Source organism: Methylobacterium nigriterrae (genome assembly GCF_037106235.1).
GTDB lineage: Bacteria > Pseudomonadota > Alphaproteobacteria > Rhizobiales > Beijerinckiaceae > Methylobacterium > Methylobacterium nigriterrae.
The window spans coordinates 279,920-335,488 of the sequence record NZ_JBAWTG010000001.1; the positions used below are offsets into that span (position 1 = coordinate 279,920).

Below are 55,569 nucleotides of genomic sequence, written 5' to 3' on the forward strand. Positions count from 1 at the left end.
TGGTCTCGGCCCCGGCCATCGCCCGCGAGCGGGGCATCGTCATCGACGAGATCAAGCGCGAAGGGGGCGAGGGCGACTTCGAATCGGTCGTGCGGATCACCGTCGAGGCCGAGGACATGCCGCGCGACGCCGCCGGCACGGTCTTCCACGACGGCAAGCCGCGCGTCATCGAGATCCGCAGCATCGACATCGACGCGGCCTTCGCGCCGCACATGCTCTACGTGCGCAACCACGACAAGCCGGGCTTCATCGGCCGCTTCGGCAGCCTGCTCGGCGAGGCCGGCGTCAACATCGCGACGTTCAACCTCGGCCGCGAGCATGAGGGCGGCAACGCCATCGCCTTCGTGGCCGTCGACGGCCCGGTCTCGCCGGAGGTGCTCGCCCAGATCGAGGCGATCCCGCAGGTCAAGCGCGTGCGCGCGGTGAGCTTCTGACGCGCGCCAGCCCCCGGTCGGGGCTCGGGCGTCCGCACGTCGGTGCCAGTGCAAGGCTCAACGCCATGGCATCGGACTCCTCTCACCTCTCCCGTGCGGGAGAGGTCGAGTCGGCGAAAGCCGACCGGGTGAGGGGTGCGACGCATCCGGGGAGGGCGCACCCCTCACCCTGTCCCTCTCCCGGACGGGAGAGGAGACCCGCGCCCGGCCTTGCGAACCATCGAGCCCCGCACCGACGTCCTCGTGGATGCCGGCAGAGTCAGCGCGCCGCCCCACCTCTCCCGTGCGGGAGAGGTGAGCGGGGCCGAAGCCCGCGCAAGAGCCCGAGCGTCGCCGCAAAGGAAAGGAGCCCCGGATCGCTCCGGGGCTCCCGCGTCGGTCCAGGCCCTGCGGCGGCCTACTTGAAGATGTTCAGGAAGCCGCCGGGCTCGGCGTAGACGCCGGGGGTGGTGGTCGAGGCCTGCCAGCGGATCGAGCCGATGATGGCGTCGCCGCACCAGCCGGAGCGGCCGTCGAAGTAGCCGCGGAAGTCGCCCGTCAGCGCGAAGCACTGGCGCGGGTTCAGGTCCGTGGCGTGGAAGCGCAGATCGAGGAGCAGGTTCTTGTAGGTGTAGGACAGGCCGACATTGCCGTAATTGTAGCTCGGCAGGTTGAAGGCCGCGAAGTTGTTGGGTCCGCCGATGAAGCCCGTGACCGAGGTCTTGGCCGCGCCCAGGAAGTAGTGGCCGCCCTCGCCGGAGATCGAGAAGCCGCCCGCATAGGCTTCCGGCAGGAACGAGAACCAGGTCGCCGGCAGCGTGTAGGCGAGGGTGCCCGAGGTGTAGGTGCCGTTCGTGTGCTGGCCGAGATAGTTCGGCGCGTAGAACACGTTGGCGCCGATCGCGAGCTCGGGCGTCGCCTGGTAGAGCGCCTTGGCGGCATACTCGATGAAGTCGGTGTTGGCGGTGGTCAGCAGCGTGAAGCCGGGGCCGAACAGGCGCTGCTCGTTCGGGTAGAAGTAGTAGATCACGCCGAGGTCGAGGGTCAGCTTGTCGAAAGTCGGCCGGATGCCGGCGACGAGATCGAACTCGAAGTCGGGCCGGGTCGGCAGGCGGGTCTGCCAGGTGTAGAAGCCCGCATACGCGAAGTTGTTGAAGAACTGCGCCTCGAAGAAAGTCTGGTAGCTGCCCTGGCGGTTCGACTGCGAGACGCCGCGGAAGTTATAGTCCGAGGCGTACTGCGTGTAGAACGAGAAGCCGATCATCGGATCGGGCGCCTTCACCTCCGGCGGCAGCACCTTCGGCGGCGGCATGTCGGCGGCCTCGACCTGTCCGAGACAGAGGAACGTGGCGAGAGACGCCGCGGCGCCCTGCAGGAACAGCTTCGAATTCATGGAGATCAGCCCCTTTTTGTATTGAGCAAAAGGTGCCGAAATCACCCGTGCAGAGCAAAACCAAGTTTCGAGCATTTGCCCAGTTTTTGGGCAAATCCGGATGCGCGGATACGTTGCCACCGCCGTGTTGCAGTGCCGCCACATTGTGGCCTTGCTGTTCGGTCGGCGGCGCGGGACTCGGACGGTCCCGCGCCGCGAATCGAAAAGGGCCCCGGCTCATCCGAACCGGGGCCCTCGCCGGCGCTGCCCGGATGGGCCGCGCCGCTCCGCGTGACGGGGATCAGTAGTTGTAGGCGCGCTCGCCGTGATCGGCGATGTCGAGGCCCTCGCGCTCCTCCTCCTGCGTCACCCGCAGGCCGATCGTCAGGTCGACGAGCTTGTAGAGGATCGCCGAGCCGACGCCTGAGAAGAGCAGGGTGACGCCGACGGCCTTGGCCTGGGTGATCAGCTGGGCCGTCATGTCGTAGGCGCCGACCACGAGCTCGCCGGGCTTCGTCGTGTAGTCGGGAATGCCGACGCCGCCGAGGTCGGGGCTCACCAGGATACCGGTGGCGAGCGCGCCCAGGATGCCGCCGATGCAGTGCACGCCGAACACGTCGAGGCTGTCGTCGTACCCGATCGCGTTCTTCACGGTCGAGCACATCACGAAGCAGACCGCGCCGGCCACCAGGCCGAGGACGATCGAGCCCATCGGCCCGGCGAAGCCCGAGGCCGGGGTGACGGCGACGAGGCCGGCGATCGCGCCCGACAGCATGCCGAGCAGCGACGGCTTGCCCTTGAGCGCCCACTCGACGAACAGCCAGGACACGGCCGCCGCGGCGGTGGCCACGAAGGTGTTGATCATGGCAAGCGCCGTCGTGCCGTTCGCCTCGAGGTTCGAGCCGGCGTTGAAGCCGAACCAGCCGACCCAGAGCAGCGAGGCGCCGATGGCGGTCATGGTCAGCGAGTGGGGGGCGAGCAGGTCGCGGCCGTAGCCGATACGCTTGCCCATCATCAGGCAGCCGACGAAGCCCGCGATGCCCGCGTTGATGTGCACGACGGTGCCGCCCGCGAAGTCGAGCGCGCCCCACTTGAACATCATGCCGGCATCGGCGTTCACGGCGTCGAGGGCGTCCTGCGCCGCCTTCTTGGCGGCGTCGTCGGTGGCCGCCGCGAGCGCCTTGGCGGCGTTGCCGACCGCGTCCGGGCCGCCCCAGTACCAGACCATGTGGGCCATCGGGAAGTAGATCAGCGTGACCCAGAGGATCATGAACACGACGAGCGCCGAGAACTTCATCCGCTCGGCGAAGGCGCCGACGATGAGGGCCGGGGTGATCATCGCGAAGGTCATCTGGAAGCAGATGTAGGCGTATTCGGGGATCACGACGCCGTTCGAGAAGGTGGCGGCGGTCGAGTTCGGGTCGACCCCCTTCAGGAAGGCCTTCGAGAAGCCGCCGACGAAGTCGTTGAGGCCGCCGCCGTTGGTGAAGGCGAGGCTGTAGCCGTAGAACACCCAGATCAGGCACACGATGCAGGCGATGGCGAAGACCTGCGTCAGCACCGAGAGCATGTTCTTGGTGCGGACCAGGCCGCCGTAGAACAGGGCGAGGCCCGGCACCGTCATCAGCAGCACGAGGGCGCTCGCGACGAGCATCCAGGCGGTGTCGCCCTTGTTGGGCAGGGGGGTGGCGGTGGCGACGGTCGGAGCGGTCGCCGCCTCCGGCGTCGGAGTCTGCGCCAGGGACGGCTCGACGAGGAGGAGGGCGAGCGCCGCCCCTCCCAGGCCGAGCGCGAGGACGTTGCGAAGTTTCATGGACACGATGCTCCTGATCGCGATGCGATTTGCGTGGTCGGCGAAAGGTCTGGCAGGGCCGGGGCGGCTCCCGCGGCCCGGGCTCCGGGCGGCCTCAGAGGGCGTCGGCGTCGGTCTCGCCGGTGCGGATGCGGACGGCCCGCTCGAGCGGCATCACGAAGATCTTGCCGTCGCCGATCTGGCCGGTCCGGGCGGCGCCCGCGATGGCGTCGATCACGCTGCTCGCGAGGTCGGCCGCGACCGCCACCTCGATCTTGAGCTTCGGCAGGAAGCTCACGGCGTACTCGGCGCCGCGGTAGATCTCGGTATGGCCCTTCTGGCGGCCGTAGCCCTTCACCTCGGTCACAGTCAGGCCGTGCACGCCGATGCCGGTCAAGGCGTCGCGCACCTCCTCCAGCTTGAACGGCTTGATGATGGCCATCACGATTTTCATGGGCGGCGCCCCCTTGCGAATTGGGACCCGGCGGCCGGAGCCGTCTTGATCGCGACGTCTCGGCCCGGGATGCACGCGGGGGTCGGGATGACCCCGCGTTCGCCGCCCTTCATTCAAGGACTATGCCAGGGCGGGGCCGATACGGAACCTTCGGCACAAAGGCGAATCTGCTCACGAAATGCGCGCAGTCTGACGCTTCCGCAGGCTCGCAGCCGCCGCGGATTGATCGCATGATAGGCAAATCGCCCAATCCGTCATCGAAATCCGGTCAATCCGGCTGGTTTCGTGCGGTTCGGGCCGGATCGTCGCGGGCTAGCGTTCGGCCGAGCGGGGCCGGATCAGCCCCTCCTGCGCGGTCGAGGCGACGAGGTCGCCCGCACGGTTGAAGATCTGGCCGCGGGCGAAGCCGCGGGCGCCGGCGGCGTTGGGGCTGTCCTGGGCGTAGAGCAGCCAGTCGTCGGCCCGGAACGGGCGGTGGAACCAGAGGGCGTGGTCGAGGCTCGCCGACTGGATCTCGGGGTCGAACACGGTGCGCCCGTGCGCGATCAGGGTCGCGTCGAGCAGCGTCATGTCGGAGGCGTAGGCGAGCACCGCCTGGTGGATCGCCGGGTCGTCCGGCAGCCGCGAGGCCGCTCGGAACCAGACCTGGCAGCGCGGCTCGCGCGGCTCGCGGGTGAGGTAGCGCTTGATCGAGGCGGGCCTGAGCTCGATCGGCCGCTCGCGGGCGAAGTAGGCGGCGACCGCCTGCGGGATGCCGGCGCCCCCCGCGGCGATCAGCGCGCGGGTGTCGGGCAGGCTCTCGGGATCGGGCGCGGCGGGCATCGGCGCCTGGTGGGCGTGGCCCTCCTCGGCATCCTGGTAGGAGATCGAGGTGGCGAAGATCGCCCGCCCGTGCTGGATCGCCTTGACGCGCCGGGTGGTGAAGCTGCGCCCGTCGCGGATGCGCTCCACCTCGTAGACGATCGGCACCTTCGGGTCGCCGCCGAGCAGGAAGTAGGCGTGCAGCGAGTGCGGCGGGCGGCTGCTCGGCACCGTCCGGGTCGCGGCGACGAGCGCCTGCGCCACCACCTGCCCGCCGAACACGCGCGGCCAGCCCATCTGCGGGCTGACGCCCCGGAACAGGTCGACCTCGAGGCGCTCGAGGTCGAGGATGTCGAGAAGTTCGGCGACGATACCGGTCATGGGCTCAGGATTTCTCCGAAAGGGCCACCCGCATCGCGCCCCGCCCGGCCCGCGGATGCTGCGGCTGCCATAGCAGGCTTCCCGCGCGTTGCCACGCGCCCCGGCAGGCCTTTCGCGGGTCGCCACGCCCACCGGCAGCCCTTGACGGGTCGCCGCGCGCTGGCCTCGGGCGCGGCGGCGTCCTATCCTGGCGGCATGGAGACGCGAACGAACGGGCCCGCTTCGCGCCCGAGCCGCAGCCTCGTGGTGGCGGGCGCCGGGATCCCGGGCCTGGCGCTGGCGCTGGCGCTGAAGCAGGCGCACGGGCCGGCGCTCGACGTCACGGTCTGCGATCCCGGCCTGCCGCTCGGCGGGGCCCGCCAGCGCGGCCGCGCCTACGCCGTGGCGGCGGGCGGGCGGCACCTGTTCGAGCGCCTCGGCATCTGGGCGCGCATCGCCTCCGCCGTGCAGCCGATCACCGACATGGTGGTGAGCGACAGCCGCCTCGCCGACCCGATCCGCCCCGTCTTCCTCACCTTCGCGCAGGAGGAGGAGGAGGCCGGGCAGGGCAAGGGGCAGGGCGCGGCGGAGGATGGTCCCTTCGCCCACATGGTCGAGGCCGAACCCCTCCTCGACGCGCTGATCGCGGCGGCCCGGGAGGCCGGCATCACCCTCGAGGCGGCGGGCGTGGCGCGCGCCGTGCCGGAGCGGGGGACGATCCGGGCGCGGCTCACCGACGGGCGCAGGCTCGCAGCCGCCCTCGTCGTCGCGTCGGACGGGGCGAATTCGCGCCTGCGCGAGGCGGCCCGGATCGGCTGGGTCGGCTGGACCTACCCGCAATCGGGAATCGTGGCGACGATCGCGCACGCGCGCGACCATGGGGGCCGCGCCTACGAGCACTTCCTGCCGAGCGGCCCCTTCGCGATCCTGCCGCTCGCGCGGCGGGACCGGCCCGGCGGGAGCCTCGGCCACCGCTCCTCGATCGTCTGGACGGAGCGCAGCGCCGACGTGGCGACGCTCCTCGGCGGCGGCCCCGACGAGGTGCTGGCCGAGATCGAGCGCCGCTTCTCGCCGGATCTCGGCGAGATCGCGCTCGAATCCGGCCCGAGCGCCCATCCGCTCGCCTTCGGCATGGCCCGCGCCTTCCGGGCCGAGCGCCTGGCGCTCCTCGGGGATGCCGCCCATGTCATCCACCCGCTCGCCGGCCAGGGCCTCAACCTCGGCCTCACCAGCGCGGCCGTCCTGGCGGAGGCGGTGACCGAGGCCCTGCGCCTCGGCATGGACCCGGGCGGCGAGGACGTGCTGCGGCGCTACGAGCGGGCGCGCCGCTTCGACACGCTCGCGATGGCCGCGACCACCGACGGCCTCAACCGCCTGTTCTCGAACGACGTGCTGCCGGTGCGCCTCGCCCGCGACCTCGGCCTCGGCCTCGTCGACCGGATGCCCGGGCTCAAGCGCTTCTTCATCGGCGAGGCGGCGGGTTTTCGCGGGAGCCGGCCGCGGCTGATGCGGGGCGAGGCACTGTAGGGCGGGACGGCCGGGAGCGCGAAGTCGCGGCGGGCCTGCCCGCGCAGGATCGGGCGCACATCACCTCTCCCGTGCGGGAGAGGTCGAGTCCGCGTCAGCGGACCGGGTGAGGGGCGCGACGCATCCGGATACGGCTTGCCCCTCACCCCAACCCTCTCCCGCACGGGAGAGGGGGCGCGTCGCGGATCAGGGCCCGTGCCGGTCGGGCCGGGCGGGACGATTCGCGAACGAACAGGCCCGCACGGGGTGGCCGGCCCGCGCCCTCGTCACGATCCCCTCAGCAAGGCGAGCCGCGCCGGTGGCACGCGGATCACGTCCGTGACCAGCCCCAGCCGCTCGAGCCCGGTGATGAGCCCGCCGCTGACGTCGATCTCGCGCCGCGTCAGGCCGTGGAAGGCCGAGCGGGGAAAGCGGTGATGATTGTTGTGCCAGCCGTCGCCGAAGGTCAGCAGCGCCAGGGCGAGGTTGTTCTTGCTGTTGTTGCTCTGGGCGAAGTTCTCGTAGCCGTGGCTGTGGCCGATCGAGTTCACCGCCCAGGTGGCGTGGTGGAACAGGAAGGTGCGGAAGCAGCCGGCGAAGAGCAGGCAGCCCCAGGCACGGTCCGCCCCGCCGAGGACGTAGCCGTAGAGCCACGGGAACACGAGCGTCATGGCGACCCAGAACCAGTGGCTGCGGTGGAAGAACATCACCAGCGGGTCGCGCAGCAGGTCGTGCCCGTAGACGGCGTAGTCCGAGACCGCGTCGTCCCAGAGCCAGCCCATATGGGCGTGGAAGAGGCCGCGCCAGCCCGCGATCCGCGTGCAGTGCGAATCGACGTGCGGGCTGTGCAGGTCGCCGCAATCGTCGGTCGCGGCGTGGTGGCGGCGGTGGTCCGCGACCCAGCGCAGGAGCGAGCCCTGCATCGACATCGTCCCGGCCGCCCCGAGCGCGAAGGCGAGCCACGGCTTCGGCCGGAGGCTCCGGTGCGAGAAGGTGCGGTGAAGGCCGATGCTGACGCCGAAGCCGATCACCGCGTAGCCGATCAGGAAGGCGGTGAGCTCGATCCAGGTCAGGGCGTGGTGCAGGAACCAGAACGGGCAGATCACGGTGCCGAGGGTCGGCACGGCGACGAGCACGGCGTTCTCGACGGCCTTGCGCAGCGCCTGCGGCCCGCCGTGGATCACCCCGACCGCGCGCGGGGCCGCGTCCTCCGGGGCAAGCGGCGCGGCGAGGGGCGAAGCGGTCACGGGTCACTCTCCGGGAGGGCGTCCGAGGCGGGCCCGGTCGCGGAGCGCCGAGCCTCGGGCGCGGCCGAGTATCGAGGCGTACTGAGCCCGAACACAACCCCTTTCGGCCGGGCCCGGCCTCGTCGGAGGCCGGCCGTGGCATCCGGGCCGCGCAAAGGCGCCGGTTCGGGCTTGGCGGTTCACGGAGGCCGCCGGTGCAGGGCTCGGGGAGCGTCTCACCCGGACGCGGGTCCCCTCTCCCGTGCGGGAGAGGGACAGGGTGAGGGGTCAGGTCTTTCCGGAAACGGCGAACCCCTCACCCGGTCCGCGTTCCGCGGACTCGACCTCTCCCGCACGGGAGAGGTGGGGCGGATCCGGAACCGACCTTCGTGACGCACCGAGGACGATGCGCGGACGGATGAGCCCGCTCGGGGCGCCGCGGGTCCCTACAGGATGAACCGGCTGAGATCCGCGTTCGCCGCGAGGCTCTCGACCCGGTCCCGGACATAGGCCGCGTCGATCGAGACGGTCTCGCCCGAGCGGTCGGTCGCCGTGAAGGAGATCTCGTCGATGACGCGCTCCAGCACCGTCTGCAGCCGGCGCGCGCCGATATTCTCGACCGAGGCGTTCACCTCGACGGCGACGCGGGCGAGCGCGTCCACGGCGTCGTCCGAGAAGGCGAGGGTGACGCCCTCCGTCTCCATCAGCGCGACCGTCTGCTTGAGGAGGCTCGCCTCGGTCGAGGTCAGGATCTGCTTGAAGTCCTCGACGGTGAGCGGGTTCAGCTCGACCCGGATCGGCAGGCGGCCCTGCAGCTCGGGCAGGAGGTCGGCGGGCTTCGAGACGTGGAAGGCGCCGGAGGCGATGAACAGCACGTGGTCGGTCTTCACCGGCCCGTGCTTGGTCGCGACCGTCGTGCCCTCGATCAGCGGCAGCAGGTCGCGCTGCACGCCCTCGCGGGAGACGTCGGCCGAGGAGCGGCCCTCGCGGGCGCAGATCTTGTCGATCTCGTCGAGGAAGACGATGCCGTTGTCCTCGACCTCGCGGATCGCCTCCTGGATCAGGGCGTCGCCGTCGACGAGCTTGTCGGATTCCTCGGCGAGAAGCGGCGCGTAGGCGTCCCGCACGGTGATGCGGCGCGGCTTGCCCTTGCCGCCCCCGAAGGCCTTGCCCAGCATGTCGCCGAGGTTGATCGCGCCCATCGAGGCGCCGGGCACGCCCGGGATCTCGAACATCGGCAAGCCGGCGGGGGCACCGCCCGAGAGCTCGATCTCGACCTCCTTGTCGTCGAGCTCGCTGTTGCGGAGCTTCCGCCGGAAGCTGTCCCGCGTCGCCTGGCCGGCGGTCGGGCCGACGAGCGCGTCGAGGATGCGGTTCTCGGCCGCCGCCTCGGCCTTCGCCTTGACGGCCCGGCGCTTCTCCTCGCGGGTCAGGCCGATCGCCACCTCGACGAGGTCGCGCACGATCTGCTCGACGTCGCGCCCGACATAGCCGACCTCGGTGAATTTCGTGGCCTCGACCTTGAGGAAGGGCGCCCCGGCGAGCCGCGCGAGCCTCCGCGCGATCTCGGTCTTGCCGCAGCCGGTCGGGCCGATCATCAGGATGTTCTTGGGCGCCACCTCCTCGCGCAAGGGGCCCTGCAGCTGCTGGCGGCGCCAGCGGTTGCGCAGCGCGATCGCGACGGCGCGCTTGGCATCGTGCTGGCCCACGATGAAGCGGTCGAGCTCGGAGACGATCTCGCGGGGGGAAAAGGTGGTCATCGTGCTCCCGGCTGGATTCTGGCCCTGCGGACAGCCCCGGAATGGTGTCGCGGCGTGCCCGACGCAAGAGGCACGACGCAAGAGACGCACGGCAAGAGACGCACGGTAGGAGGCGCGACGCGTTCCGCCGCGCGGACGGAGGCGGCCCGGCGGGCCCGACGGCCTGGGCGCGATCGGAACAATCCCGAAACGGCCGATGGCCGCCAAGTCGACCGGAATGTCATGGTTTGTTCCGAAACGAGAGCCCCGGCGCGGGGCGCGCCGGGGCTCTCCATCTCAGGTTGTGATCAGAAAGGTGTCAAACGACCCCGTACGAGGTCCGGGCGGTCGCTCCGCGACGCGGGTCTCGGCCTCGCTCAGGCGCCGCGGGCTCTCCGGGAGCGCCTCCGCTCCGACCGGGCGGAGGCCGTGTCAGGCCGCCCGCACACCGCTGACGAAGCCGCCGACCTCGCGGCCGAGCTCCGTCGATTGGCGGGCGAGCTCGCCCGCCGCCGAGAGGACCTGCGAGGCGCCGGCGCCGGCCTGGAGGGCGGCGCGCTGCACCTCCGCCATGGTCTCGGTCACGGCCTGGGTGCCGCGGGCGGCGTCGTTGACGCTGCGGGCGATCTCCTGGGTGGCGACCTGCTGCTCCTCGACCGCGGCGGCGACGCCCAGCGCGATCTGGTGCACAGTCCCGATCGTCTCGCTGATCTCCTCGATGGCGCCCACCGTCTCGCGGGTGGCCTCCTGGATCGTGGCGATCTGCTGGGTGATCTCGTCGGTCGCCTTGGCGGTCTGGCTGGCGAGCTCCTTCACCTCGCTGGCGACGACCGCGAAGCCGCGGCCCGCCTCGCCGGCGCGGGCCGCCTCGATGGTCGCGTTGAGCGCGAGCAGGTTGGTCTGGCCCGCGATGTTCGAGATGAGGGCCACGACCTCGCCGATGCTGGAGGCGCTGCGGGCGAGCGACTGCACCCGCTCGTTGGTGCGGCGGGCGCTCTCGACGGCGCCCGCGGCGGCCTGGGAGGTCTGCGAGACCTGGGCGCCGATCTCGTTGGCGGTCGCGGCGAGCTCCTCCGTGGCGGTCGCGACCGCCTGGACGTTCATCGAGGTCTCGTTGGCGGCCGACATCACGGCGCTCGACTGCCGGTTCGTCTGCTCGGCATTGGCCGCCATGGTGCGGGCCGTCTGCTCCATCTCGGAGGCCGCCCCCGACAGGTTCTGCACGAGGGTGCCGACGCTGCCCTGGAAGCGGTCGGCGAGCGCCCCCATCTCGGCCCGCTTGCGGGTCCCGGCCTCGGCGCTGGCGTGCTCCTGGCTGCGGCGCAGCTCGGCCGCCTCCCGCATCGAGGCGGCGAAGACCTGCATGCTCTGCCAGATCGCCCCGATCTCGTCGCGGCCCGGCGTCACGGCGGGAAGGTCGTGGTGGCCCTCGGCGAGGCGCCGGATCGCGGCCGAGACGGCGCCGAGCGGCCGGGCGATCTGGCGATGGCCGACGAGGGCGCCGATCAGCACGCAGGCGAGCGCACCCCCGAGGGCGAGCGCCAGCAGGAGCGCCTGGCGCTCCGCGTAGAGGACATCGGTCGCCCGGTCGATGGCCTCGACCTCGTCGCGGCCGCGCTGCACGAGGCCGTCCACGCTGTCCTGGAAGGCCTTGCGGTTCGCCCGGTTCGCGTCGTTGAAGCCGAGCTCGGCGGCAGCCTTTGGCGAGACCTCGACGCCGCGGCGGGCGAGATCGGTGCGCAGGGCCGTGAAGGCGGCGGCGTCCTTCTTGACCTGCTCGAAGAGCGGCCGCTCGGCGGGGCCGACGAGGGGCTCCCACTCCTTGAGGAGGGCGTCTATCGCCGCGAGGCCCTTGATCAGGCCGGCCGCGTACTTCTTGGCGTCCTGGGTGTCGGCGGCGGCGTAGATGCCCCGCGATTCCACCACGACGTCGGTGACGAGGCGGTTCAGGTTGGCGCCGTTGAGCGCGCGCGTCGAGGCGAGCTTCGTCTCGGTGATCGCGCCGTTGAAGGTGTGCAGCGTGCTGATGCTGATGCCGGCCACGAGGAGCGTGACGGCGCTGCACGCGCCGATGAAGCCGAGGATCTTCGTTCTGATCTGCATCTTTGCAACCCAAGCGCGAACTGCCTGGCGCGACCCTGCAAGATGATGCTCAAAACGAGGTTAACGTGAGCGAAAAAGGTTCACGCCTGCGTCTCCAGCGCCTCGATCACGAGATTCCCGTTCGTGTAGACGCAGATCTCCGCCGCGATCCCCATCGCCCTCCGGACGATCGCCTCGGCATCGAGGCTCCCATCCTCCAGCGCTCGCGCGGCCGCCAGCGCGAAATTTCCGCCCGATCCGATGGCCATCACGCCGCCCTCGGGTTCCAGCACGTCGCCCGATCCCGACAGGAGCAGGCTGACGTCCCTGTCGGCCACCAGCATCATGGCCTCGAGGCGCCGCAGATACCGGTCGGTGCGCCAGTCCTTCGTCAGCTCCACGCAGGCGCGCGTCAGCTGCCCCGGATACTGCTCGAGCTTCGCCTCGAGCCGCTCGAACAGCGTGAAGGCGTCGGCGGTCGCCCCCGCGAAGCCGCCGATCACCGCGCCCTTGGCGAGGCGGCGCACCTTGCGGGCATTGCCCTTCACGATTGTCTGCCCGAGGCTCACCTGCCCGTCGCCGCCGATGACGACGCGGCCGCCTTTCCGAACCATGAGGATCGTGGTCGCGTGCATCGAGGGCATCCCGCCCGCTTCGTCCTTGGCCAAGACATGTCTCCGGCGTGTCCCTGAGAGCCCGTACGCCCTCAGGTAGGGATCCGAGCGCGCCTACACCACCACCGTGATCGCCTGAGCGGCCCGGGTCAGGCCGGTGTAGAGCCAGCGGGCGCGGTGCTCGCGGAAGGCGAAGGATTCATCGAAGAGCACCACACGGTCCCATTGCGAGCCCTGCGCCTTGTGGACCGTCAGCGCGTAGCCGTAGGTGAACTCGTCGGTCTCGCGGCGCAGGAAGGCGGGAATCTCGTCCTCGGATCCTTCCAAGACGGCGCGCAGCACCTTGATGTCGGTCGGCCGGCGACGGAGCGCCGGATCGTCCTCCGGCACCACGTCGAGGCGGATCGTGTCGGGGCGAGGCGGGGCGCGCAGGGCGTGCACGGTCCAGGTCGAGCCGTTGAGGAGGCCCTTGGTCCGATCATTGCGCAGGCAGACGAGCTTCTCGCCGACCGACGGCATGGGGTCTGTGCGGCCGGCAAGCTCCCGGATGCGGTTGTTGTAGAGCCGGCGTGTCCGGTTCATCCCGACCAGGACCTGATCCGAGTCCAGCACCATCGCGGGGTCGAGGGCGCGACGCGCGATGACGCGGCTCTCGCCATGCTCGCCGAGGGTGAGACGCCCGCCCTCGCGGATCGTCATCGCCATGCGGACGATCGGGTCGTCGGCGGCCTGGCGATGCACTTCGGTCAACATCACGTCGGGCTCGCCTTCGGTGAAGAAGCCGCCGCCACGCACCGGCGGCAGCTGGGCCGGATCGCCGAGCACCAGCACCGGCTTGTCGAAGGACAAGAGGTCATTGCCGAGGTCCGAATCCACCATCGAGCACTCGTCGATGATGATGAGCTCGGCCTTCGCGGCGGGCCCGGAGCGGTTGAGCGTGAAGGCGGGGCCGCCTTCCTCCGTTTCCTTCGTGCGGTAGATCAGACTGTGAATCGTCGCGGCGTCGTGGCAGCCCTTCTGGCGCATCACGGAAGCCGCCTTGCCGGTGAAGGCGCCGAACACGACCGCGCCGTCGACATCGTCCGCGATGCGCCGCGCGAGCGTGGTCTTGCCGGTGCCGGCATAGCCGAACAGGCGGAAGACCTGGGCGCCGCCCCCTCTGCGCCACGCGCTGATCGCCTTCAGCGCCGCGTCCTGCTGGGGCGCGAACTTGGCCGGCAGCGCCCCCGTCACGGCCAGCGGACGGTGGGCGGCAGGGACGACAGGATCGACGCGACGTTGCCCCCGGTCTTCAGGCCGAAGATGGTGCCGCGGTCGTAGAGAAGGTTGAACTCGACATAGCGCCCGCGGCGCACCTGCTGCTCGAGCCGGTCCGCCTCGGTCCAGGGCGTCCCGACATTGGCTCTGACGATGTCCGGGTAGGCGGCCAGCAGGGCTCCGCCGACGTCGCGCGTGAATGCGAGGTCTGCCTGCGGATCGCCGGTCCAGTGATAGTCGTAGAAGATGCCGCCGATGCCGCGGGGCTCGTCGCGGTGGCTCAGATGGAAATACTCGTCGCACCACGCCTTGTAGCGCGCGTAATCCGCCGCCGGCGCGTGCGCCTCGCAGGCCCCGCGCAGGGCCGCGTGGAAGGCCCGCGAATCCGGGTCGTCCTGCGTCCGCCGCCGGTCGAGCACAGGCGTCAGGTCGGCGCCGCCGCCGAACCACGCCTTGGTGGTGACGACGAGACGCGTGTTCATGTGCACGGTCGGCACGTTCGGGTTCCACGGATGCGCGATCAGCGAGACGCCGGTGGCGAAGAAGCGCGGATCTTCGGCCGCGCCGGGCATCTGGGCACGGAATTCCGGCGCGAACTCGCCATGCACCGTGGAGACGTGGACGCCGGCCTTCTCGAAGACACGGCCTTTGATCATCGCCATGACGCCGCCGCCGCCAGGCGCACCGGAATGGTCGGTGCGCTGCCAGGGCGTCTTCACGAAACGGCCGGCCCCGGCCGCTGCATCCGGATGGAACGGACCGGTGGCTTCGTCCTCCAAGGCCTCGAAGGCCGCCACGATCCGGTCCCGCAGGGTCGCGAACCAGGCCGCGGCCTCGCTCTTGAGAGCCGCGAGGTCGCCGTCGGCGGGGAGGGGAGCGGGGTGCGGGTTCGCCATACGGAAGGCTTTCCCACCGGCCGGCGGACACGTCAATTCAGAGCGGCCATCATGAGGCCGCGATGACTGACAGGCTGCCAGTCTGCCGCAGAGCCTCGCCCACGATCATGGCGGCCGCGACCGCGACATTGAGCGAGCGCAGGCCCGCCCGGATCGGCACCACGACACGGGCATCCGCCGCCCCGTGTACCTTCTCCGGCACGCCGGCCGATTCGCGCCCCATCAGGATGCAATCGCCGGGCCGGAAGGCGAAATCCGTGTAGGGAAGGGCGCCGGCGGTCGTCGCAAGCACCAGCCGGCTGCCGGTTTCGCGCCGCCAAGCCTCGAATGCCGTCCACGAGCGGTGACGGCCGATCGCTGCGTGGTCGAGATAGTCGAGGCCCGAGCGGCGCAGGTGCCGGTCGGAGACGTCGAAACCCGCCGGCTCTATGATCTCGACCGCAATGCCGAGGCAGGCCGCCATCCGCAGCATCGTGCCGGTGTTCTGCGGGATATCGGGTTGGTAGAGGGCGAGGCGGAGCATCGGCGCGCATGTCGACGTCGGGCCTGCGGCATCGCCTCCGGGTTGGCGTCGGGTCAAGGCCGCTTACATCTTCGTCTCAAGCCGAACACCCGGAATCCATCATGTTCCTCGACTGGCTCGAGCGCCGTATCGACCCGTTCGCGCCCTTCGACGAAGGACGCATGCCGCCCAAGTCCGTTCTGGGCTTCGCCGGATTCTACCTGCGCCCGATCCGCGCCGCATTGCTCGTACTCCTGGTGATCTCGATCGTGGCCGGCTCGATCGAGGCCTCCCTCTACCTCCTGATGCGCTGGTTCATCGACCTGATGAACACCTCCGACCGGGCAAGCGTCCTGCAGGAGCACGGCGCATCCATCGCCCTCGCGATCCTGCTCGTGCTCGTCGTGCGTCCGGTCTCGATCTGGCTGCACGAGGCGCTCTCCAATCAGCTCGTCGTGCCGCAATCGACGAACCAGATCCGCTGGCGCACGCACCTCTACACGCTCGGGCACTCGCTCTCCTACTTCCAGGCCGATTTTGCCGGTCGGCTCGCCAATCGCGTCGTGCAGGTCGGCCCGGCCGTGCGCGAGCTTGCCGTCGTCTTCATCGACACGCTGCTCTACGTGGCGATCTACGCGGTGACGGCGATCGCCTTGTTCGGCTCGATCTCGCCCTGGCTGGCTCTGCCCGTCGTCGCATGGGTTGTCGCCTACACCGCCCTGACGCGCTGGTTCGTGCCGCGCGCACGCACGCGTTCGCACGCCACCGCCGAAACCCGCTCGACCCTGATCGGCCGGATCGTCGACAGCTACACCAACATCCTCACCGTCAAACTGTTCGCCCGCGACCGCGAGGAGCGCGCGGCCGTGCGCGAGGCGGTCGACGTTCACACCCGCGCCTACCTGCACCAGTTCCGCCTCGTGACCTTCACGACGGCGCTGCTGGGGGTTCTGAACAGCCTCCTCATCCTCGCCACCAGCGGCGCATGCTTCCTGCTCTGGCAGCGGAACGCGATGACGACGGGCGAGGCGGCGGCCGGCCTCGCCCTGGTGCTGCGGCTCATGGCGATGTCCGGCTGGGTCATGCAGACCGTGCGCGGCGTATTCGAGAACGTCGGTGTGATCCAGGAGAGCATGCAGACGATCTCGCGGCCGCACGCGATCGTGGACGCGCCGGGTGCCGCCACGCTCGCGGTCGCGGGCGGCGGAATCGTTTTCGAGCAGGCGAGCTTCCATTATGGGCGCGGCGACGCAAACGTGATCGAGGCGTTCAACCTGACGATCCGGCCCGGCGAGAAGGTCGGTCTCGTCGGCGTCAGCGGCGCGGGTAAGACCACGATCACGGCCCTGCTCCTGCGTCTCCACGACCTGGAGGGAGGCCGAATCCTGATCGATGGGCAGGACATCGCGCGGGTCACGCAGGATTCCCTGCGCAGCTCGATCGCGGTCGTGACGCAGGACACCTCGCTGCTGCACCGCTCGATCCGCGACAACATCGCGTATGGTCGGCCCGAGGCGAGCGAAGCCGAGATCGAGCGGGCAGCCCGGCTCGCGCACGCCGATGGCTTCATCGGCGATCTCGTCGACCACAAGGGCCGGCGCGGCTACGATGCGCAGGTGGGCGAGCGAGGCGTCAAACTCTCCGGCGGCCAGCGGCAGCGCATCGCGATCGCCCGCGTCATCCTGAAGGACGCGCCGATCCTGATCCTCGACGAGGCGACCTCGGCGCTCGACAGCGAGGTGGAGGCGGCAATCCAGGATTCTCTCGACACACTGATGGTGGGCAAGACCGTGCTCGCCATCGCCCATCGCCTCTCCACCATCGCGGCCCTCAATCGTCTCATCGTTATCGACGAGGGCCGGATCGTGGAGGAGGGCAGCCATGCCGAGTTGGTCCGCGCGGGCGGCCTCTATGCCCGCCTCTGGATGCGGCAATCGGGCGGCTTCCTCGGCGACAAGGTCCGGAACGATGCACCGGACCGGATTTCGGACACGGTCGCCCCATAGGCAACACGCAGGCCTTCGTTGCCGTGGCCGGCGCTGCCGAGAACCCTGCTCGGGCTGTTCCTCGATCTCGCTGACCCGAAGAACGCGCGGGCTCAACCCTTCGCGATCGGATCCTGAGCCTTGCCGCCCTGTTTCGCCGGTCGCAGAAGGCGTGCAATCCGTGCCGCTCGGCACGCTGCGAGGCCGGCAGGACACACGGCTGCCGATGCTGATTGCTCCGGCGGGCTCCAGGCCATCGGCGTCCCGGTCGGCGCCGGGCTCGCCTGGGGCCAGGGCTGCTCGACTGCGGGATTTGGTCTGGATTCTGCGCGGAGTTGTTCGTCGTCGCCACCATGGTCGCGGCCTGATGGCGCCGGCTGGCGACCCTCGGCGCGGCGGTGGCGCGGGCGAGACAATCACCGCCTTTGTGCAAGGCCGTGGCATACCTCAGCTTGACTTCGGGCGACGCGCGGTCGCATTGCACACCTTAGAACGATAATGCTTCGCTCCTCCGCGAGCTGGCATTCCTTCGACTGCCTGTGGGGTCTCGACGCGGCTACCGGCGTGCGGGATCCGATGTCCGCATGCTTGGAGTTTTGAGCCTTGGCGAACACCGTGGCCACCGGCGATGCCGCCCCGCACGGGGTTGAAGGCACCCGCCGCGATTTTCTCTTTCTCGCCACCGGTGCGGGTCTCGCAGTCGGCGTCGGCGCCGTCGCTTGGCCGTTCGTCGCCTCGATGGCGCCGGACGCCGCCACGATCGCGGCCGGCGCCCCGATCGAGGTCGATCTGTCGCCGATTCAAGAAGGCCAGATCATCAACGTGTTCTGGCGCGGCAAGCTGATCTTCGTTCGCAACCGGTCTGAGAAGGAGATCAAGGAAGCCCAGGACGTCAAGATGTCCGAGCTGATCGACCCGCAGCCCGATTCCGCGCGCGTCAAGGAAGGCCACGCCAAATGGCTCGTCGTCTACGGTAACTGCACGCACCTCGGCTGCGTGCCGATCGGCCACCAGGGCCAGTACGAGGGGTGGTCCTGCCCCTGCCACGGCTCGCTCTACGACACGTCCGGCCGCGTCCGCCGCGGTCCCGCCCCGACGAACCTGCCCGTGCCCCCTTACGCCTTCCAGTCGGACACGAAGATCCGCATCGGCGAAGAGGGCGGCAAGGCCGCGGCCTGATCACGCGAGAAGTGGGTTAGCCTCATGAGTGCACACGCCACAACCTATGTGCCCAAGAGCCGCTTCGCGAAGTGGTTCGAAGCGCGCCTTCCGATCGTCGGGCTCGTTCATTCCTCATTCGTGGCCTTCCCGGTGCCGCGCAACCTGAACTACTTCTGGACCTTCGGCGCGATCCTGGTTGCGATGCTTGGCGCCCAGATCGTCACCGGCGTCTGGCTCGCCATGCACTATGATCCCTCGGCGGGGAACGCCTTCAACTCCGTCGAGCACATCATGCGCGACGTCAATTACGGCTGGCTGCTGCGCTACGCTCACGCGAATGGCGCCTCGATGTTCTTCGTGGCCGTCTACATCCACATCTTCCGCAATCTCTATTACGGGTCGTACAAGGCACCCCGAGAGGTGCTCTACATCCTCGGGGTCGTCATCTACTTGCTGATGATGGCGACCGCCTTCCTCGGCTACACGCTGCCGTGGGGCCAGATGAGCTTCTGGGGCGCCACCGTCATCACCAACATCCTGGCGGCGATCCCAGTGGTCGGCGACACGATCCAGAGCCTGCTCTGGGGCGGCTACTCGGTCGGCAACCCGACCATCAACCGCTTCTTCTCGCTTCACTATCTCCTGCCCTTCATGATCGCGGGCGTCGTCGTGCTGCACGTCTGGGCTCTGCACGTCACGGGTCAGAACAACCCGACCGGGATCCCCATCAAGACCGGCAAGGACGCGGTTCCCTTCACGCCCTACGCCACCATCAAGGACGTGTTCGCCACCGTGGTGTTCATGATCCTGTTCGCGTGGTTCATCTTCTATCAGCCGAACTACCTCGGCCACGCGGACAACTACGTCCCGGCCAACCCCGCCGTGACCCCGGCGCATATCGTGCCCGAATGGTACTTCCTGCCGTTCTACGCGATCCTGCGCGCTGTGCCGGACAAGCTCGGCGGCGTCATCCTGATGTTCGGCGCGGTGCTGATCCTGGCCTTCGCGCCCTGGCTCGACACCTCACGGGTGCGCTCCTGCAACTACCGGCCGATCTACCGCCAGTTCTTCTGGATCTTTCTGATCGTCTGCGTGGTGCTCGGCTGGCTCGGCGCCAAGCCCCCGGAGGGCGGCTACGTCCTCGCGGCCCGCATCTGCACCGCCTACTATTTTGCCCACTTCCTCATCGTCATGCCGCTCGTCGGCCTATTCGAGACACCGAAGGCGCTGCCAGGTTCGATCCTGGAGAGCGTCACGGGACCGGGTAAGCAGGTGAGCGGGTCGGGGATGCCCACCGGTGCCGCGGCGTCGCCGACGACCAAGGGTTGAGGACAAGGGTCTCGAGAGCCATGACAGTCACACGCGTCCTCGCCGCGTCCCTCATCGCGGCCCTTCTCGGCACGTCGGCGGCCTCCGCCCAGGAGGAGCACGGCCCGCCGCAGCCGCCGCGGGAGAAGTGGAGCTTTGCCGGAGTCTTCGGCAAGTTCGACCAAGCCCAGCTCCAGCGCGGCTTTCAGGTCTACAAGGAAGTCTGCTCGAGCTGCCACAGCATGAAGCTTGTGGCCTTCCGCAACCTCGCCGAGCCCGGTGGGCCCGATTACTCGGCCGGCCAGGTCAAGGCGCTCGCCGCCACCTATCAGGTGAAGGACGGTCCGAACGACGCAGGCGAGATGTTCGATCGCCCGGCACGCGCGGCCGATACCTTCCCGCCCCCCTTCCCGAACGATCAGGCGGCTGCGGCCGCCAACGGCGGCAAGGCGCCTCCGGACTTCTCGGTGCTCGCCAAGGCTCGTACGTTCGAGCGCGGCTTTCCCTGGTTCGTCTTCGATGCTCTGCCATTCTTGGGATATTCGGAGCAGGGCGTCGACTACATCCACGCATTGCTGAACGGCTATGAAGATCCGCCAGAAGGTAAGGAAGTTCCGGCCGGAACTTACTACAACAAATATTATCCGGGTCATCTGATCGCGATGCCGAAGCCGATCAGCGACGGGCAGGTGACCTATGCCAAGAACGACCAGGGCGAGCCCGTCGTGCCCGAGACGGTCGACCAGTACGCGAAGGACGTCGCGGCTTTCATGGCCTGGGCGGCCGAGCCGCATCTCGAGGCGCGCAAGGCCCTCGGCTTCCGGGTGATTCTGTTCCTGATTCTGCTCTCGGCCCTCCTGTACTACGTCAAGAAGCGCGTCTGGGCGGATGTCGGCGGTGAGGTTCACGGGTTGCAGCCCGAACTGCACAAGACCCATTGAGCATGTCGCCTCGAACGGCAAGGACGGGTCCCGGTGGGGCCCGTTTTGCATTTCAGGTGGCCGGACAAAACATGCTAGGCCTTTCTCGTCATTCAAGATGATGCGCGCTCTCATGGCGAAGTTGGCAGGACCGGAACGAGGCCCGTTCGAGCCGCCTCGTCCGCCCCTCGCATGAGCGGGTGATGACCTCGCCACGATCGAGAACAGGAATATCGGCATGACGGCAGCGGTGCTCGGCGTGATCGGCGGGTCGGGGGTCTACGACCTGCCGGGGCTGGAAGAGATCCGGGAAGAACGCATCGACTCCCCCTGGGGCGAGCCGTCGGACACGCTTCGCATCGGTCGGATTGGCGAGACGAAGGTCGTGTTCCTCGCTCGCCACGGCCGCGGCCACCGGCTCTCGCCCTCGGGCATCAACTACCGCGCCAACATCGACGTGCTGAAGCGCGCGGGCGTCACCGATCTCGTGGCGCTCTCCGCGTGCGGGTCCTTCCGCAATGAATTGCATCCCGGACTGTTCGTCCTCGTCGACCAGTTCGTCGACCGGACGCATGGCCGCGCCTCTTCCTTCTTCGGCAATGGCTGCGTTGCCCACGTGGCCTTCGCCCATCCGGTCGGGCCGGGTCTGCAGAAGCGGATCGCGGCCGCGGCCGAGGCCGAGGACATCCTGGTCCATCGCGGCGGCACCTACGTCTGCATGGAGGGTCCGCAATTCTCGACGCTCGCCGAGTCGAAGAGCTACAAGGCGCAGGGATTCGACGTGATCGGCATGACAAACATGCCGGAGGCCAAGCTCGCCCGCGAAGCCGAGATCACCTACGCGACCATCGCCATGGTTACCGATTTCGACTGCTGGCATCCGGGCCACGACGCCGTCGACGTCGCTGCGGTGATCGCCGTCGCGCGCGCGAATGCCGACCGGGCCGCGCGCCTGGTGGCACGCCTCGCCCGCGACTTCCCGCGCGAACGGGAGGCCTGCCCGGCCGGCTCGGACCGGGCGCTCGACGGCGCCATCCTGACCGCGCCGGCGCATCGCGACCCAGGTCTCGTCGCCAAGCTCGACGCGGTGGCCGGGCGCATGCTGCGCAGCTGAGCCGCGCCCGGCGGCACGAGTTTCGGCTCCGTGCCAAGATTGGCCGTCGTGGTCTTGATTTCACGTCCTTTTCCGCCGCGAAACGTGTGACACGTGGCGCATTGATGCATAGAAGGCAGGTCCGCCGCCCGATCGGGCGGCCAAGCGAAGCGACGAGAGCGATGCGCGCTGCGAGCATTAGCCGCCGGACGGCGGAGACCGACGTCAACGTCTCGATCGATCTCGATGGGACCGGCAAGGCATCGGTGGCCACGGGCGTTGGCTTTCTCGATCACATGCTGGAGTTGTTCGCGCGGCACGGCCTCTTCGACTTCGAGGTCAAGGTTGACGGCGACCTGCATGTGGATCAGCACCACACCGCCGAGGATGCCGGCATCGCTCTTGGGCAAGCTTTCGCCAAAGCGCTCGGCGACAAGCGTGGTATCGCGCGCTACGCCGACCTCCACCTGCCCATGGACGAGGCCCTGACGCGCGTTGCCGTCGACATCTCCGGCAGGCCGTTTCTGGTCTTCCGCACGCAGTTCCGGGTCGAGAAGATCGGGCAGTTCGACACGGAACTCGTGCGCGAGTGGTTCCAGGCCTTCACGATGAATGCCGGCGTCACGCTTCACGTCGAGACGCTCTACGGCGACAACGCCCACCATGTCGCCGAGAGCTGCTTCAAGGGGCTGGCACGCGCGTTGCGCAGGGCCGTGAGCATCGACCCGCGGGAAGACGGACGCGTGCCCTCGACCAAGGGCTCCCTGTAACGGAAGCGCGAAGGACGGCCACGATGCGCAGCTACACGCTCCACTTGCCGCGGGACGCCCGTCCGGGCGAGGCCTACGAACTCGACCGGGCGCAGCTCGTGCCGGACGGTTTCTCCTGGGCGGCCTTCGCCTTCACGGTGCTGTGGTTCCTCTATCACCGGCTCTGGTTGGCGACTCTCGGCGTGCTCGTCGGCCTGATTGCCGTCGCCGTTGCCGGACGCCTTCTCGGCTTGTCACCCTTCATGGGCTTCCTGGTCACGCTGCTTGTCTCCGTCCTGATCGGCCTCGAAGCGTCGAGCCTGCGCCGCTGGACGCTTGCCCGCGGCGGCCGCCCCGTGCGCGACGCCGTGGTGGCGCGTGACGCCGCCGAGGCCGAAGCCAAGGCCATGGCCCGCTGGCTCGGCCCGACGCCGCCGCCGCGCGCTCCCGTGGCCTTCGCCGGTGCCTCGACGCGCCCGGGCGAGCCGGTTATCGGGCTGTTCCCGTTCAGTGAGGGCCGGCGGTGATCCGGCGCATATGCGCGGTCGGCGAAGGTCCGCGCAGGAGAAGGACAGGACGGCGTTGACCCAGGAAACGGTCGCGATCATCGATTACGGATCCGGCAACCTGCATTCGGCGGCCAAAGCCTTCGAGCGGGCGGCACGGGAGGCCGGGCTCGATGGCACGCGCATCGTCGTGACGAACGAGCCGGAGGCGGTGCGCGCGGCCGACCGCGTGGTGCTGCCCGGGGTCGGCGCCTACGCGGATTGCCGGCGCGGCCTCGATTCGGTGCCAGGGATGGTCCAGGCCATGGCCGAGGCGGCGAAGGGGAGAGGGCGGCCGTTCCTCGGCATCTGCGTTGGGATGCAGCTCCTGGCGACCCGCGGCCTCGAATACGAGGTGACCAGTGGGCTCGACTGGATCCCTGGCGATGTCGGCCCGATCCAGCCGGCTGACCCGGCGCTGAAGGTCCCGCATATGGGGTGGAACACCCTTCAGGCCGATCGACCCCACGCGCTTCTCGACGGCATTCCGATCGGGGAAAGCGGCCTTCACGCCTACTTCGTGCACAGCTATGCGCTGAACGCCGACGACACCGCGGATGTGGTGGCCCACAGTGACTACGGTGGGCCTGTCACGGCGATCGTCGGGCGCGGCAACATCGCGGGCACGCAGTTCCATCCCGAGAAGAGCCAGCGCCTCGGCTTGGCGCTGATCGCCAATTTCCTTCGCTGGAAGCCCTGAGCCTCCGCCGTCTGCATCCCCTACGAGGCGAGTTTCGCGCGTGATCCTGTTCCCGGCCATCGATCTGAAGGAAGGGCGCTGCGTGCGCCTTGTGCAGGGAGACATGGCGCAGGCGGTCGTGTTCAGCGACGACCCCGCCGCGCAGGCCGCGACATTCGAGGAGCAGGGCTTTTCCTGGCTGCACGTGGTCGATCTCGACGGTGCCTTCGCGGGCGCGCCGATGAATGCGGCTGCCGTCGACGCGATCCTCGACCGGATCAAGCTGCCGGTGCAGCTCGGCGGCGGCATCCGGGAGATGAAGACGCTGGAGGCTTGGCTCGCCAAGGGCGTCAGCCGCGTCATCATCGGCACCGCCGCGGTCCGCGATCCCGCCTTCGTGCAGGAGGCCGCGCGACGTCATCCCGGCAAGATTGCGGTCGGCATCGACGCCAAGGACGGGCGCGTCGCCGTGGAGGGATGGGCGCAGACGTCCAGCATGACCGCGGAAGAACTCGGGCGCCGCTTCGAGGATGCCGGCGTGTCGGCGATCATCTACACGGACATCGCCCGCGACGGCATTCTGAAGGGCCTCAACATCGAGATGACCCTGGCGCTTGCCGAGGCTGTGAGCATCCCGGTGATCGCCTCCGGCGGCCTCGCCTCGATCGACGACGTGCACCGGCTTCTTCAGCCCGATTGCGCGATGCTCGCCGGCGCCATCACGGGGCGGGCCCTCTATGACGGCCGTATCGATCCCAGGGCGGCGCTGGCGGCGATACGGCAGGCCAAGGCCGGATCAGCCTGACCACGGAGGCATCAAGTCCTTGCTCAAGACCCGCATCATTCCCTGCCTCGACGTCAAGGACGGGCGCGTCGTCAAGGGCGTGCAGTTCCTCGAGCTGCGCGATGCGGGCGACCCTGTGGAATCGGCCAAGGCCTACGATGCCGCCGGCGCCGACGAACTCTGCTTCCTCGACATCACGGCGAGCCACGAGGCCCGCGGCACCCTCCTCGACGTGGTGAGCCGCACGGCCGAAGCCTGCTTCATGCCGCTCACCGTGGGCGGCGGCGTGCGCACGGTCGAGGACATCCGCACGCTGCTGCTCGCGGGGGCCGACAAGGTCTCGATCAACACGGCGGCCGTGAAGGAGCCGGACTTCGTGGCGCGTGCGGCGGAGAAGTTCGGCGCCCAGTGCATCGTGGTGGCGATCGACGCCAAGCGGGTGTCCGCGCCTGGTGAGCCAGCCGCCTGGCAGATCTTCACGCATGGCGGGAGAGTTCCGACCGGAATCGACGCGATCGCGTTCGCCCGTACCGTCGCGGCCAAAGGGGCGGGCGAACTCCTCGTCACCTCGATGGACCGAGACGGCACGCGCTCGGGCTACGATCTCGCGCTGACCCGCGCCATCACGGAGGCGGTAAGGGTGCCCGTGATCGCCTCGGGTGGCGTCGGCAGCCTCGAGGACCTTGTCGCAGGCGTGGCCGAGGGTGGCGCGAGTGCCGTGCTCGCTGCCTCGATCTTCCATTTTGGCGAGGTGAGCGTCGCGGAGGCCAAGGCGCATATGGCGGCGGCCGGTCTGGCGATGCGCCTTGATGTGTAAGGAAGGGCTATTGTCAGGAGCCCGACTTGCCCGTTAGCCGGCGTTGACGCAGTTTCGCGATCCCGGAATACCGCTTCGCGGCCCCAGAACCAGCAACGTGGGCGTTCCGTCGCCTAGGATCGAATGACCGATTTTACGCTCAGCGACCTCGCAACATTGGTCGCCGTCCGCGCGGAGGCTCCGGCGGACCAATCCTATACGGCCAAGCTACTCTCGGGCGGCCCGGCCAAGCCCGCCAAGAAGCTTGGCGAGGAGGCTGTCGAGGCAGCCATCGCCGCTGTCCAGGGCGACCGCGCCGGCTTGGTCAGCGAGGCGGCCGACGTGCTCTATCATCTGATGGTGCTGTTGCGGGCGGGCGGAGTCGAGCTCGACGAGGTCATGGCCGAGCTGGCACGGCGCACGGCTCAGAGCGGCCTCGCTGAGAAGGCCGCGAGGCGGCACACGTGACCATCGAGACGGCCAAGCCCACCCCGCTGCCGGAGCCCGATCCCGGCCCCGGCCAGGATCCGGTCACCGGCGAGGGGCCGGAGCGCCTCTCGCCCTACCGGTTGTTCCGCCGCGAGGAATGGGCGCAACTGCGCGCCGACACGCCGCTGACGCTCACGATCGAGGATATCGAGCGGCTGCAGTCGCTGAACGACCCAATCTCCGTCGAGGAAGTGGTGGCGATCTACTTGCCCCTGTCGCGTCTCCTCTCACTCTACGTCGCGGCGACCCAAGGGCTGTTCAAGGCGACGCAACGCTTCCTCATCGCGGAGCGCGAGACCAAGGTACCTTACATCATCGGGCTCGCAGGCTCGGTCGCGGTCGGCAAGTCGACGACGGCACGCGTCCTCAAGGCGCTTCTCGCCCGCTGGCCGAACACCCCGAAGGTCGACCTCGTCACCACCGATGGATTCCTGCTGCCGAATGCCGAGCTTGCCCGCCACGGCGCAATGGAGCGCAAGGGCTTTCCCGAGAGCTACGACACGGCCGCCCTGCTGCAGTTCCTGCACGACATCAAGTCCGGCAAGAAGCAGGTCACCGCGCCGCTCTACTCGCACCTCGTCTACGATCGCGTGGTCGGCGAGGAGCGGGTGGTCGAATCTCCTGACATCCTCATCGTCGAAGGTCTGAACGTTCTGCAGCCGGCGCGCCTTCCTCGCGACGGAACCGCGATCCCCTTCGTGTCGGACTTCTTCGACTTTTCCATCTACCTCGACGGGCATGAGGACGACCTGCATCGCTGGTACGTCACGCGTTTCATGAAATTGCGCCAGACGGCCTTCCGCGATCCGCGCTCGTACTTCGCCAAGTATGCCGAGGTGCCGGAGGCCGAGGCCCTGCGCATCGCCGACCATCTCTGGACGACGATCAACCTGCCGAATCTGCGCGAGAACATCCTGCCGACCCGCCAGCGGGCAAGCCTTATTCTCGCCAAGGGCGCGAGCCACCGCATCGAGAGCGTGGCGTTGCGCCGGCTCTAGCGGCGAACCTGCCATGCTGGCAGCCCTGCCCGTTGAGACGGGAGGCTGCTCCACCAGTCGACCGGACGCATCGATCGATCGGCTGCGCCGCTCATGAGCGCCGTCGAAGCCGGCTTGCGAAGAAGCCATCGAGGCCGCCGCGGACCTCGTGCGCGGCGCCGTCCAGATGCGCCGGCAGCGTGCGGAGATCCCCGTTCGGGTCGATCAGTTCGGTCAATCCGCCGGTCTCCGCAGGCCTCACGGGAACCCGCTCGTACGCGTCATGGCGACCCAGGAACGCGGCGATCTGATGCTCGCCTTCCTCGGGCTCCAGGGAGCAGGTGCAGTAGACGAGGCACCCGCCGGGTCTGACGAGCGTCGCGGCCCTGTCGAGGAGGCGGGCTTGCAACGCTGCGAGGCGGCCGATATCCGCCTCCGCCTTCGTCCAGGCCACGTCCGGATGACGCCGGATGGTGCCCGTCGCCGAGCATGGCGCATCGAGGAGTACCGCGTCGAAAGTGCCTTCTGGAACTTCCAGGGCGTCGCCGGTCACGATGTCGGCGGTGAGGCCGAGCCGGGCGAGGTTCTGACGCAGGCGCACGAGCCGCGTCGCCGATCGATCGACCGCGGTGACGACGGCACCTACGGCGGCGAGTTGTGCGGTCTTGCCGCCAGGTGCCGCGCACAGATCGGCTACGCGCGCGCCCGCGGCGGGGGCAAGCAGACGGGCAGGGATCGCGGCCGCCGCATCCTGGACCCACCAGGCACCATCCTCATAACCCGGCAGGTCCGAGATCCCGACCCGGGCGTCGCGCAGGCGCAGCGAGCCGAGCGGCAAGCGGATGGCGTCGAGCCGCTCCGCCCAGAGATCGGGCTCCGCGCGAACGGTCAGGTCGACCGCCGCACCGCGTAGATGCGCCCGCGCGATCGCTCGCGCCGTTTCTTCTCCGTAGGCCGCGCGCCAACGCGCGGCGAGCCAAGCCGGTGTGTTGTTCTCGAGCGGATCGATAGCCTCCGCCAAGATCGCATCCCGCTCACGGATCACCCGGCGCAGGACCGCGTTGACGAGGGGGCCGAGATGCTGCAGCGGCGGATCCGCCTTGGCGAGGCGGACCGAGAGATCGACCGCCGCGTGATCCGGAACGTTGAGGTCGAGGATTTGCGCGGCCCCGGTCGCGAGAAGGGCAAGAAGACGCGGCTGATTTTCCGGTAAACCCTGCTTCATCCTCCCAGCCAGCGCCCGCTTGAGAAAGCCGAGGCGACGGAACGTCACCGTCGCGATGGCGCGGGCGAGAGCCGCATCAGCCGGATCGAGGCAGGCGCCGCGACCGGCCTGCGCGAGCGCATCCTCGAGCGCGAAGGCCCGGTTCTTGCCGATCAGGTCGGCGACCGCGCTCTGTGCCACCCGCCGGGCGCCGAGTCCCGCGACACTCGCCTCCAGCGCCGCGTCCGAGCCGGCCGCATTGCGGCGTGTCGCCATCGAACCTAACTTCCCGTGACCGGGCGGGCGCCATCGCCCGTCTCGGTCCATTGCCCTTCCATCTGAGCGCGTCCGATGCAAGTCCCAACGAAAGCCCAGATCGCGCAGGTCGATGAGGCTGGGCCGGGTCGCCCGCTGACTCCGGCCGCCGAGCGGGCGCTCGCCGAGGCGGCCGAGCGCCGCGCCGCCATCGACGCCCGTGCGGCAGCGGTCGCCGCGAAAGACGAACGGTTCGGGCGCGGAGGATTGGAACCGGTCCGCTACGACGACTGGGAAGTGAAGGGGATTGCTGTCGACTTCTAGGCACGGGCCGGAACCGCGCCATCCGGAACGACCGAGTGAAGGCTGCCGTTTGCCCTCATGGACACAGACGAGGGTCACGCGGCCATGGCAACGAAGATTTCCAGCAGGACGGCATCCGCGGGCGCGCAGGGCGAGGTGAACCTCGCGGCCGGCGAGCGCGTCGCATTGCGGATGTGGCGCGACGAGCCGCCGACGGACCATAAGCCCAGCGCGAGCCGGCCTTACGAGACGGTCGGCTACGTGATCTCAGGCCGTGCCGAACTGCAGCTCAAGGGCGAGACGATCACTCTCGAGCCCGGAGATTCCTGGCTCGTGCCGGCAAGGACCGAGCACACCTACAGAATTCTCGAGACCTTCACAGCGGTGGAGGCGACGGCGCCTCCGGCTTCTTGAGACGGACAACGCCTCGTCAGCGCACCATGTAGACCTGCGTGCCGACCGAGACACGGCCGTAGAGATCGACAATATCCTGGTTGTACATGCGCACGCAGCCATAAGAGGCGTAGGTGCCGACGGAACTCGGCCGGTTGGTGCCATGGATGGCGTATTCGCCACCAGCGAGCGTCATCGCGGCGACCCCCATCGGGTTGCGCGGCGAGCCGCCCGGAATGAGGTTCGGCAGTCTCGGATTGTCGCGCCTCACTTCGTTCGGCGGCGACCAGGCCGGCTGCACATACTTGCCGTCGATTTTCGTGGCACCGATCCACTGCTTGCCCGGCTTGCCGACCGCGACGGGATACCGGATCGCCGTCCCATCCCCGTTCACGAGATACAGGCGCCGCTCGGAGATACGAATGACCACCGATCCGGGCGAAACGGAAAATTCGTGGAATGGAACCATCTCGCGTGCCTGAGCGGGCATCCACGATCCCAGGCCCGCTAGCACCAGGCCGGCGGCTGCACCCCATTCTCTCTGCCCGAACATCGGAAGTCGTCCTCGGAAGCGTGACCGTACGCAGGACGATAATTCGCGGCCAAGATTGCCGTTCCGCGAGGCGGACATGTTCTTGTGGATCTTTCCCACCGTGTTCGGTGGTTTGGGTAAAAACTGCGCAGTCCTTCGCGCGCAAAGGTCTCGAAATGCGAAAACCCGGCCCTAACCTTTCTCGCTCATCAGCGCTCGAGGAGCCGGGTGGCGGCCTCGCATCGACCTTGCCAGCCGTTGCGCTCAAGTTCCGGATCGAGATGCTCCTCGACGGGAAAGCCGACGCAGAGATAGGCGATCAGGTGCCACGTCTCGGGGACGGCGAGGATCCGGCGGACCTTATCTCGCTCCACGATGGAGACCCAGCCGACGCCGAGTCCATGCGCCCGCGCCCCGAGCCAGAAGCTCTGCACGGCGCCGACCACCGAATAGTGCAACATCTCCGGCATCGTGCCGCGGCCGAGCCCATGACCGGCACCGGTGGCATCGTCGCAGAACACGGCGAGATGAATCGGCGCCTCTCGCAGCCCTTCGAGCTTCAGACGCCGATAACGATCTCGCTTGGCATCCGCGTAGCCGGCGGCGGCGATCGCGTTGCAGCGCTCGAAGTTCGCGATCACGGCCGCACGGCGCTCCCTGTCGGAGACGCGCACGAAGCGCCAGGGCTGGCTGTTCCCGACCGACGGACTGCGATGAGCGAGCGACAGGCAGGCACGCAAGAGTTCCTCGGCGACCGGATCGCTGCGAAAGCGGCGCACGTCGCGCCGCCAAGCGAAAAGCTCGCCGAGCATCTCGCGAAAGCGATCATCGAAGGAGGGCACGCCTGGAATCCCGATTGCGAAGGCGTGTCTCTTAGCTCGAACGGCGCGGCCGCGCGCAGAAAAAAGGCCGCTCCGGAGGAGACGGCCTGAAGTCCTTGGGTCTCGAAACCTCTGGAGTGTCGACCGTGGGATCCGGTGCAGCGTCCGAGGGCTGGGGAGCTCGGGATTCGGGCGCTGGGCCGGGCACGGACCGACGAGGTTCGGCCGACGTTGTGTCGCTGCAACAAGGCCCGGAAAAGGCGCGAACGCGGCAGAACCGTGGTGGTTTGTTTCGCCAACGTGGCTGTGGCGCAACATTCCGAACCCTTGCGGGCAGAGCCAGCGGAGCCCATCATCCGGCTAACCGAAGCTGTGAAACGATGGAGCGATGATGAGCGAGAGGACGAGCGCCGAGCCATCCCCCAATGATCCCGCCTCGCGCGTGGTCCCGTTTCCCGCCTCACCGCCCGCTCCTCAGGTCTCCTTCAACCGCGACGAACTCCGCGCGATCTTCAACCTGTATGGACGCATGGTCGCCGACGGCGAGTGGCGCGATTACGCCCTCGACTTCCGGCGCGACAAGGCAGTGTTCTCGATCTATCGCCGCACCTCGGAGATGCCGCTCTACCGGGTCGAGAAGGATCCGAAGCTCGCCCGGCGCCAGGGCGCCTACGCGGTCGTCGCAGCGAGCGGGCTCGTGATGAAGCGCGGCACCGATCTCGGCCGTGTCCTGTCCGTACTGGAGAAGCCGTTTCGCGTGGTCTGATGGCGCGGCGATGCGGCCCCCGAGCGAGACGGGGTGCCGGTCCCGTCCGTTCACCTCGGTCATCGGCCTACAGAAAAGGCCCCGGCGCTGGGCGCCGGGGCCTCTCTTGTTCCGGTTTGGCCTCGCGCTTAGCGGCGGTCGCCCATCAGCGAGAGCAGGAACTGGAACATGTTGATGAAGTCGAGATAGAGCGTCAGAGCGCCGTTCACCGAAAGCTTGGCCGCACCCTCACCATCGAAGCCGCTGTAGAGATACATCTCCTTGAGCTTCTGGGTGTCATAGGCGGTCAGGCCCGCGAAGATCAGCACGCCGAGCACCGAGATCGCGAACTGCAGCGCGCTCGAAGCCAGGAAGATATTCACCAGGGAGGCGATGATCAGTCCGATCAGGCCCATGATCAGGAACGAGCCCATGCCGGACAGGCTGCGCTTGGTGGTGTAGCCGTAGAGGCTCAGACCACCGAACGTCGCCGCCGTGATGAAGAACACGCGCACCACGCTCGCGCCCGTAAAGACGAGAAGCAGGGTGGACATCGAGGCACCCATCACCGCCGCGAAGGCGAAGAACATGGTGCGCGCCGAGGAGGCGGACATCCGGTCCATCCGCATCGAGAAGATGAAGATGAAGGCGAGCGGCGCCAGCATCAGCACCCACTTTAGGGGGCTCGTGTAGAGCATCTGGCCGAAAGGGGTCAGCGCGAGCCGACCCGTCTCGGTCTGAGCGGTCGCGGCCATGTTGAGGCCTAGTGCCACGAGGCCCGAGATGCCGAGCCCCACGACCATGTTGTTGTAGACGCCGAGCATGAAGCTGCGCAGTCCCTGGTCGACCTCGACCTGGGTGCCGGCGTACCCGGGGGCTTGCGCGCCGTACCGGAAGGGAGAGTTGTCGAATGCCATGGGAGTTTCCTTTGGAAGCTCTCTCAGCGTGGTGTTGAGAACGAGGCTCACGCGGGACCTCTGGCGCCGCCTCGGGCGCCTCGCCACTAAATATGTTGCGTTGCGCCCGTAGGCACAAGAGGCCAGCCGAGCTTCAGGGTGCGGTTTTTGGGTGCGGGACAGCTGTATTTTTGTTTGTTAAATCAGGGATTAAATCGATGTAACCCTTCGCCGCGCCAGGGCTCGATTGGATCATTGCGTGCGGCGCTTCTCCTTGGTGCGGAACGGAACGGCGGGACGGAGGGCTAGAATTGCCGGAGGTAGGGGGCGGGCTTCTGGCCGAGGATGCGCCAGGTGCCGGCAAGCCCCAGCAGCACCGAGAACACCACCGCGAGGCCCGCCGCGACGAGCGCGCCGGACAGATCAAGGCCGAAATCGAGGCGCATGACCTTCGTCACGATGATCCAGCCCGCGAGCGTGCCAGCGAGCAGGCCGAACAGCGCGCTGGCGAGGCCAAGTGATCCGTATTCGAGCGCGTAGGCCGTGAGCAGCCGCGCCCGGCCAGCCCCCAGGACCTTCAGCACCACGGCATCGTAGAGGCGTGCCCTGTGCCCGGCCGCGATGGCACCGGCCAGAACGAGGAGGCTTGCCGCGACCGCGATGCCGCTCGCTCCCCGGATCGCCAGGACGAGCCGGCCGACGAGATCGTTCACGGCCTCCAGCGCGTCCTTCACCCGGACGCTCGTCACCGAGGGATAGGCGCGGGCAACGTCGCGCAGGATCGCATTCTCGACCGCCGCATCCGTGCCGCCCGGGAGCGTCAGGGTCGCGAGATCGGAATGTGGTGCGCCTCGGAAGGTGCCGGGGGAGAAGACCATCACGAAGTTGATGCCGAGCGAGCGCCACTCGACCTTGCGCAGGTTTGCGACCTTCGCCGTCAGATTGCGCCCGAGCACGTTGACGGTGACGCTGCTGCCGATGGAGAGCCCGAGGCTGCGGCCGAGCTCGAAGTCGAACGAGACAAGCGGCGTGCGCCCCTCCGCGGCATCCCACCATCGGCCCGCGACGAGGGTCGAGCCCTCCGGCAGGTCTTCCGAGTAGGTGATGCCGCGATCCCCATCGAGAACCCAGGCCGCGTCCTCGGGCGGCCTGATCATCCCGGCGGGCACGCCGTCGAGCGCGATGATCCGCCCGCGCATCATCGGAACCCGCTCGATCTTGCCGACGGGGGCCGCCTTTCCGAGAAAGGCGTGGAAGGACTCGGCTTCCGCGGCCGGGACGTCGAGGAAGAACAGGTTCGGAGCGTGTGCCGGCAGCGTGCTCGTGAGCGCGCGCCGCACGTTGGCATCGATCACGCTCAGTGTAACGAGGAGCGTCACGCTGAGGCCGAGCGACAGCACGATGGCGGGCGTCAGCGCTCCCGGCCGATGCAGGTTCGCGAGGGCCATACGGGGCACGGCCCGCCGCGGCCTCGGGAGACGGCGGGCGAGCGCCATCAATCCGAAGCCGACGAGGCGCAGCAGACCGAAGGCCATGCCAGCCGCCGCGATGAAGATGAGCGCGACCCGCCGGTCGAAAGCCGTGGTAAGACTCAAGGCGATGAGTGCCGCCAACGCAACCGCGAGGATTAGGCGGTAGCGCGCTCGGGCGCCGCGGCCCGCCGGATCGACGGCGTCGCGAAAGAGTCCCGAGACGGGGATGTCGTGCGCGCGCCCAAGCGGCGTGATCGCGAAGGCCAGCGCCGTGAGCAGGCCATAGGCCGCTGCAAGCAGCAACTCGGTCGGAGCCAGCGTCGGGTTCAGCGGCAGCGGCAGATCGTCCCGGAACAAGCCTTCGAGGAGGAACGGTAGACCCGCCCCGATCGTGAGGCCGAAAGCCGTGCCGAGGCCCGCGATCATCATCACCTGGGCGAGATAAAGCGCCACCACCTGCGAGCCCGGCGCACCGATGCTCTTCAGGGTCGCGATCGAGGCGCGCTTGCGCTCGACGAAGGCGTGCACGGCGTTTGCGACGCCGACGCCGCCAACGATGAGGGCGGTGAGCCCCACCAGGGTTAGGAACTGGGTGAACCGTTCGACGCTCTTGGCGAATCGCGGATCGGCGTTGACGCGTGACCGCGTCTCCCAGCCGGCATCGGGCGCAGCCTTCGCGATCCGCTCGCCGATATGCGCAAGTTCCGCATCGCCGGCGCCGGGCAGCTGCAGGCGATAGCTCCAGCGATTGAGGCTTCCGGGCTGTACGAGGCCGGTCGCCCGCAGCGCGGCCTGCGATACGATCAGGCGCGGCCCGAAGCCGATCCCGTTGGCGATCTTGTCGGGCTCGCTGACCAGGGTCCCGCGGATCGCGAAAGGCTTGCCGCCCAGCGTGATCGTATCACCGAGCCTGATGTCGAGCCGCGTCAGCAGGGCCGGATCCGCCACGGCGCCATCCGCGCCGTCACGCGCGTCGAGGAGTTCCGCCAGCGGTTTCTGCGGGGCCGTGACGAGCTCGCCTGCGGCCGGGTAGGCGTCGTCGACGGCCTTCAGCTCGACGAGGGCGGCACCCTTGTCCCCCGCGACCGCCATGGCGCGCAGCGTCGCAACGACGCTGACCCGGCCCTGAGCAGCGAGCACCGCGCGCTCGGCATCCGTCGCCTCGCGGTTGATGAGATTGTAGCTGAGGTCGCCCCCGAGGATGCGCCGGCCCTCGCGCCCGAGGCCGTCCGAGAGGGAGCGCGAGACCGAGGCGACGCCCGCGATCGCCGCGACGCCAAGTGCGATGCAGGCGAGGAATACCGCGAAGCCCGACAGGCCGCTGCGCAGTTCGCGCAGGGCCAGACGAAGGGTCAGAGGCAGCCCGGAGAAGGATGCCGGTGCGCGTCGCTCGGGTTCGGCGCGGGGGAGGGTGCCGTGCATTCAGGCGCCTCGCATCACGCGGAAACCGGGGTCTCGATGCGCCCGGACCGCAGGCGCACGGTGCGGTCGCACAGCCTCGCGAGCCCGGGATCGTGGGTGACCAGCACGAGCGTGACGCCGCGGTCTCGCTTGAGCGCGAACAGCAAATCGATGATCTGGGCTCCCGTTGCCTCGTCGAGATTGCCGGTCGGCTCGTCCGCGACGAGGATCGCGGGGTCCGGCGCCACCGCACGGGCGATGGCGACGCGCTGCTGCTCGCCGCCGGAGAGCTGAGCCGGGTAGTGATGGAGCCGGTGGCCCAGGCCGACCGACCGTAACTCGGCCTCGGCGCGGGCATGGGCCCCCGGCTTGTCGGCGAGTTCGAGGGGCAGCGCCACGTTCTCCAGCGCCGTCATGGTCGGGACGAGGTGGAATGCCTGGAACACGATGCCGATGCGCCGGCCCCGGAATCGGGCGAGCCCGTCCTCGTCGAGGCGGCCGAGATCCGTCCCCTCGATCGTCACCGAGCCCGCATCCGGACGCTCCAGGCCGGCCATGACCATCAGAAGGGTGGACTTGCCCGAGCCGGACGGGCCGACGAGGCCGACCGCCTCCCCGCCCGCCACCTCGAGCGAGATGCCCCGCAGGACGTGCACGCGGGCAGCGCCCCGGCCGAGGCTGAGATCGACCTCCGAGAGGGCAATGGCCTTGCCGGACATCAGGCGGAAACCGATCTGTGGGTTCGTAGAGGCATGTACGCTGAGGGTCGGGGTTGGCTGCGGATGGTTCGGTGCGCTTTGGCACGTCTCGCGTCGCGGATCGATATGGCGCTCGGCACGCTGCGACGCCATGATGGCAGGCACGGGGCGGCGCTGATGGTTCTCTTTGCCGCATTGAGTCTCGTCGGCTCCCCGGCCCGCACGGCACCTGCCGAACGGTCCCTCAACCTGGTGGCCCTCGGGGACAGCCTCACGGCCGGCTATCGGCTCCCGGCGGACGCCGCCTTCCCGGCCGTGCTGGAGCGGGCGCTGAAGGAGCGGGGGCATGCCGTCACGGTGGCCAATGCCGGCGTCTCGGGCGACACGGCGACGGGGGGCCTCGACCGCCTCGAATGGTCCGTGCCGGACGGGACGGACGGGGTGATCGTCGAGCTCGGGGCCAACGACATGCTCCGGGGCACCGACCCCGCGGTGACGAGGCGGGCGCTGGACTCGATCGTCAGCCGCCTCAAGGCGCGCGGCATCCCGGTGATGCTCGCCGGCATGAGGGCCTCCTCCAACCTGGGGCCGGACTATTCGGCGCGCTTCGACGCGATCTATCCGGGACTGTCCGAGCATTACGGACTCGTGCTGTATCCGTTTTTCCTCAACGGGATAGCCGGTGACCGGGCCTTCAGCCTCGACGACGGGATCCACCCCAACGCGAAGGGCGTCGAGGCGATCGTCGCCGGCATCCTACCCTCCGTCGAGACGTTCCTGAACCGGATCCAGGGCACGCCGCGTTAGAGGTTTGCGTCCCCCGGAGCCCGATCCATGCCGCGCCTGTTCACCGGATTGGAGATCCCGCCCGAGATCGCGGCAGCGCTCGCCGGCTTGCGTGGCGGCATCCCGGGGGCGCGCTGGATCGAGCCCGACGACTACCACATCACCCTGCGGTTTCTCGGCGACGTATCGGAACAAGTCATGAACGACTGGTGCGCCGAACTCGCCGAGGCGCGGCCGCGCGAACCGATCGGGGTCACGCTCGACAGCCTCGCGAGTTTCGGCGGCGACAAGCCGCGGGCCGTGCTCGCCCGCGCGACCCCGACGGCCGCGCTGGCCGAACTGCAGGCCGAGCACGAACGCATCGCGCGGCGAATCGGCGCCGAGCCCGAGCGGCGCAAGTTCACGCCGCACGTGACGCTGGCGCGCCTGCGCCGGGAGGCGACGCCGGAGGGCGTGGCCATGTACCTGTCGCAGACCGGCATCGTCGAGCCCCTCCGGTTCGCGGCGACCCGGGTGGCCCTGTTCTCGGCACGCGACTCGACCGGGGGCGGGCCCTACGTCGTCGAGGCGGCGTTCCCGTTCGATGCCGGGGGCGCCTAGAGGAGGCCGAGCTGCCCGCCGCCGCCGCTCTGCGAGCGCCGCTTCGGGCGGTCGCCGACGAGCACGCCCGCCACCGAGACCGAGGCCTTGAAGGCCGCGATGTCGGCATAGGCCTGGACCTGCGTCCGAAAGCGGGAGGGCGAGCAGACCACGGCTCCGGAGCGCTCGTCCAACAGCGTCCAGAACCACAGGCCGGTCGGGTCTTCGGAGATGTCGAAACGCATCGGCGACACTGTCCAGGTGGCGGACGACGGCACGATACCGCAGAAAAAGCCTCGGCGGGTAAATGTCTTAGCCGGATCAAGGCATTGCCGGCTACCAACAGGCGATTCGGAGTCCTTGTCCCCGAAATCACCGCTGTCCACATGCTGCATTGCAGCGCGGAGCCCGCCGCTTGACGGCGAATCATGCGCCCTCCGCCGCCGGCGACTCGATCTGCGGCGGGATCAGGCCGGAGAAAGAGCCTGGGCTTATGCTTAACCGCTGGTTAAGAGGCCCCTTCTAGCTTCGTCCGGCAAGGAGGCGGGCCGGCGCATGCGCGTCTCGCGGCCCGGCGAGGAGATCGCGTGCGTTGGGGGCCTGATCGCTGGCGCTTCTATCGTCTCATCGGGCGCGAGGTCGCGCGCGCGGGGCGCGCCGCGTCGGCGCGGCTGACGGCCCCGCGCGACATCCTGGCCCGCGTGCGGGTGACGGGTCTCGTCATCGCCCCGCAGGACCTGCGCACCAGCGACGCCACCTTCGCGGACGACATCTACGCGGGCCTGTTCGTGTTCGCGGGGCGCTCGCTCGCCGTCAGCGGGCGCTCGCCCTTCGACTACACCCCGCCCTCGCCGGAATGGGCCGAGGTGCTCTACGGCTTCGGCTGGCTGCGCCACCTGCGCGCCGCCGACACGGCGCTCGCCCGCGCCAACGCCCGGGCCTTCGTGGCGGATTTCATGGCCGGCCGCGGCGATCCAGCGCTCGCCCGGCCGACCCCCGTCGCGGCGCGGCGGCTGATCTCCTTCCTCAGCCAGTCGCCGCTGGTGCTGGAGGGCGCCGACCGGACCTTCTATCTCGCCTTCCTCAAGACGCTGGCCAGGTCGGCCGGCGAGCTCGAGCGGGACCTGCGCCGCGGCCTGCCGCCGGCCTGGCGCCTCAGCGCGGCCGTGGCCCTCTGCTACGCGGGCCTGTGCTGCGAGGGCATCGAGCCGATCCTGCGCCGCGCCACTCGCATCCTGTCGCGCGAGCTCGACCGGCAGGTCATGGCCGATGGCGGCCATCGCTCGCGCGACCCGCGCTTCGCCATGGAGCTGCTGCTCGACCTGCTGCCGCTGCGGCAGAGCTACCTCAGCCGCAGCATCGATCCGCCGGAAGCGCTGCTGCGCGCCATCGACCGGATGCTGCCGCTGCTGCGGCTCCTGCGTCACGCGGACGCCTCGCTCAGCCACTTCAACGGCATGGGCGCGACCGCGGCCGACCACCTCGCGACGCTCCTCGTCTACGACGGCACCCTGGCGCAGCCGCTGATGCACGCGCCGAATTCCGGCTACGAGCGGCTCGAGGGCGGCCGCATCGTCGTGGTGGCCGATGTCGGGGCGCCGCCGCCGCTGCCTTTCTCGCGGAATGCCGGTGCCGGCTGCCTGTCCTTCGAGATGTCGAGCGGGCCGCAGCGGATCGTCGTCAATTGCGGCGTCCCCGCGAGCGGCGCCGAATTGCGGCGGCTCGCCCGCAGCACGGCCGCGCATTCCACCGCAACGGTCGCCGATACCTCCTCGTGCCGCTTCCTCGCCGCGGACGGCTGGTGGGGCGAGCGGATCGCCGCGGACTGGCTCTGCCGCCGCCTCGGCCCCGTCATCCTGCGCGGGCCGGCCGACGTGAAGTCCGAGCGCCCGCATCAGGAGGACGCCGTCGTTCTGGCCGCCCGCCACGACGGCTACGCGGAGGATTGCGGCCTCGTCCACGAGCGGCGCTGGCGGCTGTCGGGCGCCGAGGGCCGGCTCGACGGCGAGGACGCCTTCGTGCGCGTGGGCAAGGGCCGGCACAGGCCGCAGGACGTCGCGGTCCGCTTCCACCTGCATCCGACCGTCGCTGTGCGGGGCGAGGCCGCGGACGGCGTCGTCCTCACCCTGCCGCTCGGCGAGGTCTGGGACTTTCGCGCGGACGGGGCCGCCCTCGCGATCGAGGAGAGCGTCTACTTCGCCGGGCTGACGGGCGCGCGGCGCACCGACCAGATTGTGCTGCACCTGCGCGTCGGCGAGACGACCCGCCTGCGCTGGTCGTTCACGCGCCGCGCCGTGCCCGCCGCCTAGGTGCAGGGCCCCGGGATCCGGACCGGACGAGCCCGAGGGGAGCGTTCACGTCAGACCTGAGCGGGTTGGACATGATCTTTCACGCCGTCTCTTTTGACAACATCTTGTCATGTTGACAATTAGATGCTCGTGGGCGTAATGAGGGCGGATGACGCGCCTCCACTCCACCGAGGACGACCGGAAAGCCTGCCTGCGGAGGGCGCTGACGGGCCTCGTGATCGAGGTGTTTCGCCTCAACGGCGACCTGCTCGCCGCCGGCGACGCCCTCGTCGGTGACCTCGGCCTGACAAGCGCCCGCTGGCAGGTGCTCGGCGCCGTTGCCCTCTCGCCCGTGCCCCTGCCGGTGGCGCACCTTGCCCGCAACATGGGCCTGACCCGGCAGGCCGTGCAGCGCTCGGTGGGCGAGATGCGGGCGGACGGCCTCGTCCGCCTCGACCCGAACCCGCACCACCGACGCGCCATGCTCGTCACCATGACCGAACGGGGCGAAGGGGCCTACCGCGCGGCGAGCGAGCGCCAGGGACGATGGGCCGAAGCGCTCGCGGCCGGCCTGTCGCCGGAGAAGATCGAGGCCGCCGCGGACCTGCTGCGCGAGATGCAGCGCCGCCTCGCGGGTCCCGGTCCCGTCACCCCCACCGCGGCCGACGCCAAGATCGAGGAGGTTTGAGATGCCGAACATCGTCGAGATGGACCGCGCCGTCACGCTCAGCGATCAGCTCAAGAGCGAAGAGGGCCCGGTGGTCCTGATCAACACGTTCGTCGTCGCGCCCGAGGATGCCGACCGATTGCTCGCCACCTGGGCGGCCGACGCCGCGATCATGAAGGCGCAACCGGGGTTCATCTCCACCCAACTCCACCGCGGCATCGCGGGGAGCGGGGTGTTCCTGAACTACGCCGTCTGGCAGTCGGTCGCGCACTTCAGGGCCGCCTTCGCCGATCCCGAGTTCCGGGCACGGCTTGCCGACTACCCGGAGAGCGCGACGGTGAGCCCGCACCTCTTCCGCAAGATCGAGGTTTCCGGCATCTGCGTCGCGTGAGCTCGGTTGCGGATTCCGACGCCGCGGAGCCGGAACACCTCGGCCATCGCCGCCCCCGGCTGTCGGCAACGGACCACGAAAGCGCAGCCCCGACAACGCCTTCCCTCGGTTCAGACCCGCGCGGGTGCAGACCCGAGCGCAGGTCCGCCGAAGCGGCGACCGGCAGGCATCCGCGAGGGGTTCAAGCGGAGCCTGACCGCATCTCGGCTGGCGGGGATCGGTGGGATTTGCCCATGAGGTATCGCGCGGCCGCGATCACCAGGATGGAGACCGGCTTGACCAGGGTTGTCCAGTCGGTCGGCGTCTCGGGGTTCTCGATGTCGGTCGCGAAGTCGACGACGAGGTATCCCAGGATGACGTCGACCAGGGTCTGTTCCAGCACATCCACCCCGGTGACCTGCATCCAGGTCGGCAGCCGCTCGCGCACATGCCGAGGCAACTGGATCGCGAAGCCGAACGCGATCGCGTAGGCGAAGATCACGAGCACGACGCCGAACAGGAAGGCATCGGTGGCCCGCATCACCGCGGCCGTGACGTCGCCCGCCGCGTCGGCTCCGCTCGTCCACAGGACGGCAGCGCTGTGCGCGAGCTTCACGAAAGCCAACCAGAACATCATGGCCCCGCCCAGGATGGCGCCCACGGCGGCGAGCAGGAGCAGGAACCGGACGGAGAGGATGGCCCGCACCATGGCAGACAGCTCCTTGAGACGTCGAATCCCGTTCACGGACGAGATCGACGGGACCTCTCGACAATCCGTCTCGAAACTCTCGAAGGGCGTTTGAGAACAGGACCGTGAGCGGGATGCATGCGGGCCGACGTCGTGCAGGACGAGCAAGAACACGGACCGCGAGTCGTCGAAGCCTGCGGCCGCGCCTCGCTCAGAATCAGCGCTGAGCGGTACACCGCCCTAGCAGATAGGGACTTATCAAGCAGTCCCGGAGCGCGGCGCAGGTCTCGTGCGTGCGTTATCAGTCATTCGCCGATGAAGGTCGGCGCGGCGTCGAGGTTCGATCCGGATCGGCTGCTGCGACGACGCACGATCCACGACGCATCGCATCGGGACGGGAGGGCACGCTGGCCGAGCGCCGTCCCTTCCGCAACTCGGGATGCGCTCGCGAAACGCTTGGGATTTGTCCCCGAAACGCTTGGGATTTGTCCCCGAAACGCTTGGGATTTGTCCCCGAAACGCTTGGGATTTGTCCCCGAAACGCTTGGGATGCGTCCGCGAAACGGTTGCCGGTCCGGCGCGACGCAACGCGACGGGACGCCGGCACCCGGTGAGACGGACCGACGTTTTCCCCCGGTCGCACGGCGCGGTCCGCTCGCGGAGATCGCCTCCCGCGGCTGCCCTGCGCCGCCTCAGGCTACCGATCGACGGCGATGTCGAAGTGCATCACGTCCTCGCGGGCTCCGAGCTTGCCGTAGAGCGAGACGGCCGGATCGTCGCCAGGGTCGGCCTGAACGTAGACCACTGAGGCCTCGCGCTGCGCGCCGATCCTGCGCACGCCCTCGACGAGGGCGGTCGCAACGCCGCGCCTCCGGTCCTGCGACCGGACGGCCAGATCGTAGATGTAGATTTCCCGTCGCCTCCGCTCGAACTTGTCGAGTTCGTAGGCGACGAGGCCGCCCAGGAGCGCGTCGTCGGCCAGAGCCGCGAGAACGATGACGTGCTCCTTGGCGAGCAGGGCCGCGAGATAGGCGTCATCCGGCGGCTCGGCCGCGTACGTATCCCGGTCGTCGAACGCCTCGCCGAACAACGCGTTCAGCGCGCGAAGGCGCGGGATGTCGCAAGCCTGCAGGCGCTGGATCGTGACGGTCGCGGCGCGCATCGGCCGAACGTAGCACGTTTTCCCGATGAGGCCGTGCTCGAAGGCGCATCGACCGGCGGTGCTCGCGGAGCGTCGGATCGCGCGCTCGCCCCCCGGGCTTTCGCCCTGGCCGCTCCGCCCGGATTCGTGTTACCGCCCGCGACACCCTCGAGACCGCCTGTACGAGTTCCCGATGTCCCACGACCAAGTGCGGGTGAGCCGCGCCCTTCTCTCCGTCTCGGACAAGACGGGCCTCGTCGACTTCGCCCGCGCGCTGAGCGCGCGCGGCGTCGACCTCGTCTCGACCGGCGGCACCCACCGGACGCTCAGCGAGGCCGGCCTTCCTGTGACCGAGGTCGCCGACCTGACGGGCTTCCCCGAGATGATGGACGGCCGCGTGAAGACGCTGCACCCGGCGGTGCATGGCGGATTGCTCGCCATCCGGGACAATCCGGAGCATCAGGCGGCGCTCGCCGCCCACGGCATCGGCGCCATCGACCTCCTGGTCGTGAACCTCTACCCGTTCGAGGCGACGATCGCGGCGGGCAGGCCCTACCGCGACTGCGTCGAGAACATCGACGTCGGCGGACCGGCCATGATCCGCGCGGCCGCCAAGAACCATGCGGACGTCGCCGTGGTGACGGACGTCTCCGATTACGCGGGCCTGCTCGCCGAGATCGAGGCGCAGGACGGGCTGCTCTGCGGCGAGACACGGCGGCGCCTCGCCCAGAAGGCCTTCGCGCGCACCGCCGCCTACGACGCGGCCATCGCGAACTGGCTCTCGGGCGAGCTCGGCGAGACCGGCGCGCCGCCCTTCCGGGCCTTCGGCGGCAGCCTCGCGCAGGGCCTGCGCTACGGCGAGAACCCGCACCAGGCGGCGGCCTTCTACCGCGCCCCCGGAATCGTGCGGGCGGGCGTGGCGAGCGCGCGCCAGCTGCAGGGCAAGGAGCTCTCCTACAACAACTTCAACGACACGGACGCGGCCTACGAGTGCGTGGCCGAGTTCGACGCGAGCCGCACGGCGGCGGTCGCGATCATCAAGCACGCCAACCCGTGCGGCGTCGCCGAAGGAGCGAGCCTGGTCGAGGCCTACGAGCGGGCGCTCGCCTGCGATCCCGTCTCGGCCTTCGGCGGCATCGTGGCGCTCAACCGCCCCCTCGACGCGGAGGCCGCCGCCAAGATCGTCGAGATCTTCACCGAGGTGATCATCGCTCCCGACGCCTCCGAGGAGGCGGTGGCGATCGTCGCCGCCAAGAAGAACCTCCGCCTGCTGCTCGCCGGCGGCCTGCCGGACCCGCGCGCGCCCGGCGAGACCGTGCGCAGCCTCTCGGGAGGTCTGCTCGTGCAGGGGCGCGACAACGCCGTCGTCGACGACATGCCGCTCACCGTCGTGACGCGGCGCGCGCCGAGCGAGCGGGAATACGCCGACCTGCGCTTCGCCTACCGGGTCGCCAAGCACGTGAAGTCGAACGCGATCGTCTACGCCAAGGACGGCGCCACGGTGGGGATCGGGGCCGGCCAGATGTCGCGGGTCGATTCCTCGCGCATCGCCGCCTGGAAGGCCGGGGAGGGCGCCGGGCGCCTCGGCCTCGCCGAGAGCCTCGCGAAGGGTGCGGTGGTGGCGTCCGACGCCTTCTTCCCCTTCGCGGACGGGCTCCTGGCCGCGGCGGAGGCCGGCGCCACCGCGGTGATCCAGCCGGGCGGCTCGATGCGCGACGACGCGGTGATCCGGGCGGCCGACGAGGCCGGTCTCGCCATGGTCTTCACCGGCCACCGCCACTTCCGCCACTGACACGGTCTGCGCCTGATCGGAGCGGAGGCCGTATCGGCAAGCCCGCGCGGCGCCTGAGCGAAACCGATTTCCGCATCCCGAGGGGATCGGCCGGAAATCGTATGAGGCGAGGGGGCTCCGGTCACCTCTCCCGTTCGGGAGAGGTCGAGTCCGCCTCACGCGGACCGGGTGAGGGGTTCGCCGTATCCGGAGCGGTCGCACCCCTCACCCCGGCCCTCTCCCGCACGGGAGAGGGGACCCGCGCCCGGCCTTGCGAAACATCGAGCCCCGCACCGACGTCCTCGTGATTGCCGGCGGAGACAGCGCGCCGCCCCACCTCTCCCGTGCGGGAGAGGTCGAGTCGGCGAAAGCCGACCGGGTGAGGGGTTTGCCGTTTCCGGAGAGGTCGCCCCCCTCACCCCGGCCCTCTCCCGCGCGGGGTGTGGGGGCGCGTCGCGCTTGCGGGAGGGTCGCTGCCCACGAGGCAATATTGTGCCGACCCGCACGGAAGGGGTGGCCCGCAGAACGGAAAAGGCCCCGCCTGACGGCGGGGCCTTCGTGGCTGCCGGGGCTCGCGCGAGCGCTCAGCGCGTCGGGCGGTCGTCCCAGGTGAAGATGTCGCGGTCCTTGGTCTCGGGGATGAAGATCAGCCCGACGACGAAGGTGAAGAGCGCGATCACGATCGGGTACCAGAGGCCGTAATAGATGTCGCCCGTCTGGGCCACCATCGCGAAGGCGGTGGCCGGCAGCAGGCCGCCGAACCAGCCGTTGCCGATATGGTAGGGCAGCGACATCGAGGTGTAGCGGATGCGCGTCGGGAAGAGCTCGACGAGCGCCGCCGCGATCGGGCCGTAGACCATCGTCACGTAGATGACGAGGATCGTCAGGATGCCGATCACCATGAGCTTCTGGCCCGTGAACACGTCGAGCGGGTTCGACGCCTTGACGGTGGTCGGGTTGGCGGCCGGCGGGTAGCCGGCCTCCGTCAGGGCGGCGGGCACCGCCTTGGCGAAGTTCGGGTCGGCGACGGGGAAGTCCCGGCCGTTGATGCTGACGACGGTGGGCGTGCCCGCCGCGACCGCTTCCGTCCGGTAGGCGACGGCGCCGCGGGCGAGCAGCGCCTTGGCGACGTCGCACTCCTTGGTGAACTTGGCCGTCCCGACCGGGTTGAACTGGAACGAGCACTCGGCCGGGTTCGTCCTCACTACCACCGGCACGTTCTGCTGCGCCGCGTGCAGCGCCGGGTTGGCGTTGGCGGTGAGCTGGTGGAACAGCGGGAAGTAGGTGAGCGCCGCGATCAGGCAGCCGCCCAGGATGATCGGCTTGCGGCCGATCCTGTCCGAGAGGCCGCCGAAGAACAGGAACCCACCGGTGCCCAGGATCAGCGACCACGCGATGAGCACGTTGGCGGTGAACTGGTCGACCTTCAGGATGCTCTGCAGGAAGAACAGGGCGTAGAACTGGCCCGTGTACCAGACCACGGCCTGGCCGGCGGTGAGGCCGAGCAGGGCGAGGAGCGCCCACTTGGCGTTGCGCCACTGGCCGAACGCCTCCGAGAGCGGCGCCTTCGAGTGGGTGCCCTCCGCCTTCATCTTCTGGAAGGCCGGGCTCTCGTTCATCTGAAGCCGGATCCAGACCGAGATGGCCAGCAGCGCCACCGAGACGAGGAACGGGATGCGCCAGCCCCAGACCTGGAAGGCCGTCAGCGTGGTCGTGGTGCCGTCCGCGTTCGTGACGGTCGTCGGCGCGAAGGCGTTGTTCACGTAGCCCTGCGTCGACAGGATGATGATCAGCGAGAGCAGGAGGCCGAGCGTCGCGGTCGTCTGGATGAAGGCGGTGTAGAAGCCGCGGCGCCCGCGCGGGGCGTGCTCGGCCACGTAGACCGCCGCGCCGCCGTACTCGCCGCCGAGCGCGAGGCCCTGGAGCATGCGAAGCGCGAGGAGCGTCACCGGCGCGACCCAGCCGATCCCGTAGGCGTTGAGCGTCGTGTAGGAGGGCAGCAGGCCGACGCAGAAGGTCGACAGGCCCATGATCAGGATGGTGACGAGGAAGGTATACTTGCGCCCGACCATGTCGCCGAGCCGGCCGAAGACCAGCGCGCCGAAGGGCCGCACGAGGAAGCCCGCCGCGAAGGCGAGGAGCGCGAAGATGTTGCGCGTGGCCTCCGGGTAGGCAGAGAAGAACTGCGCGCCGATGATGGCAGCGAGAGATCCATACAAGTAGAAATCGTACCACTCGAAGACCGTGCCGAGTGACGAGGCGAGAATGACCTTCTTCTCGCCGGATGTCATGGGTCTTGCCGCCTCATCCGACCGCGGCACCGCGGTTCCCACTGCCATAATGCTTCCTCCAAACACGTCCGTGGCCGGCGGCCGGGCTTTGCCGGCCCGCCTCCGGATGACGTCTGGACGTCACCCGCCCTGTTCTTGTTCAATCCTTCGGCCGAACTGGACAGACCAACCACGGCGCCGCCATGCTCGGAGGGACGGGCGACGCTAACGCAAATCGTCGCACCGCCCAAGCGGCGCAAAGCTCGAAAAGCGCGGCTGAACCGTTTAACAACAGGGTTTGTACTCGCGGAGGACTGCCGAGAGCACGCTTCTGCAGCAGAGCGCCATCCCACGTCTTAGGCAGATTTGTCCAATCACCGGCGGCGCTGCCGGAACCGGGCGGAATTGGCCGGAAAGCCAAGTCCGCAACGCCAGGTCCGCAGCGCCGCCGTTGCGCGCCGCGGGTCAGTGCGCGTGGGCGCCGGCGGCGCCGATGCCGGTCTCGGAGCGCACGTACTGCGCGTCGAAGGCGGCCCGCTCGCGGCGGGCGCGGGCGGAATGGTCGAGCTTCGACACCACGTAGATCGTCAGGAAGGCCAGCGGCATCGAGAACAGCGCCGGATTGTCGTAGGGGAACAGAGCGGCCGGGTGGCCGAACGTCGTCACCCAGACCGCCTTCGACAGGATCACCATGGTCACCGCCGCCACGAGGCCGACGAGGCCGCCGACGAGCGCGCCCCAGGTCGTGGTGCCGCGCCACAGGATGGACATGGCGAGCACGGGGAAGTTGCAGCTCGCCGCCACCGAGAAGGCGAGCCCGACCATGAAGGCGACGTTCTGGTTCTCGAAGATGTAGCCGAGCACGATGGCGACGATGCCGATCACGACGGCCGAGATCTTCGAGAGGTTGACCTCGCGCGCCTCCGTGGTGCGCCCGCGGGCGATCACCTGGGCGTAGAGGTCGTGGCTGACCGCCGAGGCGCCCGCGAGCGTCAGGCCGGCCACCACGGCGAGGATCGTCGCGAAGGCCACCGCCGAGATGAAGCCGAGGAAGTAGGGGCCGCCGACGGCGTTGGCGAGGTTCACCGCCACCATGTTGGTGCCCCCGATCATGTCCTTCAGCTTGTCGAAGGCGCCCGCCGGGCCGAGCTTGAAGTAGGAGGGGTCCGACATCAGCAGGGCGATGCCGCCGAAGCCGATGATGAAGGTCAGGATGTAGAAGTAACCGATCAAGCCCGTTGCGTAGAACACCGACTTGCGGGCGGCCTGGGCGTCCGAGACCGTGAAGAAGCGCATCAGGATGTGGGGCAGCCCGGCGGTGCCGAACATCAGGCCGACGCCGAGCGAGATCGCCTCGACCGGGTTCGAGACGAGGCCGCCGGGCGCCATGATGGCGTCGCCCTTCGGGTGCACCTGCACGGCCGAGGCGAACAGCCTCTCGGGGCTGAAGCCGTACTTGTAGAGCACGGCCGCGGCCATGAAGCTCGCCCCGCCGAGGAGCAGGCAGGCCTTGATCACCTGCACCCAGGTCGTTGCCTTCATGCCGCCGAAGGCCACGTAGACGATCATCAGGACGCCCACGATGATGACGGCGTAGAGGTAGGGCAGGCCGAACAGGAGCTGGATCAGCTTGCCGGCGCCGACCATCTGGGCGATCAGGTAGAAGGCCACCACCACGAGGGTGCCGGTCGCCGAGATGATGCGGATCGCGGTCTGGTCGAGGCGGAACGAGGCCACGTCCGCGAAGGTGAACTTGCCGAGGTTGCGCAGGCGCTCGGCGATCAGGAACAGCACGATCGGCCAGCCGACCAGGAAGCCCGTCGAGTAGATCAGCCCGTCGAAGCCCGAGGTGTAGACGAGGCCCGAGATGCCCAGGAACGAGGCGGCCGACATGTAGTCGCCCGCGATGGCGAGTGAGTTCGTGCCGGCCGAGATGCCGCCGCCGGCCGCGTAGAAGTCGGCCGCGGATTTCGACGAGCGCGCGGCGCGGACGGTGATCCCGAGCGTCAGCAGCACGAAGAAGAAGAACATGCCGATCGCCGGCCAGTTCGTCGAGGATTGCTGCACGGCGCCGAGGTCGGGGCCGGCGGCGAGAGCCGGGCCGGCGGCGAGGCCGGCGAGCAGCGAGGCCGCGCGGAGCGTCAGGCGGGAGGGGCGGCTCATCGGCCGAGGCTCCGGTTGAGGTCGGCCGTCAGCGCGTCGAAGCGGGTGTTGGCGCGCGCCACGTAGATGCCGGTCAGGATGAAGGCGAAGACGATGACGCCGACGCCGAGGAAGAGGCCGAGCGAGGCCGTGCCGCCGACCTTCGTCGCCAGGAGCGACTTGTCGAACGCGATGAGCCCGATGAAGCCGAAATAGACGACGAGCATCGCGGCGGTGAGGATCCAGCCGAAGCGGGTCCGCTCGTGGACGAGTGTCCGGAAGGTCGGGTTCTGGGCGATCGCCTCGTAGGCGGGCGCGCCGCGTGCGGGGCCTGCCCCCGGCCTGGTGTCTTGTGATCCGCTCATGGCGCAGCCTTCCTGAGGATCCGGACCTCGCTGGCCGAGTCCGGTTTCCGAACATGCTGATGGGATTGTCAAAATGTCCGGCCGGGCTCCGCAGCGCCCGGCCGGGCGGTCGCGCCGCGATCAGCGGCGGTTCTGGCGGTTCTCGATCAGGTCGTCGACGACCGCGGGCTCGGCGAGCGTCGAGGTATCGCCGAGCGAGGAGAACTCGTCCTCGGCGATCTTGCGCAGGATCCGGCGCATGATCTTGCCCGAGCGGGTCTTGGGCAGGCCGGGGGCGAACTGGATCAGGTCGGGCGAGGCGATCGGGCCGATATCCTTGCGGACCCAGGCGACCAGTTCCTTGCGCAGCGCGTCCGAGCCCTCCTCGCCCTCGTTGAGGGTGACGTAGGCGTAGATGCCCTGGCCCTTCAGATCGTGGGGATAGCCGACCACCGCGGCCTCGGCGACCTTCGGGTGCGCCACCAGGGAGGATTCCACCTCGGCCGTGCCCATCCGGTGGCCCGAGACGTTGATGACGTCGTCGACGCGGCCGGTGATCCAGTAATACCCGTCCCCGTCACGGCGGCAGCCGTCGCCCGTGAAGTAGTTGCCCGGATAGGTCGAGAAGTAGGTCTGCTCGAAGCGCTCATGGTCGCCGTAGACCGTGCGCATCTGCCCCGGCCAGGAATCCCGGATGCAAAGGTTGCCCTCGCAGGCTCCGTCGAGGACCTTGCCCTCGGCATCGACCACGATGGGCTGCACGCCGAAGAAGGGGCGGGTGGCCGAGCCGGGCTTCAGAGCGGTCGCGCCGGGCAGCGGCGTGATCAGGATGCCGCCGGTCTCGGTCTGCCACCACGTGTCCACGATGGGGCAGCGGCCGTCGCCGACGACCCGGTAATACCAGTCCCAGGCTTCCGGGTTGATCGGCTCGCCGACCGAGCCGAGCACCCGCAGCGAGGCCCGCGAGGTCTTCTTCACCGGGCCCTCGCCGCCGCCCATGAGCGAGCGGATCGCCGTCGGCGCGGTGTAGAAGATGTTGACCTTGTGCTTGTCGACGACCTCCCAGAACCGCGCGTTCGACGGGTAGGTCGGGATGCCCTCGAACATCAGCGTGGTGGCGCCGTTGGCGAGCGGCCCGTACACGATGTAGCTGTGGCCCGTGACCCAGCCGACGTCGGCGGTGCACCAGTAGACCTCGCCCTCGCGGTAATCGAAGATGTACTCGTGCGTCATCGAGGCGAAGACGAGGTAGCCTCCGGTGGTGTGGACGACGCCCTTCGGCTGGCCGGTCGAGCCCGAGGTGTAGAGGATGAAGAGCGGGTGCTCGGCCTCGACGGCCTCGGCCGGGCACTCGTCGGTCACCTGCTCGGCGGCCTCGTGGTAGTAGACGTCGCGGCCGGGCTCCATCGCGACCTCGGACCCGGTGCGGCGCACCACGATGACGTGGTCGACGATGTCCTTCCCGAGCCGCTGGATCGCGGCATCGACATTCGCCTTGAGCGGCACCTTGCGGCCGCCGCGCAGGCCCTCGTCGGCCGTGATCACGACCTTCGAGTCGCAGCCCTCGATGCGGCCGGCGAGCGAGTCCGGCGAGAACCCGCCGAAGACGATCGAGTGGATCGCGCCGAGGCGGGCGCAGGCGAGCATCGCGTAGGCCGCCTCCGGGATCATCGGCAGGTAGATGGTGACGCGGTCGCCCTTCGAGACGCCCCGGTTGCGCAGGACGTTCGCCATCCGGCAGACCTGGGCATGCAACTCCCGGTAGGTGATGTGCTTGGACTCGCCCGGATCGTCGCCTTCCCAGATGATGGCGGTCTGGTCGCCACGGGTCTCGAGATGGCGATCGATGCAGTTGTAGGCGACGTTGGTCTTGCCGTCCTCGAACCACTTGATGGAGATGTTGCCGGGCGCGAAGCTCGTATTCTTCACCTTCGTGAAGGGCGTCATCCAGTCGATGCGCTTGCCGTGCTCGCCCCAGAACGAGGCCGGGTCCGAAACCGACGCCTCGTACATTTCGAGATAACGGGCATTGTCGACATGTGCGCCCTGACGCCACGCATCACGGACCTCGACTACCTTCTCGTCCATCGTGTTTCTTCCCTGAGTGGTGCCCGATCGTATCGCGAGTGACCGCGCAGCCGAGACTTCCGAGACTTTTCTTAATCGCAGGCGCAGATCGACCGCAAGCACCGGTTCGGTGCGAACATAGGTTGAGCGCAATACAAATTCTGCTTCGCGTCACGCCGGCCCGGTGTCAAGCAACCCAAAGGACCAACCCGGATCCTCCGGCCAGCTTGTCAGCGACAGCGGCGGGTGCGCCGCGCCCGCCTCAGGCGCCCGATCAGGCGCTCTTGCCTGATCAGGTGCTCTTGCCTGATCAGGCGCTCTTGCCTGATCAGGCGCTCTTGGCTGATCAGGCGCTCTTGGCCAGGCGGGCCGGGAACAGCATCTCGACGAGCGTTCCCTCGTCCTTGCGGCTGGTGATGCGGAAGCGGCCCTGATTGGCCTCGACGAGGGCCTTCGTGAGCGGCAGGCCGAGCCCGCTCCCGCCGCCCTTGCGGGGCGCGGCCAGCGCGACCTGGCGGAACGGCTCGAGGGCCGCCTCGATCTCGTCGGCCGTCATGCCGATGCCGGTGTCGCGCACCCGCAGCGTGATCTCGCCGCGCTCCGCCACGGTGGTCGAGACGATCACCTGGCCGCCCGGCTCGGTGAACTTGATGGCGTTGGCGATGACGTTGAGGGCGGCCTGGCGCATCGAGCGCTCGTCGGCGACGAGCGTGGTGAGATCGGCCGCGAAGCTCGTGCGCACCACGATCCGGTCGCGGGCCGCCTGCGGCTGCAGGAGCGCCACGCAACCCGACACGAGGTCGTTCAGCGGCACCGGCCCGAAGGCGAGATCGAGCCGGCCCGCCTCGATGCGGGCAAGATCGACGAGATCGCTGACGAGGCCGAGGACATGCTCCCCGGATTCGTGGATGTCGCGCAGGTAGTCGCGGTAGCGGTCGTTCCCGACCGGGCCGAACTGCTCCTTCAGCATCACGTCGGCGAAGCCCAGGATGCCGTTCATCGGGGTTCGGATCTCGTGGCTGACCTTGGCGAGGAAGTCCGATTTCCAGGCCCCGGCCGCATCGGCGGCCGCGCGGGCACGCTCGACCTCGGCCGCGAGCCGCTTCATCGGCCCGAGATCGCGCAGGATCGCGACGCGCCTGCCCTCGGCGTCGGGGTGGGCGAGCTTGAGCTCGAGGGGCAGCGTGCCGCCGCGCCCGCGCACGGCCACCTCGCGGGCCGCGGGGATCCCGGTCGCCTGCAGGCTCGCCCGAACCCCCAGCGCGCTCTCGGGCTCGAACAGGGCGACGAAGCTGACGCCCACCACCTCGCGCGCCGTGCAGTCGAAGATCGCGGCGGCGGCCCGGTTCAGCGCGACCACGCGCCCGGCCGCATCCAGGGTGACGATGCCGTCGTCGAGGGCGTCGAGCGCCGAACGCGCCTCGGCCGCGTGCGCCTCGCGAAACGATCGGGCCACCCGCTCGGCGGCGAGCTGCCCGGCCGGATCGTCCGGCCGCGTCGCCCGGACGAGCAGCCCGTCGGCGGGCGAGCCCGCCCAGCGCAGGCTGAGGCGCTCGAGCTCGACCTGCCGGCTGCCGCCCTCGCGGGTCGCGAGCGCGACGGGATCGGGCAGGCGGCCGGTCGCGGCCTCGGGCGCCTCGCGGCCCTGCGGCGGCAGGCCCTTGAACAGGCCGGCGACGCCGGCGGCCGCCAGCGCCGCGAGATCGGGAAAGCCCGCGAGATCGAGAAGGTGCCGGTTGGCGTACAGGACCGCGTCGTCGCGGGTGAGCAGGAGGCCGGCCGGCAGAGCGTCGAGAATCGCGAGCGCCTCGGCCTCGTCCGGTCCCGCCGGCCGCGGCTCGGCCGGGCGGGCGGCCGGAAAGGGCGTCACGGAACCGCCGGACTGGCGCCCGCCGGCCTCCCCGTCCGGGGGGTTCTCCGGGCGCTCGTCGCCCGCGAAGCGCGCGCCGAGGGCGCGGGCGATCTCCCGGAAGGCCGCGTGCTCGGTGACCGTCAGGGCGGGATCCGGAGCAGGCCGCCCATTCTCGATCTCGGCCGCCGGCGCGGCGCTCTCGTCCGGGGGGCCGGGCGGCTCCGCCGCCGTGCTCCAGGGCCGGCCGGCCGCCGGCCCGGAACGCCCGCCCGCGGTCCAGATCCGGCCGAAACGGGCGGCCGGGACGAGGGCGGCGAGGGAGAGGGCGGCCAGGGTGAGGGCGGCGGGTGCCAGGGTCGCGATCCGGACGGGCCCGTCCTCGCCCTCGGGTTCGGACGGGTCGCTGTCGTCGGCGGGCGGCGGGTCAAGCGTTGCCATGCCCGAGGAAGTGAGGGGCGCAGCCGCTTCGGGCAATGCGGCCGTCGCGCTCGGTACGGTCACCGATCGGACGAGGCCGAATCCGCCATAGCCCAGGAACGGCTGCCCGGCCCGGCCGAGGGGGGCACCCGACAGCTCGATCCCGAGGGCGCCGGCCGGGTCGTCCGGACCGACGACGACGGGAATCGCCCGGAACGTGCCCCGCGCGGCCAGGGCCGCGAGGAGCGGCCCGGCCTCGGCGAGCGCGCCGGCGGCGTCGAGATCGGCGAAGCGCCGCCCCGCCAGGCGCGGGGCCAGCAGGGCGGCCGGGCGGCCGCCGACCTCGGTGATCACGTCGGCGGCGTCGCTGCGCCAGACGAACCGCTCGCCGACCGCGACCGGCTCGGGATCCGCGGCCTCCACGGACCGGGCCGGATCCGCGCTCGCGACGGCCGGCGCGGCGGGGAGGGCCGGCGCGGCGGCTTGGCGGCCGGGCATGGCGCGCAGGCGCGGGGGCGCCTGCGTGAGGGCGACGAGGAGCGCGGGGCGTCCGTCGGCGAGGCTGCCGCGCGCGAGCCAGCACAGGCTCGGGGGCGCGATCCGGCGCGGGTCGAACGACAGGCGCGCGAGCCGCGGCGCGTCCGCCGGCACGCCGACGCGGCCGATCTCCTCGCTCAGCCCAGCGGGCAGGGCGCCGCCCTCCGCGGGAGCGAGCGCGCGCGCGACCCCCCGCGCGGCCTCCGAGGCGTGGACGAGGCGGGTCCCGTCGCCGTCCAGGATCAGGTAGGCTCCGGCGGGCGAGGACAGGAGGGCCGCGAGGCGAGGCTCGCGCGCCCACGACCGCAGCGCGGTATCGATCGTCCTGTCGTCGCGCAAGGTCGTCGCCCCAGCCCCGTCGTCGGTCATCCGGACCTGTCCGGTTGAAAAAACTTCGTTACCACGGCCTTATTGTAGCGCCGGAAGCGTCGCGGCGCTGGACACTTCGCGGGGGCGTCACACGTTTACGTCATATCAACCTTAATGCCGCCGGCCTGGGTGGCATAGGGTTGCGGACGTGTTATTGTGCAGCGCACAACGCTGCGTCAACAGCGAGAACGAGAGGAGACGGACATGGCGAACACCCCGAATTACGAGGTTCCCGGCGAGATGCGCGACTTCGCCGAGAAGAGCGTCGACCAGGCCCGCAAGGCGTTCGACAGCTTCATCGGCGCCGCCCGCCGCACGGCCGACACCGTTCAGGGCTCGGCCGAGGCCGCCCGCACGAATGCGCAGGACCTGTCCTCCCGCGGCTTCGAATTCGCCGAGCAGAACGTGAACGCCGCCTTCGACCTCGCCCAGAAGCTGGTGCGCTCGAAGGACGTTCAGGAGGCCATGCAGCACCAGGCCGAGTTCGTGCGCACGCAGTTCGCGGCGATCCAGGCCCAGGCCAAGGAGTTCGGCGGCATTGCCCAGAGCGCGATGCAGCAGGGCGCCGAGCGCGCCAAGAGCGTGATGCAGGAGAGCGCCGACCAAGCCCGCAAGGCGATGGAGCAGGGCGCCGACGCCACCCGCCAGACCGCCCAGGACGCCGAGAACGCGACCCGCAAGGCAACCTCGTAGCGCGCAGGCCCGGCCCCGCGGCCGGGCCAGAAGTCTGCGTCGGCCCGTCCCGCCATCCCGGCAGGGCGGGCCGTCTCGTTTTCGCCCGCATTGCCGGAAATGGCAGGCGCTCGCCCGCGCCCCGCGCGGAGCGCGAGGACACCCGGAGAGGACGAAAAGCCATGCGACCCGCCACCCGCATCGGGCTCGCCGCCGCGATCATCGCCGGCGCGCTCGGATCGCACAGCGCGAGCGCGCAATATTATGAGGAGGGCTACGGCCGCCCGCCGCCGCGCCGCGGCGACTACGAGGAGCGCGCCGTGCGCCCAGGCCCGCGACGCGCCGTCGGGTACAATTGCGACGCCGTCCAGCAGGGCCTGAGCGGTCCGCAGCCCTTCTCCTGCCCGTTGCCGGGGCCGCGCCCGCTCGGCGCCCGCTGCTTCTGCGACATGCCGATCGCGTCCTTCAGCACGCCCCAGACGGCCGTCGGCCGCGTTTCGCCCTAGCATCCATGAGAAGCGCCGCGCCATCAGAGAGATGGCGCGGCGTCCTCACGGATCGAGCGAGCGAGGCCGATCGGCCTCGCCGAAGTCCGGAACTCAGTTCAGGACAACCACTTTCGCGCCGACCTTCACGCGCTCGTAGAGGTCGGTCACGTCGTCGTTCGTCATGCGGATGCAGCCCGAGGAGACGGCCTGGCCGATCGTGTCCGGCTCGTTCGAGCCGTGGATGCGGTACTCGGTGCCGCCGATATACATGGCGCGCGCGCCGAGCGGGTTCTCGATTCCGCCGGCCATGTAGCGCGGCAGGTCGGGGCGGCGGGCGAGCATGGCCGCGGGCGGCGTCCAGGACGGCCACTCGCGCTTGGCCGTCACCGTCTTGACGCCCGACCAGGTGAAGCCGGGCCGGCCAACGCCGACGCCGTAGCGGATCGCCTCGCCGTTCGGCAGCACGTAGTAGAGGCGCCGCTCGGAGGTCGACACCACGATCGTCCCGGGCTTGTAGTTGGCGTTGATCCGCACAAGCTCGCGCGGGATCGGCTGCACCTGCGCCTGCGGCGCGGCCTGCGCGCCCTGGCCATAGCCGTAACCCTGGCCGTAACCCTGGCCGTAATAGCCCTGCGAGGGCGCGCGCTGGTATCCATAGGCCTGGTCCTGGCCGGCGTAATAGTCGTCGGCGCTGCCCGCGCCGAAGGGATCATAGGACGAGGCCGCCGAGGCGGGGGCCGCCGCAAGAACACAGACACCGAGGATGCCCGCGAAAGCGCTAGCAAGGGTCTTCATGGTGGAGCCTACCTGTGCAGTAACCTTTGCTATACAAGCGTAGGCGTAGGCTGGCGGTTCCACGGCCTTGGGAAGATTTTGGCCCGGACCTGACGGATCAGCTTGA

General features: G+C 69.5%; 52 protein-coding genes (1 of these 52 running past the window's edge). 26 read left to right on the plus strand and 26 right to left on the minus strand.

The window, feature by feature from the left end:
- A protein-coding gene (serA, locus tag WDW90_RS01315; RefSeq protein WP_336485441.1) for a phosphoglycerate dehydrogenase crosses the window boundary here: on the plus strand, positions 1-434 show its 3' portion. 1,159 nt of this gene lie to the left of the window's left edge; only the last 434 of its 1,593 coding nucleotides appear in the window; the start codon falls outside the window, past its left edge; it ends in the stop codon at positions 432-434.
- Positions 435-831: 397 nt separating this feature from the next.
- On the opposite strand, the gene WDW90_RS01320 is transcribed toward serA, so the two are convergent.
- The 4 genes from WDW90_RS01320 to tesB all read right to left on the minus strand — a co-directional run bounded on the left by WDW90_RS01320 (position 832) and on the right by tesB (position 5,213).
- Positions 832-1,806, minus strand: a complete 975-nt coding sequence (locus WDW90_RS01320) for a TorF family putative porin (protein WP_336485442.1) — start codon at positions 1,804-1,806, stop codon at positions 832-834.
- A gap of 280 nt (positions 1,807-2,086) precedes the next feature.
- Entirely contained in the window at positions 2,087-3,598 is a 1,512-nt protein-coding gene (locus tag WDW90_RS01325; RefSeq protein ID WP_336485443.1) for an ammonium transporter, read from the minus strand.
- 94 nt (positions 3,599-3,692) lie between these two features.
- Positions 3,693-4,031 (minus strand): P-II family nitrogen regulator, encoded by a 339-nt coding sequence (locus tag WDW90_RS01330; RefSeq protein WP_336485444.1) that lies wholly within the window; start codon positions 4,029-4,031, stop codon positions 3,693-3,695.
- 312 nt (positions 4,032-4,343) lie between these two features.
- Positions 4,344-5,213, minus strand: a complete 870-nt coding sequence (tesB, locus tag WDW90_RS01335) for an acyl-CoA thioesterase II (protein ID WP_336485445.1) — start codon at positions 5,211-5,213, stop codon at positions 4,344-4,346.
- 195 nt (positions 5,214-5,408) lie between these two features.
- Here tesB and WDW90_RS01340 point away from each other — a divergent pair, with 195 nt between their 5' ends.
- Positions 5,409-6,719: an FAD-dependent monooxygenase gene (locus WDW90_RS01340; RefSeq protein ID WP_336485507.1), complete on the plus strand. Its 1,311-nt coding sequence runs from the start codon at positions 5,409-5,411 to the stop codon at positions 6,717-6,719.
- 266 nt (positions 6,720-6,985) lie between these two features.
- Here WDW90_RS01340 and WDW90_RS01345 read toward each other — a convergent pair whose 3' ends face one another.
- The 7 genes from WDW90_RS01345 to WDW90_RS01375 form a co-directional block, all read right to left on the minus strand.
- Positions 6,986-7,945: an acyl-CoA desaturase gene (locus WDW90_RS01345; RefSeq protein WP_336485446.1), complete on the minus strand. Its 960-nt coding sequence runs from the start codon at positions 7,943-7,945 to the stop codon at positions 6,986-6,988.
- A gap of 425 nt (positions 7,946-8,370) precedes the next feature.
- Complete coding sequence (hslU, locus tag WDW90_RS01350) at positions 8,371-9,684, minus strand: ATP-dependent protease ATPase subunit HslU (RefSeq protein ID WP_336485447.1); 1,314 nt, start codon at positions 9,682-9,684, stop codon at positions 8,371-8,373.
- 411 nt (positions 9,685-10,095) lie between these two features.
- Complete coding sequence (locus WDW90_RS01355) at positions 10,096-11,766, minus strand: methyl-accepting chemotaxis protein (RefSeq protein ID WP_336485448.1); 1,671 nt, start codon at positions 11,764-11,766, stop codon at positions 10,096-10,098.
- A gap of 80 nt (positions 11,767-11,846) precedes the next feature.
- Positions 11,847-12,380, minus strand: a complete 534-nt coding sequence (gene hslV, locus WDW90_RS01360) for an ATP-dependent protease subunit HslV (RefSeq protein WP_336485508.1) — start codon at positions 12,378-12,380, stop codon at positions 11,847-11,849.
- 93 nt (positions 12,381-12,473) lie between these two features.
- Complete coding sequence (locus WDW90_RS01365) at positions 12,474-13,592, minus strand: ATP-dependent DNA helicase (protein WP_336485449.1); 1,119 nt, start codon at positions 13,590-13,592, stop codon at positions 12,474-12,476.
- Positions 13,589-14,512 carry an oxygen-dependent coproporphyrinogen oxidase gene (gene hemF / locus WDW90_RS01370; RefSeq protein WP_336485450.1) on the minus strand — a complete coding sequence of 308 codons (924 nt, stop codon included), beginning with the start codon at positions 14,510-14,512 and terminating at the stop codon, positions 13,589-13,591. Before hemF ends, WDW90_RS01365 begins: the two co-directional genes overlap by 4 nt.
- A gap of 49 nt (positions 14,513-14,561) precedes the next feature.
- Entirely contained in the window at positions 14,562-15,035 is a 474-nt protein-coding gene (locus WDW90_RS01375; protein WP_336485451.1) for a tRNA (cytidine(34)-2'-O)-methyltransferase, read from the minus strand.
- Between the two features lie 101 nt (positions 15,036-15,136).
- On the opposite strand from WDW90_RS01375, the gene WDW90_RS01380 reads away from it, so the two are divergent.
- The 12 genes from WDW90_RS01380 (at position 15,137) to coaA (ending at position 26,521) form a co-directional block, all read left to right on the plus strand.
- Positions 15,137-17,020 (plus strand): ABC transporter ATP-binding protein, encoded by a 1,884-nt coding sequence (locus tag WDW90_RS01380; RefSeq protein ID WP_336485452.1) that lies wholly within the window; start codon positions 15,137-15,139, stop codon positions 17,018-17,020.
- A gap of 582 nt (positions 17,021-17,602) precedes the next feature.
- Positions 17,603-18,178, plus strand: coding sequence for a ubiquinol-cytochrome c reductase iron-sulfur subunit (gene petA, locus WDW90_RS01385; RefSeq protein ID WP_336485453.1), 576 nt, complete (start codon positions 17,603-17,605; stop codon positions 18,176-18,178).
- A 24-nt stretch (positions 18,179-18,202) separates the two neighbouring features.
- The gene (locus WDW90_RS01390; RefSeq protein ID WP_336485454.1) at positions 18,203-19,489 is read left to right on the plus strand and encodes a cytochrome b; all 1,287 of its coding nucleotides are present in this window, start codon (positions 18,203-18,205) and stop codon (positions 19,487-19,489) included.
- 20 nt (positions 19,490-19,509) lie between these two features.
- Complete coding sequence (locus WDW90_RS01395) at positions 19,510-20,409, plus strand: cytochrome c1 (protein ID WP_336485455.1); 900 nt, start codon at positions 19,510-19,512, stop codon at positions 20,407-20,409.
- Positions 20,410-20,626: 217 nt separating this feature from the next.
- Positions 20,627-21,502, plus strand: coding sequence for an S-methyl-5'-thioadenosine phosphorylase (locus tag WDW90_RS01400; protein WP_336485456.1), 876 nt, complete (start codon positions 20,627-20,629; stop codon positions 21,500-21,502).
- A 161-nt stretch (positions 21,503-21,663) separates the two neighbouring features.
- On the plus strand, positions 21,664-22,251 hold the full coding sequence (hisB, locus tag WDW90_RS01405; protein WP_336485457.1) for an imidazoleglycerol-phosphate dehydratase HisB: 588 nt from the start codon (positions 21,664-21,666) through the stop codon (positions 22,249-22,251).
- A gap of 23 nt (positions 22,252-22,274) precedes the next feature.
- The gene (locus WDW90_RS01410; RefSeq protein ID WP_336485458.1) at positions 22,275-22,757 is read left to right on the plus strand and encodes a DUF2628 domain-containing protein; all 483 of its coding nucleotides are present in this window, start codon (positions 22,275-22,277) and stop codon (positions 22,755-22,757) included.
- 55 nt (positions 22,758-22,812) lie between these two features.
- Complete coding sequence (gene hisH / locus WDW90_RS01415) at positions 22,813-23,475, plus strand: imidazole glycerol phosphate synthase subunit HisH (RefSeq protein WP_336485459.1); 663 nt, start codon at positions 22,813-22,815, stop codon at positions 23,473-23,475.
- 40 nt (positions 23,476-23,515) lie between these two features.
- Entirely contained in the window at positions 23,516-24,259 is a 744-nt protein-coding gene (gene hisA / locus WDW90_RS01420; RefSeq protein ID WP_336485460.1) for a 1-(5-phosphoribosyl)-5-[(5-phosphoribosylamino)methylideneamino]imidazole-4-carboxamide isomerase, read from the plus strand.
- A gap of 19 nt (positions 24,260-24,278) precedes the next feature.
- Complete coding sequence (hisF, locus tag WDW90_RS01425) at positions 24,279-25,055, plus strand: imidazole glycerol phosphate synthase subunit HisF (protein WP_336485461.1); 777 nt, start codon at positions 24,279-24,281, stop codon at positions 25,053-25,055.
- 123 nt (positions 25,056-25,178) lie between these two features.
- Complete coding sequence (locus WDW90_RS01430; protein WP_336485462.1) at positions 25,179-25,502, plus strand: phosphoribosyl-ATP diphosphatase; 324 nt, start codon at positions 25,179-25,181, stop codon at positions 25,500-25,502.
- Between the two features lie 26 nt (positions 25,503-25,528).
- Positions 25,529-26,521: a type I pantothenate kinase gene (gene coaA / locus WDW90_RS01435; RefSeq protein WP_336485509.1), complete on the plus strand. Its 993-nt coding sequence runs from the start codon at positions 25,529-25,531 to the stop codon at positions 26,519-26,521.
- A gap of 91 nt (positions 26,522-26,612) precedes the next feature.
- Here the strand turns inward: coaA and WDW90_RS01440 are convergent, their stop codons facing one another.
- Positions 26,613-27,980: an RsmB/NOP family class I SAM-dependent RNA methyltransferase gene (locus tag WDW90_RS01440; protein ID WP_336485463.1), complete on the minus strand. Its 1,368-nt coding sequence runs from the start codon at positions 27,978-27,980 to the stop codon at positions 26,613-26,615.
- A 75-nt stretch (positions 27,981-28,055) separates the two neighbouring features.
- Between WDW90_RS01440 and WDW90_RS01445 the strand changes: the two genes are divergently transcribed.
- Positions 28,056-28,283 carry a DUF1674 domain-containing protein gene (locus tag WDW90_RS01445; RefSeq protein WP_336485464.1) on the plus strand — a complete coding sequence of 76 codons (228 nt, stop codon included), beginning with the start codon at positions 28,056-28,058 and terminating at the stop codon, positions 28,281-28,283.
- A gap of 84 nt (positions 28,284-28,367) precedes the next feature.
- Complete coding sequence (locus WDW90_RS01450) at positions 28,368-28,676, plus strand: cupin domain-containing protein (protein ID WP_336485465.1); 309 nt, start codon at positions 28,368-28,370, stop codon at positions 28,674-28,676.
- Between the two features lie 16 nt (positions 28,677-28,692).
- Here the strand turns inward: WDW90_RS01450 and WDW90_RS01455 are convergent, their stop codons facing one another.
- Both WDW90_RS01455 and bluB read right to left on the minus strand, forming a co-directional pair.
- Complete coding sequence (locus WDW90_RS01455; RefSeq protein WP_336485466.1) at positions 28,693-29,208, minus strand: L,D-transpeptidase; 516 nt, start codon at positions 29,206-29,208, stop codon at positions 28,693-28,695.
- Positions 29,209-29,396: 188 nt separating this feature from the next.
- Positions 29,397-29,999 carry a 5,6-dimethylbenzimidazole synthase gene (gene bluB / locus WDW90_RS01460; protein WP_336485510.1) on the minus strand — a complete coding sequence of 201 codons (603 nt, stop codon included), beginning with the start codon at positions 29,997-29,999 and terminating at the stop codon, positions 29,397-29,399.
- Here bluB and WDW90_RS01465 point away from each other — a divergent pair.
- Both WDW90_RS01465 and WDW90_RS01470 read left to right on the plus strand, forming a co-directional pair.
- Entirely contained in the window at positions 29,901-30,119 is a 219-nt protein-coding gene (locus WDW90_RS01465) for a hypothetical protein (RefSeq protein ID WP_336485513.1), read from the plus strand. The genes bluB and WDW90_RS01465 overlap by 99 nt on opposite strands.
- Before the next feature lie 280 nt (positions 30,120-30,399).
- Positions 30,400-30,774, plus strand: a complete 375-nt coding sequence (locus WDW90_RS01470) for a DUF2794 domain-containing protein (RefSeq protein ID WP_336485511.1) — start codon at positions 30,400-30,402, stop codon at positions 30,772-30,774.
- Positions 30,775-30,902: 128 nt separating this feature from the next.
- Here the strand turns inward: WDW90_RS01470 and WDW90_RS01475 are convergent, their stop codons facing one another.
- From WDW90_RS01475 to WDW90_RS01485, 3 genes are all read right to left on the minus strand, one after another.
- Positions 30,903-31,670, minus strand: coding sequence for a Bax inhibitor-1/YccA family protein (locus WDW90_RS01475; RefSeq protein ID WP_336485467.1), 768 nt, complete (start codon positions 31,668-31,670; stop codon positions 30,903-30,905).
- 284 nt (positions 31,671-31,954) lie between these two features.
- The gene (locus WDW90_RS01480) at positions 31,955-34,543 is read right to left on the minus strand and encodes an ABC transporter permease (RefSeq protein ID WP_336485468.1); all 2,589 of its coding nucleotides are present in this window, start codon (positions 34,541-34,543) and stop codon (positions 31,955-31,957) included.
- Positions 34,544-34,557: 14 nt separating this feature from the next.
- Positions 34,558-35,241 (minus strand): ABC transporter ATP-binding protein, encoded by a 684-nt coding sequence (locus WDW90_RS01485; protein ID WP_336485469.1) that lies wholly within the window; start codon positions 35,239-35,241, stop codon positions 34,558-34,560.
- Between the two features lie 156 nt (positions 35,242-35,397).
- Here WDW90_RS01485 and WDW90_RS01490 point away from each other — a divergent pair, with 156 nt between their 5' ends.
- Positions 35,398-36,027: an arylesterase gene (locus WDW90_RS01490; protein WP_336485470.1), complete on the plus strand. Its 630-nt coding sequence runs from the start codon at positions 35,398-35,400 to the stop codon at positions 36,025-36,027.
- 27 nt (positions 36,028-36,054) lie between these two features.
- On the plus strand, positions 36,055-36,606 hold the full coding sequence (gene thpR / locus WDW90_RS01495) for an RNA 2',3'-cyclic phosphodiesterase (protein ID WP_336485471.1): 552 nt from the start codon (positions 36,055-36,057) through the stop codon (positions 36,604-36,606).
- Here thpR and WDW90_RS01500 read toward each other — a convergent pair.
- Positions 36,603-36,830 (minus strand): hypothetical protein, encoded by a 228-nt coding sequence (locus WDW90_RS01500; RefSeq protein ID WP_336485472.1) that lies wholly within the window; start codon positions 36,828-36,830, stop codon positions 36,603-36,605. The two genes, thpR and WDW90_RS01500, sit on opposite strands and share 4 nt — an antisense overlap.
- A gap of 342 nt (positions 36,831-37,172) precedes the next feature.
- Here WDW90_RS01500 and WDW90_RS01505 point away from each other — a divergent pair, with 342 nt between their 5' ends.
- From WDW90_RS01505 to WDW90_RS01515, 3 genes are all read left to right on the plus strand, one after another.
- Positions 37,173-38,894: a heparinase II/III family protein gene (locus WDW90_RS01505; protein ID WP_336485473.1), complete on the plus strand. Its 1,722-nt coding sequence runs from the start codon at positions 37,173-37,175 to the stop codon at positions 38,892-38,894.
- Positions 38,895-39,042: 148 nt separating this feature from the next.
- On the plus strand, positions 39,043-39,561 hold the full coding sequence (locus WDW90_RS01510) for a MarR family winged helix-turn-helix transcriptional regulator (RefSeq protein ID WP_336485474.1): 519 nt from the start codon (positions 39,043-39,045) through the stop codon (positions 39,559-39,561).
- Between the two features lies 1 nt (position 39,562).
- On the plus strand, positions 39,563-39,931 hold the full coding sequence (locus tag WDW90_RS01515) for an antibiotic biosynthesis monooxygenase family protein (RefSeq protein WP_336485475.1): 369 nt from the start codon (positions 39,563-39,565) through the stop codon (positions 39,929-39,931).
- A gap of 181 nt (positions 39,932-40,112) precedes the next feature.
- Here the strand turns inward: WDW90_RS01515 and WDW90_RS01520 are convergent, their stop codons facing one another.
- Together WDW90_RS01520 and WDW90_RS01525 are read right to left on the minus strand one after the other, a co-directional pair.
- Positions 40,113-40,619 (minus strand): YqhA family protein, encoded by a 507-nt coding sequence (locus WDW90_RS01520; RefSeq protein ID WP_336485476.1) that lies wholly within the window; start codon positions 40,617-40,619, stop codon positions 40,113-40,115.
- Between the two features lie 676 nt (positions 40,620-41,295).
- The gene (locus tag WDW90_RS01525) at positions 41,296-41,760 is read right to left on the minus strand and encodes an AAC(3)-I family aminoglycoside N-acetyltransferase (RefSeq protein ID WP_336485477.1); all 465 of its coding nucleotides are present in this window, start codon (positions 41,758-41,760) and stop codon (positions 41,296-41,298) included.
- Between the two features lie 172 nt (positions 41,761-41,932).
- Between WDW90_RS01525 and purH the strand changes: the two genes are divergently transcribed.
- Positions 41,933-43,531 (plus strand): bifunctional phosphoribosylaminoimidazolecarboxamide formyltransferase/IMP cyclohydrolase, encoded by a 1,599-nt coding sequence (gene purH / locus WDW90_RS01530; protein WP_336485478.1) that lies wholly within the window; start codon positions 41,933-41,935, stop codon positions 43,529-43,531.
- Between the two features lie 563 nt (positions 43,532-44,094).
- On the opposite strand, the gene WDW90_RS01535 is transcribed toward purH, so the two are convergent.
- The 5 genes from WDW90_RS01535 to WDW90_RS01555 all read right to left on the minus strand — a co-directional run bounded on the left by WDW90_RS01535 (position 44,095) and on the right by WDW90_RS01555 (position 53,508).
- Positions 44,095-45,849 carry an MFS transporter gene (locus WDW90_RS01535; RefSeq protein WP_336485479.1) on the minus strand — a complete coding sequence of 585 codons (1,755 nt, stop codon included), beginning with the start codon at positions 45,847-45,849 and terminating at the stop codon, positions 44,095-44,097.
- A gap of 396 nt (positions 45,850-46,245) precedes the next feature.
- Complete coding sequence (locus tag WDW90_RS01540; RefSeq protein ID WP_336485480.1) at positions 46,246-47,943, minus strand: cation acetate symporter; 1,698 nt, start codon at positions 47,941-47,943, stop codon at positions 46,246-46,248.
- Positions 47,940-48,287 (minus strand): DUF485 domain-containing protein, encoded by a 348-nt coding sequence (locus tag WDW90_RS01545; protein ID WP_336485481.1) that lies wholly within the window; start codon positions 48,285-48,287, stop codon positions 47,940-47,942. The genes WDW90_RS01540 and WDW90_RS01545 overlap by 4 nt, the downstream gene beginning before the upstream one ends.
- 120 nt (positions 48,288-48,407) lie before the next feature.
- Positions 48,408-50,354: an acetate--CoA ligase gene (gene acs / locus WDW90_RS01550; RefSeq protein WP_336485482.1), complete on the minus strand. Its 1,947-nt coding sequence runs from the start codon at positions 50,352-50,354 to the stop codon at positions 48,408-48,410.
- A 325-nt stretch (positions 50,355-50,679) separates the two neighbouring features.
- Positions 50,680-53,508, minus strand: a complete 2,829-nt coding sequence (locus WDW90_RS01555; protein ID WP_336485483.1) for an ATP-binding protein — start codon at positions 53,506-53,508, stop codon at positions 50,680-50,682.
- A 204-nt stretch (positions 53,509-53,712) separates the two neighbouring features.
- Here WDW90_RS01555 and WDW90_RS01560 point away from each other — a divergent pair, with 204 nt between their 5' ends.
- Together WDW90_RS01560 and WDW90_RS01565 are read left to right on the plus strand one after the other, a co-directional pair.
- Complete coding sequence (locus WDW90_RS01560; protein ID WP_336485484.1) at positions 53,713-54,201, plus strand: phasin; 489 nt, start codon at positions 53,713-53,715, stop codon at positions 54,199-54,201.
- Between the two features lie 161 nt (positions 54,202-54,362).
- Positions 54,363-54,686, plus strand: coding sequence for a hypothetical protein (locus WDW90_RS01565; RefSeq protein WP_336485485.1), 324 nt, complete (start codon positions 54,363-54,365; stop codon positions 54,684-54,686).
- Positions 54,687-54,779: 93 nt separating this feature from the next.
- On the opposite strand, the gene WDW90_RS01570 is transcribed toward WDW90_RS01565, so the two are convergent.
- A complete protein-coding gene (locus WDW90_RS01570; protein WP_336485486.1) occupies positions 54,780-55,463 on the minus strand; it encodes a L,D-transpeptidase in 684 nt (227 codons plus the stop codon).
- Positions 55,464-55,569 lie beyond the last annotated feature (106 nt).

Bases quoted from the DNA above. Each gene is read 5' to 3' on its own strand.
- WDW90_RS01320 (WP_336485442.1), bottom strand. From the start codon at position 1,806: ATGAATTCGAAGCTGTTCCTGCAGGGCGCCGCGGCGTCTCTCGCCACG.
- WDW90_RS01325 (WP_336485443.1), bottom strand. From the start codon at position 3,598: ATGAAACTTCGCAACGTCCTCGCGCTCGGCCTGGGAGGGGCGGCGCTC.
- WDW90_RS01330 (WP_336485444.1), bottom strand. From the start codon at position 4,031: ATGAAAATCGTGATGGCCATCATCAAGCCGTTCAAGCTGGAGGAGGTG.
- tesB (WP_336485445.1), bottom strand. From the start codon at position 5,213: ATGACCGGTATCGTCGCCGAACTTCTCGACATCCTCGACCTCGAGCGC.
- WDW90_RS01340 (WP_336485507.1), top strand. From the start codon at position 5,409: ATGGAGACGCGAACGAACGGGCCCGCTTCGCGCCCGAGCCGCAGCCTC.
- hslU (WP_336485447.1), bottom strand. From the start codon at position 9,684: ATGACCACCTTTTCCCCCCGCGAGATCGTCTCCGAGCTCGACCGCTTC.
- WDW90_RS01355 (WP_336485448.1), bottom strand. From the start codon at position 11,766: ATGCAGATCAGAACGAAGATCCTCGGCTTCATCGGCGCGTGCAGCGCC.
- hslV (WP_336485508.1), bottom strand. From the start codon at position 12,380: ATGCACGCGACCACGATCCTCATGGTTCGGAAAGGCGGCCGCGTCGTC.
- hemF (WP_336485450.1), bottom strand. From the start codon at position 14,512: ATGGCGAACCCGCACCCCGCTCCCCTCCCCGCCGACGGCGACCTCGCG.
- WDW90_RS01375 (WP_336485451.1), bottom strand. From the start codon at position 15,035: ATGCTCCGCCTCGCCCTCTACCAACCCGATATCCCGCAGAACACCGGC.
- WDW90_RS01380 (WP_336485452.1), top strand. From the start codon at position 15,137: ATGTTCCTCGACTGGCTCGAGCGCCGTATCGACCCGTTCGCGCCCTTC.
- WDW90_RS01390 (WP_336485454.1), top strand. From the start codon at position 18,203: ATGAGTGCACACGCCACAACCTATGTGCCCAAGAGCCGCTTCGCGAAG.
- WDW90_RS01395 (WP_336485455.1), top strand. From the start codon at position 19,510: ATGACAGTCACACGCGTCCTCGCCGCGTCCCTCATCGCGGCCCTTCTC.
- WDW90_RS01400 (WP_336485456.1), top strand. From the start codon at position 20,627: ATGACGGCAGCGGTGCTCGGCGTGATCGGCGGGTCGGGGGTCTACGAC.
- hisB (WP_336485457.1), top strand. From the start codon at position 21,664: ATGCGCGCTGCGAGCATTAGCCGCCGGACGGCGGAGACCGACGTCAAC.
- WDW90_RS01410 (WP_336485458.1), top strand. From the start codon at position 22,275: ATGCGCAGCTACACGCTCCACTTGCCGCGGGACGCCCGTCCGGGCGAG.
- WDW90_RS01430 (WP_336485462.1), top strand. From the start codon at position 25,179: ATGACCGATTTTACGCTCAGCGACCTCGCAACATTGGTCGCCGTCCGC.
- WDW90_RS01440 (WP_336485463.1), bottom strand. From the start codon at position 27,980: ATGGCGACACGCCGCAATGCGGCCGGCTCGGACGCGGCGCTGGAGGCG.
- WDW90_RS01445 (WP_336485464.1), top strand. From the start codon at position 28,056: ATGCAAGTCCCAACGAAAGCCCAGATCGCGCAGGTCGATGAGGCTGGG.
- WDW90_RS01450 (WP_336485465.1), top strand. From the start codon at position 28,368: ATGGCAACGAAGATTTCCAGCAGGACGGCATCCGCGGGCGCGCAGGGC.
- WDW90_RS01455 (WP_336485466.1), bottom strand. From the start codon at position 29,208: ATGTTCGGGCAGAGAGAATGGGGTGCAGCCGCCGGCCTGGTGCTAGCG.
- WDW90_RS01465 (WP_336485513.1), top strand. From the start codon at position 29,901: ATGAGCGAGCGACAGGCAGGCACGCAAGAGTTCCTCGGCGACCGGATC.
- bluB (WP_336485510.1), bottom strand. From the start codon at position 29,999: ATGCTCGGCGAGCTTTTCGCTTGGCGGCGCGACGTGCGCCGCTTTCGC.
- WDW90_RS01470 (WP_336485511.1), top strand. From the start codon at position 30,400: ATGAGCGAGAGGACGAGCGCCGAGCCATCCCCCAATGATCCCGCCTCG.
- WDW90_RS01475 (WP_336485467.1), bottom strand. From the start codon at position 31,670: ATGGCATTCGACAACTCTCCCTTCCGGTACGGCGCGCAAGCCCCCGGG.
- WDW90_RS01480 (WP_336485468.1), bottom strand. From the start codon at position 34,543: ATGCACGGCACCCTCCCCCGCGCCGAACCCGAGCGACGCGCACCGGCA.
- WDW90_RS01485 (WP_336485469.1), bottom strand. From the start codon at position 35,241: ATGTCCGGCAAGGCCATTGCCCTCTCGGAGGTCGATCTCAGCCTCGGC.
- WDW90_RS01490 (WP_336485470.1), top strand. From the start codon at position 35,398: ATGGTTCTCTTTGCCGCATTGAGTCTCGTCGGCTCCCCGGCCCGCACG.
- thpR (WP_336485471.1), top strand. From the start codon at position 36,055: ATGCCGCGCCTGTTCACCGGATTGGAGATCCCGCCCGAGATCGCGGCA.
- WDW90_RS01500 (WP_336485472.1), bottom strand. From the start codon at position 36,830: ATGCGTTTCGACATCTCCGAAGACCCGACCGGCCTGTGGTTCTGGACG.
- WDW90_RS01510 (WP_336485474.1), top strand. From the start codon at position 39,043: ATGACGCGCCTCCACTCCACCGAGGACGACCGGAAAGCCTGCCTGCGG.
- WDW90_RS01515 (WP_336485475.1), top strand. From the start codon at position 39,563: ATGCCGAACATCGTCGAGATGGACCGCGCCGTCACGCTCAGCGATCAG.
- WDW90_RS01520 (WP_336485476.1), bottom strand. From the start codon at position 40,619: ATGGTGCGGGCCATCCTCTCCGTCCGGTTCCTGCTCCTGCTCGCCGCC.
- WDW90_RS01525 (WP_336485477.1), bottom strand. From the start codon at position 41,760: ATGCGCGCCGCGACCGTCACGATCCAGCGCCTGCAGGCTTGCGACATC.
- purH (WP_336485478.1), top strand. From the start codon at position 41,933: ATGTCCCACGACCAAGTGCGGGTGAGCCGCGCCCTTCTCTCCGTCTCG.
- WDW90_RS01535 (WP_336485479.1), bottom strand. From the start codon at position 45,849: ATGGCAGTGGGAACCGCGGTGCCGCGGTCGGATGAGGCGGCAAGACCC.
- WDW90_RS01540 (WP_336485480.1), bottom strand. From the start codon at position 47,943: ATGAGCCGCCCCTCCCGCCTGACGCTCCGCGCGGCCTCGCTGCTCGCC.
- WDW90_RS01545 (WP_336485481.1), bottom strand. From the start codon at position 48,287: ATGAGCGGATCACAAGACACCAGGCCGGGGGCAGGCCCCGCACGCGGC.
- acs (WP_336485482.1), bottom strand. From the start codon at position 50,354: ATGGACGAGAAGGTAGTCGAGGTCCGTGATGCGTGGCGTCAGGGCGCA.
- WDW90_RS01555 (WP_336485483.1), bottom strand. From the start codon at position 53,508: ATGACCGACGACGGGGCTGGGGCGACGACCTTGCGCGACGACAGGACG.
- WDW90_RS01560 (WP_336485484.1), top strand. From the start codon at position 53,713: ATGGCGAACACCCCGAATTACGAGGTTCCCGGCGAGATGCGCGACTTC.
- WDW90_RS01565 (WP_336485485.1), top strand. From the start codon at position 54,363: ATGCGACCCGCCACCCGCATCGGGCTCGCCGCCGCGATCATCGCCGGC.
- WDW90_RS01570 (WP_336485486.1), bottom strand. From the start codon at position 55,463: ATGAAGACCCTTGCTAGCGCTTTCGCGGGCATCCTCGGTGTCTGTGTT.